This window comes from Pseudomonas sp. NFACC32-1 (assembly GCF_900101215.1).
GTDB lineage: Bacteria > Pseudomonadota > Gammaproteobacteria > Pseudomonadales > Pseudomonadaceae > Aquipseudomonas.
Genome location: NZ_FMUL01000016.1, coordinates 55,722 through 111,017 on the forward strand (window position 1 = coordinate 55,722; position 55,296 = coordinate 111,017).

55 protein-coding genes, 2 tRNA genes, 1 pseudogene and 1 riboswitch (2 of these 59 running past the window's edge) are annotated in these 55,296 nt (G+C 62.1%); of the genes and pseudogenes, 28 read left to right on the forward strand and 30 right to left on the reverse strand.

Features of this window, described 5'->3' with window-relative positions; genetic code table 11:
• The 7 genes from BLP99_RS21550 to dapA form a co-directional block, all read right to left on the reverse strand.
• Positions 1–244 carry the start of a phytanoyl-CoA dioxygenase family protein gene (locus BLP99_RS21550; RefSeq protein ID WP_092181695.1) on the reverse strand. 527 nt of this gene lie to the left of the window's left edge, so 244 of the gene's 771 nt are visible here — the first part of the coding sequence; it begins with the start codon at positions 242–244; its stop codon lies beyond the left edge, outside the window.
• Between the two features lie 13 nt (positions 245–257).
• Positions 258–1,892 carry a methyl-accepting chemotaxis protein gene (locus BLP99_RS21555; RefSeq protein ID WP_072398700.1) on the reverse strand — a complete coding sequence of 545 codons (1,635 nt, stop codon included), beginning with the start codon at positions 1,890–1,892 and terminating at the stop codon, positions 258–260.
• A 230-nt stretch (positions 1,893–2,122) separates the two neighbouring features.
• Positions 2,123–2,212: transfer RNA gene (locus tag BLP99_RS21560), tRNA-Ser, on the reverse strand.
• 83 nt (positions 2,213–2,295) lie between these two features.
• A complete protein-coding gene (gene purC, locus BLP99_RS21565; protein WP_016963914.1) occupies positions 2,296–3,009 on the reverse strand; it encodes a phosphoribosylaminoimidazolesuccinocarboxamide synthase in 714 nt (237 codons plus the stop codon).
• A gap of 26 nt (positions 3,010–3,035) precedes the next feature.
• A complete protein-coding gene (locus tag BLP99_RS21570; protein WP_072398699.1) occupies positions 3,036–3,794 on the reverse strand; it encodes an MBL fold metallo-hydrolase in 759 nt (252 codons plus the stop codon).
• A gap of 4 nt (positions 3,795–3,798) precedes the next feature.
• On the reverse strand, positions 3,799–4,914 hold the full coding sequence (bamC, locus tag BLP99_RS21575; RefSeq protein ID WP_072398698.1) for an outer membrane protein assembly factor BamC: 1,116 nt from the start codon (positions 4,912–4,914) through the stop codon (positions 3,799–3,801).
• 17 nt (positions 4,915–4,931) lie between these two features.
• Positions 4,932–5,810 carry a 4-hydroxy-tetrahydrodipicolinate synthase gene (dapA, locus tag BLP99_RS21580; protein WP_072398697.1) on the reverse strand — a complete coding sequence of 293 codons (879 nt, stop codon included), beginning with the start codon at positions 5,808–5,810 and terminating at the stop codon, positions 4,932–4,934.
• A 317-nt stretch (positions 5,811–6,127) separates the two neighbouring features.
• Between dapA and BLP99_RS21585 the strand changes: the two genes are divergently transcribed.
• Together BLP99_RS21585 and BLP99_RS21590 are read left to right on the forward strand one after the other, a co-directional pair.
• The gene (locus BLP99_RS21585) at positions 6,128–6,688 is read left to right on the forward strand and encodes a glycine cleavage system transcriptional repressor (RefSeq protein WP_003184325.1); all 561 of its coding nucleotides are present in this window, start codon (positions 6,128–6,130) and stop codon (positions 6,686–6,688) included.
• 10 nt (positions 6,689–6,698) lie between these two features.
• Positions 6,699–7,172 (forward strand): peroxiredoxin, encoded by a 474-nt coding sequence (locus BLP99_RS21590; RefSeq protein ID WP_072398696.1) that lies wholly within the window; start codon positions 6,699–6,701, stop codon positions 7,170–7,172.
• Between the two features lie 123 nt (positions 7,173–7,295).
• On the opposite strand, the gene BLP99_RS21595 is transcribed toward BLP99_RS21590, so the two are convergent.
• Entirely contained in the window at positions 7,296–8,366 is a 1,071-nt protein-coding gene (locus tag BLP99_RS21595; protein WP_072398695.1) for an AI-2E family transporter, read from the reverse strand.
• A 32-nt stretch (positions 8,367–8,398) separates the two neighbouring features.
• Entirely contained in the window at positions 8,399–8,638 is a 240-nt protein-coding gene (locus BLP99_RS21600) for a sulfurtransferase TusA family protein (protein WP_072398694.1), read from the reverse strand.
• A gap of 237 nt (positions 8,639–8,875) precedes the next feature.
• Between BLP99_RS21600 and BLP99_RS21605 the strand changes: the two genes are divergently transcribed.
• Positions 8,876–10,309 (forward strand): M48 family metalloprotease, encoded by a 1,434-nt coding sequence (locus BLP99_RS21605; RefSeq protein WP_072398693.1) that lies wholly within the window; start codon positions 8,876–8,878, stop codon positions 10,307–10,309.
• 62 nt (positions 10,310–10,371) lie between these two features.
• Here BLP99_RS21605 and BLP99_RS21610 read toward each other — a convergent pair whose 3' ends face one another.
• The 4 genes from BLP99_RS21610 to rpoE all read right to left on the reverse strand — a co-directional run bounded on the left by BLP99_RS21610 (position 10,372) and on the right by rpoE (position 14,189).
• A complete protein-coding gene (locus BLP99_RS21610; protein WP_072398692.1) occupies positions 10,372–11,799 on the reverse strand; it encodes a DegQ family serine endoprotease in 1,428 nt (475 codons plus the stop codon).
• A gap of 235 nt (positions 11,800–12,034) precedes the next feature.
• On the reverse strand, positions 12,035–12,979 hold the full coding sequence (locus tag BLP99_RS21615; RefSeq protein WP_072398691.1) for a MucB/RseB C-terminal domain-containing protein: 945 nt from the start codon (positions 12,977–12,979) through the stop codon (positions 12,035–12,037).
• 10 nt (positions 12,980–12,989) lie between these two features.
• Positions 12,990–13,577, reverse strand: coding sequence for a sigma-E factor negative regulatory protein (locus BLP99_RS21620; protein WP_072398690.1), 588 nt, complete (start codon positions 13,575–13,577; stop codon positions 12,990–12,992).
• 30 nt (positions 13,578–13,607) lie between these two features.
• Positions 13,608–14,189, reverse strand: a complete 582-nt coding sequence (gene rpoE, locus BLP99_RS21625; RefSeq protein ID WP_003172477.1) for an RNA polymerase sigma factor RpoE/AlgU — start codon at positions 14,187–14,189, stop codon at positions 13,608–13,610.
• 562 nt (positions 14,190–14,751) lie between these two features.
• Here rpoE and nadB point away from each other — a divergent pair.
• Complete coding sequence (gene nadB / locus BLP99_RS21630; RefSeq protein ID WP_072398689.1) at positions 14,752–16,368, forward strand: L-aspartate oxidase; 1,617 nt, start codon at positions 14,752–14,754, stop codon at positions 16,366–16,368.
• On the opposite strand, the gene BLP99_RS21635 is transcribed toward nadB, so the two are convergent.
• Positions 16,337–16,789 (reverse strand): protein YgfX, encoded by a 453-nt coding sequence (locus tag BLP99_RS21635; protein ID WP_072431920.1) that lies wholly within the window; start codon positions 16,787–16,789, stop codon positions 16,337–16,339. The two genes, nadB and BLP99_RS21635, sit on opposite strands and share 32 nt — an antisense overlap.
• Positions 16,773–17,027: an FAD assembly factor SdhE gene (locus BLP99_RS21640; protein WP_072398687.1), complete on the reverse strand. Its 255-nt coding sequence runs from the start codon at positions 17,025–17,027 to the stop codon at positions 16,773–16,775. The genes BLP99_RS21635 and BLP99_RS21640 overlap by 17 nt, the downstream gene beginning before the upstream one ends.
• A 150-nt stretch (positions 17,028–17,177) precedes the next feature.
• On the opposite strand from BLP99_RS21640, the gene ygfZ reads away from it, so the two are divergent.
• A complete protein-coding gene (gene ygfZ, locus BLP99_RS21645; RefSeq protein ID WP_076407303.1) occupies positions 17,178–18,119 on the forward strand; it encodes a CAF17-like 4Fe-4S cluster assembly/insertion protein YgfZ in 942 nt (313 codons plus the stop codon).
• A 35-nt stretch (positions 18,120–18,154) separates the two neighbouring features.
• A complete protein-coding gene (locus BLP99_RS21650; protein ID WP_072398685.1) occupies positions 18,155–18,976 on the forward strand; it encodes an HDOD domain-containing protein in 822 nt (273 codons plus the stop codon).
• Positions 18,977–19,061: 85 nt separating this feature from the next.
• Here BLP99_RS21650 and BLP99_RS21655 read toward each other — a convergent pair whose 3' ends face one another.
• On the reverse strand, positions 19,062–20,453 hold the full coding sequence (locus tag BLP99_RS21655) for a sensor histidine kinase (protein WP_072398684.1): 1,392 nt from the start codon (positions 20,451–20,453) through the stop codon (positions 19,062–19,064).
• Positions 20,446–21,117 carry a response regulator gene (locus BLP99_RS21660; protein WP_072398683.1) on the reverse strand — a complete coding sequence of 224 codons (672 nt, stop codon included), beginning with the start codon at positions 21,115–21,117 and terminating at the stop codon, positions 20,446–20,448. Before BLP99_RS21660 ends, BLP99_RS21655 begins: the two co-directional genes overlap by 8 nt.
• Before the next feature lie 232 nt (positions 21,118–21,349).
• Here BLP99_RS21660 and BLP99_RS21665 point away from each other — a divergent pair, with 232 nt between their 5' ends.
• The 5 genes from BLP99_RS21665 to BLP99_RS21685 all read left to right on the forward strand — a co-directional run bounded on the left by BLP99_RS21665 (position 21,350) and on the right by BLP99_RS21685 (position 25,655).
• On the forward strand, positions 21,350–21,535 hold the full coding sequence (locus BLP99_RS21665) for a hypothetical protein (RefSeq protein ID WP_072431919.1): 186 nt from the start codon (positions 21,350–21,352) through the stop codon (positions 21,533–21,535).
• 79 nt (positions 21,536–21,614) lie between these two features.
• Positions 21,615–22,592, forward strand: coding sequence for a Bug family tripartite tricarboxylate transporter substrate binding protein (locus tag BLP99_RS21670; protein ID WP_092181698.1), 978 nt, complete (start codon positions 21,615–21,617; stop codon positions 22,590–22,592).
• A 55-nt stretch (positions 22,593–22,647) separates the two neighbouring features.
• Entirely contained in the window at positions 22,648–23,109 is a 462-nt protein-coding gene (locus tag BLP99_RS21675) for a tripartite tricarboxylate transporter TctB family protein (RefSeq protein WP_072398680.1), read from the forward strand.
• A gap of 1 nt (position 23,110) precedes the next feature.
• A complete protein-coding gene (locus BLP99_RS21680) occupies positions 23,111–24,625 on the forward strand; it encodes a tripartite tricarboxylate transporter permease (RefSeq protein WP_072398679.1) in 1,515 nt (504 codons plus the stop codon).
• Positions 24,618–25,655 (forward strand): AbrB family transcriptional regulator, encoded by a 1,038-nt coding sequence (locus tag BLP99_RS21685; RefSeq protein ID WP_072431918.1) that lies wholly within the window; start codon positions 24,618–24,620, stop codon positions 25,653–25,655. Before BLP99_RS21680 ends, BLP99_RS21685 begins: the two co-directional genes overlap by 8 nt.
• 83 nt (positions 25,656–25,738) lie before the next feature.
• Here the strand turns inward: BLP99_RS21685 and ung are convergent, their stop codons facing one another.
• A complete protein-coding gene (gene ung, locus BLP99_RS21690; RefSeq protein WP_165887909.1) occupies positions 25,739–26,434 on the reverse strand; it encodes a uracil-DNA glycosylase in 696 nt (231 codons plus the stop codon).
• 140 nt (positions 26,435–26,574) lie between these two features.
• Here ung and BLP99_RS21695 point away from each other — a divergent pair, with 140 nt between their 5' ends.
• Entirely contained in the window at positions 26,575–27,687 is a 1,113-nt protein-coding gene (locus tag BLP99_RS21695) for an enoyl-CoA hydratase/isomerase family protein (protein WP_072398676.1), read from the forward strand.
• A gap of 62 nt (positions 27,688–27,749) precedes the next feature.
• On the opposite strand, the gene BLP99_RS21700 is transcribed toward BLP99_RS21695, so the two are convergent.
• A complete protein-coding gene (locus BLP99_RS21700; RefSeq protein WP_072398675.1) occupies positions 27,750–28,142 on the reverse strand; it encodes a hypothetical protein in 393 nt (130 codons plus the stop codon).
• 305 nt (positions 28,143–28,447) lie between these two features.
• A riboswitch (guanidine-I (ykkC/yxkD leader) is annotated at positions 28,448–28,549 on the forward strand.
• A gap of 60 nt (positions 28,550–28,609) precedes the next feature.
• Between BLP99_RS21700 and BLP99_RS21710 the strand changes: the two genes are divergently transcribed.
• From BLP99_RS21710 to BLP99_RS21765, 12 genes and pseudogenes are all read left to right on the forward strand, one after another.
• Complete coding sequence (locus BLP99_RS21710; RefSeq protein ID WP_072431915.1) at positions 28,610–29,677, forward strand: putative urea ABC transporter substrate-binding protein; 1,068 nt, start codon at positions 28,610–28,612, stop codon at positions 29,675–29,677.
• Between the two features lie 14 nt (positions 29,678–29,691).
• Positions 29,692–30,507, forward strand: coding sequence for an ABC transporter permease (locus BLP99_RS21715; RefSeq protein WP_072398673.1), 816 nt, complete (start codon positions 29,692–29,694; stop codon positions 30,505–30,507).
• Positions 30,504–31,292 carry an ABC transporter ATP-binding protein gene (locus tag BLP99_RS21720; protein WP_072398672.1) on the forward strand — a complete coding sequence of 263 codons (789 nt, stop codon included), beginning with the start codon at positions 30,504–30,506 and terminating at the stop codon, positions 31,290–31,292. The genes BLP99_RS21715 and BLP99_RS21720 overlap by 4 nt, the downstream gene beginning before the upstream one ends.
• Positions 31,293–31,306: 14 nt before the next feature.
• Entirely contained in the window at positions 31,307–32,032 is a 726-nt protein-coding gene (locus BLP99_RS21725; protein WP_072398671.1) for an urea amidolyase associated protein UAAP1, read from the forward strand.
• Between the two features lie 11 nt (positions 32,033–32,043).
• Positions 32,044–32,685, forward strand: a complete 642-nt coding sequence (locus tag BLP99_RS21730; RefSeq protein WP_072431914.1) for an urea amidolyase associated protein UAAP2 — start codon at positions 32,044–32,046, stop codon at positions 32,683–32,685.
• Between the two features lie 213 nt (positions 32,686–32,898).
• Positions 32,899–36,540, forward strand: coding sequence for an urea carboxylase (gene uca, locus BLP99_RS21735; RefSeq protein WP_092181701.1), 3,642 nt, complete (start codon positions 32,899–32,901; stop codon positions 36,538–36,540).
• Positions 36,541–36,562: 22 nt separating this feature from the next.
• The gene (gene atzF, locus BLP99_RS21740) at positions 36,563–38,341 is read left to right on the forward strand and encodes an allophanate hydrolase (RefSeq protein ID WP_076405232.1); all 1,779 of its coding nucleotides are present in this window, start codon (positions 36,563–36,565) and stop codon (positions 38,339–38,341) included.
• A 237-nt stretch (positions 38,342–38,578) separates the two neighbouring features.
• A pseudogene (locus BLP99_RS21745) lies at positions 38,579–39,196 on the forward strand (GGDEF domain-containing protein); the annotation flags it as partial.
• Positions 39,189–39,407, forward strand: coding sequence for a cysteine-rich CWC family protein (locus tag BLP99_RS21750; protein ID WP_076405234.1), 219 nt, complete (start codon positions 39,189–39,191; stop codon positions 39,405–39,407). The pseudogene BLP99_RS21745 and the gene BLP99_RS21750, both read left to right, overlap by 8 nt.
• Positions 39,408–39,442: 35 nt before the next feature.
• Positions 39,443–40,135 carry a pseudouridine synthase gene (locus BLP99_RS21755; protein ID WP_072431911.1) on the forward strand — a complete coding sequence of 231 codons (693 nt, stop codon included), beginning with the start codon at positions 39,443–39,445 and terminating at the stop codon, positions 40,133–40,135.
• A 312-nt stretch (positions 40,136–40,447) separates the two neighbouring features.
• A complete protein-coding gene (locus BLP99_RS21760) occupies positions 40,448–41,332 on the forward strand; it encodes an alpha/beta fold hydrolase (RefSeq protein WP_092181704.1) in 885 nt (294 codons plus the stop codon).
• A 151-nt stretch (positions 41,333–41,483) separates the two neighbouring features.
• A tRNA-Gly gene (locus BLP99_RS21765) sits at positions 41,484–41,557 on the forward strand.
• Positions 41,558–41,672: 115 nt separating this feature from the next.
• Here the strand turns inward: BLP99_RS21765 and BLP99_RS26445 are convergent.
• Positions 41,673–41,819, reverse strand: a complete 147-nt coding sequence (locus tag BLP99_RS26445) for a hypothetical protein (protein WP_165887740.1) — start codon at positions 41,817–41,819, stop codon at positions 41,673–41,675.
• A gap of 174 nt (positions 41,820–41,993) precedes the next feature.
• Between BLP99_RS26445 and BLP99_RS21770 the strand changes: the two genes are divergently transcribed.
• Positions 41,994–42,398, forward strand: a complete 405-nt coding sequence (locus BLP99_RS21770; RefSeq protein ID WP_072399197.1) for a low affinity iron permease family protein — start codon at positions 41,994–41,996, stop codon at positions 42,396–42,398.
• A 52-nt stretch (positions 42,399–42,450) separates the two neighbouring features.
• Here the strand turns inward: BLP99_RS21770 and BLP99_RS21775 are convergent, their stop codons facing one another.
• From BLP99_RS21775 to fos, 4 genes are all read right to left on the reverse strand, one after another.
• Positions 42,451–43,359 (reverse strand): SDR family oxidoreductase, encoded by a 909-nt coding sequence (locus BLP99_RS21775; protein ID WP_072459291.1) that lies wholly within the window; start codon positions 43,357–43,359, stop codon positions 42,451–42,453.
• 75 nt (positions 43,360–43,434) lie between these two features.
• Positions 43,435–43,938 (reverse strand): DUF4142 domain-containing protein, encoded by a 504-nt coding sequence (locus tag BLP99_RS21780; protein WP_072459292.1) that lies wholly within the window; start codon positions 43,936–43,938, stop codon positions 43,435–43,437.
• A 346-nt stretch (positions 43,939–44,284) separates the two neighbouring features.
• A complete protein-coding gene (locus tag BLP99_RS21790) occupies positions 44,285–45,634 on the reverse strand; it encodes a sensor domain-containing protein (protein ID WP_072431932.1) in 1,350 nt (449 codons plus the stop codon).
• A 141-nt stretch (positions 45,635–45,775) separates the two neighbouring features.
• The gene (gene fos / locus BLP99_RS21795) at positions 45,776–46,192 is read right to left on the reverse strand and encodes a fosfomycin resistance glutathione transferase (protein WP_072459293.1); all 417 of its coding nucleotides are present in this window, start codon (positions 46,190–46,192) and stop codon (positions 45,776–45,778) included.
• A gap of 285 nt (positions 46,193–46,477) precedes the next feature.
• Between fos and BLP99_RS21800 the strand changes: the two genes are divergently transcribed.
• The gene (locus BLP99_RS21800; protein ID WP_072399207.1) at positions 46,478–47,713 is read left to right on the forward strand and encodes an aminotransferase class I/II-fold pyridoxal phosphate-dependent enzyme; all 1,236 of its coding nucleotides are present in this window, start codon (positions 46,478–46,480) and stop codon (positions 47,711–47,713) included.
• 60 nt (positions 47,714–47,773) lie between these two features.
• Positions 47,774–48,958: an MFS transporter gene (locus BLP99_RS21805; RefSeq protein ID WP_072459295.1), complete on the forward strand. Its 1,185-nt coding sequence runs from the start codon at positions 47,774–47,776 to the stop codon at positions 48,956–48,958.
• A 66-nt stretch (positions 48,959–49,024) separates the two neighbouring features.
• On the opposite strand, the gene yiaY is transcribed toward BLP99_RS21805, so the two are convergent.
• Positions 49,025–50,173, reverse strand: a complete 1,149-nt coding sequence (gene yiaY / locus BLP99_RS21810; RefSeq protein WP_072459296.1) for an L-threonine dehydrogenase — start codon at positions 50,171–50,173, stop codon at positions 49,025–49,027.
• Between the two features lie 138 nt (positions 50,174–50,311).
• On the opposite strand from yiaY, the gene BLP99_RS21815 reads away from it, so the two are divergent.
• Positions 50,312–51,331, forward strand: a complete 1,020-nt coding sequence (locus BLP99_RS21815; protein WP_072459297.1) for a DUF4917 family protein — start codon at positions 50,312–50,314, stop codon at positions 51,329–51,331.
• Positions 51,332–51,535: 204 nt separating this feature from the next.
• Here BLP99_RS21815 and BLP99_RS21820 read toward each other — a convergent pair whose 3' ends face one another.
• The 5 genes from BLP99_RS21820 to BLP99_RS21840 form a co-directional block, all read right to left on the reverse strand.
• A complete protein-coding gene (locus tag BLP99_RS21820; protein WP_072399214.1) occupies positions 51,536–51,880 on the reverse strand; it encodes a YegP family protein in 345 nt (114 codons plus the stop codon).
• 82 nt (positions 51,881–51,962) lie between these two features.
• The gene (locus BLP99_RS21825; RefSeq protein ID WP_176776519.1) at positions 51,963–52,547 is read right to left on the reverse strand and encodes a DJ-1/PfpI family protein; all 585 of its coding nucleotides are present in this window, start codon (positions 52,545–52,547) and stop codon (positions 51,963–51,965) included.
• Between the two features lie 149 nt (positions 52,548–52,696).
• Positions 52,697–53,914, reverse strand: coding sequence for a class I SAM-dependent methyltransferase (locus BLP99_RS21830; RefSeq protein WP_072399217.1), 1,218 nt, complete (start codon positions 53,912–53,914; stop codon positions 52,697–52,699).
• Between the two features lie 190 nt (positions 53,915–54,104).
• Positions 54,105–54,722 (reverse strand): TPM domain-containing protein, encoded by a 618-nt coding sequence (locus BLP99_RS21835; protein WP_072399219.1) that lies wholly within the window; start codon positions 54,720–54,722, stop codon positions 54,105–54,107.
• A gap of 28 nt (positions 54,723–54,750) precedes the next feature.
• Positions 54,751–55,296, reverse strand: partial view of a TPM domain-containing protein gene (locus BLP99_RS21840; RefSeq protein WP_083532854.1) — the 3' portion only. It continues 273 nt past the right edge of the window; the window shows 546 of its 819 coding nt (coding positions 274–819); its start codon lies off the right edge, out of view; its stop codon occupies positions 54,751–54,753.

Below are 55,296 nucleotides of genomic sequence, written 5' to 3' on the forward strand. Positions count from 1 at the left end.
CCAGTTCGATGACGCCGTCCACATCGAGATAGGGCAACCAGAACGGGTCGCGATTGAAGACGCATTTGTAGTGATCGATGACGCCGCTGTAGTCCCAATGCATGGGCTTCAGTGCGTCGATGGCCCGGCGCAGGTCGACAATCTGCGAACGGCCCAACACGGCGGGCAGCAGGACGAAACCGTCCTGGTGCAGGGCGCGCAGGCGCTCATGAGTGAGCGCCGCGTCAGACTTGGAAACAGGCACTGTCGCGTTTGCCTCAGGTGCGGAAACGGCCGGTCAGTTCCGCCAGGCTCCTCGACAGGCTGGAGAGCTGCTGGCTGGCGTGCATGCTCTGGGCGGAATTCTCTGCCGCTTCGTTGGACAGGTCACGGATATCGGAAATGTTCCGGGCGATCTCCTCGGTCACGCTGCTCTGCTCTTCACAGGCATTGGCGATCTGTGCGGCCATGTCGTTGATGCGCTCGATGGAGCCACTGGTGCCACTGAGCACCTGATCCACACCCGCAGCGCGCTCGACACTGTCGCGGGCCTTGCTGCTGCCGACCTGCATGGCTTGTACAGCCTTGGCGACCCCGCTCTGCAGGCGCTCGATACGCACCTGGATGTCCTTGGTCGAATCCTGGGTACGCGCCGCCAGGGCCCGGACCTCATCGGCCACCACGGCGAAACCACGGCCCTGCTCGCCAGCCCGTGCGGCCTCGATGGCAGCGTTGAGTGCAAGCAGGTTGGTTTGTTCGGCAATGCCGCGAATCACTTCAAGGACGGCACCGATGCTGGAGGTTTCCTGGGCAAGGGCCTCGATGGTGCCCGAGGCACTCTCCACTTCCTGGGCCAACTGGCGGATCGATTCGATCGTGCTGGTGACGACTTCGGCACCATCCCGGGAGCGGCTGCTGGCTTGCTGCGCGGCGTCCGAGGCACTCACCGCGTTATGGGCCACTTCGTGTACAGCCGCGCTCATCTGGGTCGCAGCGGTGCTGACCTGATCGAGGGCCGCATGTTCGCTGCTGATCAATTGATCGTTGGTGGCGGCCATGCTGGCCATGGCACGAGCCGCAGCCTCCACCTCTCCGGTCACCCGGCCCACCTCGGCGATCAGTGGCTGAAGCTTGTCGAGGAAACGGTTGAAGGCGGTGCCAAGCTGTCCCAGCTCGTCAGCCGAACGCACTTCAAGACGCCCTTTCAGATCGCCACCACCCTCGGCAATCTGCTCGACGCGGTGAAGCAGACGACGCATGGGCGTCAGCACCACAAGCGGCAGGACAAGAATCACCAGGATGCCCCCGAGCAGACCGACCAGCAGGATGCCGCCTTGAAAAATCCCTACGGCCTCACCGCGCTCGATCGCTGCGTCCCCTTCCCGGTGCGAGGCCTCTTCCTCCAGTTCGCCCAGCTTGTCGATATCATCGCGCATCGCCTCGAACAGACGCTCACTGTCAGAAAAACTCAAGGCGCTGGCCGCTTGCGGGTCCCCCACGGACAACTCGATCACGCGCCGGGAAACCTGGGTCCATTGGGCAAAGCGCTCGTTGAACTGACTCACCAGCGCCAACGCATCGGCCCCAGGCTGCATCGCTGCGTATTTCTGGACACGGTCATAGGCTTGCTTCGTATTTTCCCCATGGCTGGCGCTCAAGGCTTTCAAGTGCTCGTCCGCATGGCCGTCCAGCAGACTGCGCTCGGCCACGAAAGCCTGGTAGAGATCACGGTCAGCGTTGAGCAGCAGGCTGATGGCAGGCAGATAACGCTTGGTCAACTGCGTGCTGGATTCGGTGACCTCACCGATGCCCCGCATGCCAGACCAGCCCATGAGCACCAGCAACACCACGAGAAAAGCGATGGGCAGGGTAATTTTCCAGCGGAAGCCAAGGTCGGCAAAGAACCGCAACATGGTGTCGCTCCTTTCATGAGGATTGACTTGCCTATCGGCAGACATGTCTTGAGCTATAGACCATTTATCCAATTGTCACAAAACAAGTGACACTGCCGATCGCTCAACAACAAGGCTCGGAGGCCTGCCTCGGTGCGGATTTGCCTAGCGCTTGCTGCCCTTCGAAGCAGCATTTGCATCCCGGAAACGAAAAAACCCCACAGACACAAATCTGTGGGGTTTTCGAATAATGGCGGAGAGATAGGGATTTGAACCCTAGGTACTGTTGCCAGTACAACGGATTTCGAATCCGTCCCGTTCGGCCACTCCGGCATCTCTCCAGTGGCGCGCATCATACCAGCACATTCGCCGGAAGCGAACCCCCGTGCGAATTTTTTTCCGTGCTATCAGATGCTTGCGTCGATTACAGCGGCACACCCAGACGCTGGGCGACTTCTTCGTAGGCTTCGATCACGTCGCCGAGGCCCTGGCGGAAGCGGTCCTTGTCCATTTTTTTCTTGGTGGCCTTGTCCCAGAGGCGGCAGCCATCCGGGCTGAATTCGTCGCCCAGGACGATGGAGCCGTCGCTGAACACGCCGAACTCGAGCTTGAAGTCCACCAGCAGCAGGCCGGCGTCGTCGAACAATTTGCTCAGAACTTCGTTGACCTTGAGGGACAGCTCCTTCATCCGGGCCAGTTGCTCGGCGGTGCCCCAGCCGAACGCCACGACGTGGGATTCGTTGATGAACGGGTCGCCCTTGGCGTCGTCCTTCAGGAACAGTTCGAAGGTGTAGGGGTTAAGCTTCATGCCCTCTTCCACACCCAGGCGCTTGACCAGGCTGCCGGCGGCGTAGTTACGCACGACGCATTCCACCGGGATCATGTCCAGCTTCTTGACCAGGCATTCGTTGTCGCCCAGCAGCTTGTCGAACTGGGTCGGCACGCCGGCTGCTTCGAGCTTCTGCATGATGAAGGCGTTGAACTTGTTGTTCACCATGCCCTTGCGGTCGAGCTGCTCGATGCGCTTGCCGTCGAACGCCGAGGTGTCGTTGCGAAACAGCAGGATCAAGCGGTCGGCGTCATCGGTCTTGTAAACCGACTTGGCTTTGCCGCGGTAGAGTTCTTCACGTTTTTCCATGATGGGCTCCGCTTGCTAAGTATGGGCTAGGCGATATGTCGCCAGTCGAGCCCTGAATCTTGATCGGCCAGTTGCAGCCAGTCCGGGTCGCACCCGAGGGTGTCGACAAAACATTGCCGGGCCAGCTGCGGCAGGTTGTTCTTGCTGCTCAGATGGGCCAGGACCAGGTGTTGCAAGCCCTGCCAGCCCAACTCGGCCACCAGGTACGCCGCCTGGTGGTTGTTCAAATGTCCTCGCTCCCCGCCTACCCGCTGCTTGAGAAAGTAAGGGTAATAACCACGGGCCAGCATGTCGCGACAGTGATTGGACTCGATCATCAACGCATCGAGATCCCGGTAGCTGTCCATGACCCTGTCGCAATACGAGCCCAGGTCGGTCAGCAAACCGAAGCGCCGTTCACCGTCGCTGAATACATACTGCGTCGGCTCCAGGGCATCGTGGGCCACACTGACCACGCTGATATCCAGAGCACCTATGCGCAGCTGCTCGCCACCGGTCACGAAACCGGCCGGCTCGATGGGCTTGCGCAGACCACCCAGCGTACCGCGGCTGAGGTAGACCGGAAGATTGTAGCGCCGAGACAGCAAACCCACGCCATGCACGTGGTCGGCATGTTCGTGGGTCACGAGTATCGCGCTCAGTTGCGCCGGATGCACCCCAAGGCGCAACAGGCGCTTCTCGGTTTCCCGCAAGGAGAAACCACAATCGACCAGCACATAGGTCCCAGCGCTGGCTACCAGCGTGCCGTTCCCTTGGCTACCGCTGCCGAGAACGGCGAAACGCATCGGATCAGCCCAGGTTGTCCTGAATCACGCTCAACACCTTGCGGGCCACATCGGCCGGCGCCACGGTGTTGATGTTCTTCTCGACCGTCACCTGGACGTTGTCGCCCACCTTGCTCAGGCGAACCTGATAGCGCTCAGCACGGGCTTCGATTTCTTCCTTGTCCGGCTTGCTACCGAACAGGCCACTGAAGAAGCCGGGCTTCTCGTCTGGCTTGTCGGCTTTTTCGGCGAGGTTGATGTAGTACAGGCCCAGGCTGCGGTTGATGTCTTCGACCCGCCATTCGCCCTGCTCCAGCGCACGCCCCACACTGGACCAGGCACGGTCCAGGTCGGAACCGACGTTGAGCACCGGGTTGCCGCTGCCGTCTTCACTCAGGCTGACTCGGCTCGGCGTGTCGAAATCACGGGAGGCCAGCATCGAGACCGAACCGCCCTGTTCGGCGGAGCGGCTCATGCTGGCGAGCATGTCGTCCACCAGCGCAGCGTCGAGGCCGGTATTGACCGAACGGTTGGTGAATGCCACGTCGGCGGTGCTGCCGGCGGGACGCTCGGCGCTGACCACGTAGACTTCACTGGTGTTGCGCTGGACGCCAGGCTCGATACGCACGCGAACGCGGGTTTCGCTGTCGGAGCCGACGCCGGCGGCGCCCAGGCGCTTGCCCATGGCGGCGGACAGCTCATCGGCACGTTGCCAGGATGTGGTGAATTCGCCGGTCTGCGGACGCTGTTCGTCCAGGCGGAAACCGTTGTCCTGGAAGAACTGGATCGCCACGGGCCAGACTTCGGCCGGCGGGTGCTGGGCCATGACCCAGCGAGTATCGCCGCTCTTCTGCAAGGTGTAGTCGCTGGCATCGGCCACGGCCGACAGGGGTTGTGGACGCGGGACGACGTACTCGCCCTTGACGCTGTCGTCAGCCACGTTGCGCGGGATCGGCAACAGCGGATCCAGGCGCTTGGCGACGTGGACATCCGGCGGCAGTTGCATCGGTGCAGTCTGTTGTGCGCTGAGGTAATCGCTACCACGGTCGCGGAAATAACCTTCCGGCCCCCAGATCCACCCGCAGCCACTGGTGCTGGAGATAATCAAGGCAAGTGCGGAAAGTCCGGCCATTCGCTTCATGCGTTGTACTTCCTCAATTAAACCAGGACGCCGGACTGGCGCATGGCCTGCCGCAGCGGTTCTTGACAGGTATTGCTGAGCCAGGTGAGCGGCAGGCGAATGCCCTCCTGCATCAGGCCCATTTCCACCAGCGCCCATTTCACCGGGATCGGGTTGGCTTCGATGAACAGGTCCCTGTGCAACGGCATCAGTTTTTCGTTGATTGCCCGAGCGGTGGTGGCGTCGCCCTTGAGTGCCGCCTCGCACATGTCGGCCATTTCCCGGGGAGCGACGTTGGCGGTAACGGAGATGTTGCCCTTGCCACCCATCAGGATCAGTTCGACCGCCGTCGGATCATCGCCGGACAGCAGGATGAAATCCTTGTCCACGCCATCGAGGATGGCCTTGGCGCGCTTGAGGTCGCCGGTGGCTTCCTTGATGCCGATGATGTTCGGGATGGTGGAGAGACGAATCACGGTCTCGGCCTGCATGTCGCAGGAGGTGCGGCCGGGAACGTTATAGAGGATCTGCGGGATATCGACCGCTTCGGCAATGTGCTTGAAGTGCTGGTACAGGCCTTCCTGGGTCGGCTTGTTGTAGTACGGGACCACCAGCAGGCAGGCATCAGCGCCGGCTTCCTTGGCGTTGCGGGTCAGCTCGACGGCTTCGCGGGTCGAGTTGGCGCCGGTGCCGGCGATCACCGGAATGCGCCCGTCGACCTGCTTGACCACGGCCCGGATGACTTCGATATGTTCATTGACGTCGAGGGTCGCCGACTCGCCGGTGGTGCCGACGGCGACGATGGCATGGGTACCGTTTTCAAGGTGGAAGTCCACGAGTTTGCTGAGGCTGACCCAGTCAAGACGCCCTTGTGCATCCATGGGTGTGACCAGTGCCACCATACTGCCCGCAATCATGAAACCGCTCCTGCCGGAAAAAGAGAGCCATAATGGTACTGGCGCCAAGATGCTTGTACAAGCGAACTCCCATTCCCCTTGGCGATGGTTTTCGCTACCCTTCAGACTTTGATCGGTACCGATAAGCTCATATGCCGGTTCCCAGCCTCCGTTTTCGTCGCCACAAGCCCCGATCCTGCGTTTGCCCTGGTGCATTTCCCGTTGTTGCGGAACGCACGGCAATCCCAGGCACAGGGCTTGAGCCGTTCGGTTTTCGTGGGCAGGGCATCGTGTCGAGTGACAAAGGTCCCGACCGCTCATCGCTTTAGGAATGCTGCATGTCCACCCCCACAGTCCGCGAACAATTCCTTGTTATCAGTGCCCTTGGCGCCAACCCCATGGAGCTGACTAACGTCCTGTGCCGCGCCAGCCATGAAAACCGCTGCGCCGTCGTGACCTCACGCCTGACCCGTCACGGCGAATGCAGTGCGCTCGTGCTTGAGATCTCCGGCAGCTGGGACGCCCTGGCCCGCCTGGAAGGCAGCCTGCCAGTGCTGGCCAAGAAGCATGCCTTCACCGTCAACGTGGTGCGCAGCGCAGCCCTGGAAAATCGTCCCCAGGCCCTGCCCTACGTGGCTTATGTGAGTTCGGCCTATCGCCCGGACATCATCAATGAGCTGTGCCAGTTCTTCATGGACCATCACGTCGAGCTGGAAAACCTGACCTGTGACACCTACCAGGCTCCGCAGACCGGCGGCACCATGCTCAACGCCACGTTCACCGTGACGCTGCCGGCCGGCACCCAGATCAGTTGGCTGCGCGATCAGTTCCTGGACTTCGCCGATGCGATGAACCTGGATGCGCTGATCGAACCGTGGCGCCCACAAAACCCAATGTAAGGAAGCGTTCATGGCCGTTGCCGTCGACCAGCCGGTTACCGATTTCCAGGCGCCCGCCACCAGCGGGCAGACCGTCAGCCTCGCCGCCCTGAAAGGCAAGCAGGTGGTGATCTATTTCTATCCGAAGGACAGCACGCCGGGCTGCACCACCGAAGGCCAGGGCTTTCGCGATCAATACGCACAGTTCCAGGCGGCCAACACCGAAGTATTCGGCGTGTCCCGGGACAGCCTCAAGTCCCACGAGAACTTCAAGTGCAAACAGGAGTTTCCGTTCGAGCTCATCAGCGACAAGGACGAAGCCGTCTGCCAGTTGTTCGATGTAATCAAGCTGAAAAAGCTGTACGGCAAGGAGTACCTGGGCGTCGATCGCAGCACGTTCCTGATCGACAAGGATGGCGTGCTGCGCCAGGAGTGGCGCGGCGTTAAGGTGCCAGGGCATGTGGATGCGGTACTGGCGGCGGCTCAGGCACTGAACAAGGCCTGAAGTTTTTTGGCGCCAGCGCCGACGCCTTGGTGAGCAGGCTCCCCCACAGAGGATTGTTCAACAACATGAATCCGTGTGGGAGCGAGCCTGCTCGCGATGAAGCCATCCGCCTCACATCAGTAGCTACAACAACGGCGCGACAACCGGCTCCTTGCTCGGCCAGGCATCCAGCACTGCTTTGATCAGGGTCGCCAGGGGAATCGCGAAGAACACTCCCCAGAACCCCCACAGCCCACCAAACAGCAGCACCGCGCAGATGATCGCCACCGGATGCAGGTTGACCGCTTCGGAGAACAGCAGCGGCACCAGCACATTGCCGTCCAGTGTCTGGATGATCCCGTAGACCGCCATCAGGTAGATGAACTGATCGCTCCACCCCCATTGGAACAGAGCGATCAATGCCACCGGCACAGTCACCACCACGGTGCCGACATAGGGCACCACCACCGAAATGCCCACCAGCAACGCCAGCAATGCGGCGTAATTGAGCCCCAGCGCCACGAAGCCGATATAGGTCACCCCACCGCAGATGAAGATCTCGATGACCTTCCCACGGATGTAATTGGCAATCTGGCGATTCATTTCCTGGGCGACCCGAGTAATCAGCGTCCGCTCACGGGGCAGGTAGCCGAGCACCCAGCGCCCGATCGTTTCCCGGTCCTTGAGGAAGAAAAACACCAGGATCGGCACCAGCACCAGGTAAATCATGACGTTCACCAACAGCGGCAGGCTGGACAACGAAAATGTCAGCGCCCACTGACCGAACTTGCCGATCTCGCCGCGCAGCACTTCGATGGCCTGCAGGACCTGCTCATCGGACACCAGGTGCGGATAGCGCTCAGGAAGCAGCAACAGCAGGGACTGCCATTTGGCGAGCATGCCGGGCAGCTCGTTGAACAGCGTCACCAACTGATGCCAGAGCAGCGGCACGACCACCACGACGAATACCACCAGCAACCCCATGAACAGGGCGAATACCAGACCCACTGCCACGCTGCCAGGCAACCGCAAGCGTTCGAGTGTCGTGACCAGCCCCTGCATCAGGTAGGCCAGCACCATCCCCGCCAGCACCGGCGCCAGCATGCCGCCCAGGGTGAGCACCGCCGTAAAGGCCAGGAATAGCAGCACGGCCAGCACCACGGCCTCTTCGTCAGAGAAATAGCGCTGAATCCAGTCACGTAACACTTTGAACATCAACAATCCTTATGAGCCGCCGGCTGTTTTTTTCAGGCCTTCTTGAGCCAGTAACGGAAGACGCCGTTATCGTCTTCCTCGTGCAGCAGCGTATGACCGGCCAGTCGGGCGAAGGTGCGGAAATCACGCTGGGAGCCCGCGTCCGTGGCAGTAACCTTGAGCACGGCACCGCTGGCCAGGCGATTGAGTTCCAGCTTGGCCTTGAGCAACGGCAACGGGCAATTCAGGCCACTGGCGTCCAGCTCGGCATCGTGGGCTACAGCATCGGTCATCGGTTCACTCCGCAACAGGTCGTTTGGCCGCCCATTTTTCTTGAAAAGCCGCCGGGTGACGATCAACGAGGCGACAACAGGCGAGGAAGCGCAGTCTACTGGTTGTAAATGAGCATTCCGAGCCCGTTTTCAACGCAACATGATCGTGGCGCAGACACTTTTCGACAAAATCAGAATATCTGGTCCAGCGCCCGGTGTCCGGCTACAGTAGGGTCTTTGTCAACTAAGGCTTCGTGCATGACATTTCTGCGCCCCACCCTGCTGACGCTCGCTTGCCTGCTTGCCTCACCAGGCTTCGCCGACGACCTGCCGTCACTTGGCGACGCCAGTTCTGCCATCGTCTCGCCGGAACAGGAACACCAGCTGGGTCGCGCCTGGCTGGCTTTGCTGCGCAGCCAGGTCGCGCAACTCAACGATCCGCAACTCAAGGACTATGTCGAGACCAGCGTCTACAAGCTGGTGGAAACCAGCCAGGTCAACGACCGGCGCCTGGAGTTCATCCTGATCAACAGCCCCCAGCTCAACGCTTTCGCCGCACCAGGGGGAATCGTCGGGGTCAACGGCGGCCTGTTCCTCAATGCCCAGACCGAAGGCGAATATGCCTCGGTCATGGCCCACGAACTGGCGCACTTGTCGCAACGCCACTTTGCCCGCGGCGTCGAAGCCCAGCAGCGCATGCAGGTGCCCATGATGGCAGCGCTGCTGACCGGCATCGTGATTGCCGCTGCCGGCGGTGGAGATGCGGGAATCGCAGCCATCGCCGGGACCCAGGCGGCGGCCATCCAGGAACAACGGCGCTTTTCCCGCCAGAACGAACAGGAAGCCGACCGCATCGGCATCCTGAACCTGGAAAAGGCTGGCTATGACCCACGCGCCATGCCGACCATGTTCGAACGTCTGATGCGTCAATACCGCTTCGATGCCAGGCCACCGGAATTCCTGCTGACCCACCCGGTGACCGAGTCCCGGATCGCCGACACGCGCAACCGCGCCGAGCAGGCCAGGCCAGGCGGCATCGAAGACAGCATGCGCTACCAATTGATTCGCGCGCGGGTCCAATTGATCTACGAGGAAACCCCGGGCCTGGGCGCCAAGCGCTTCCGGGCGCAACTGGATGAAAACCCGAAGAACGACGTGGCCCGCTATGGCCTGGCGATCGCCCAGATCAAGGGTGGCCAGTTGAATGAAGCCCGGGAGAATCTCAAGCCGCTGCTGGCCAAGTCCCCCGACGAGATCATCTACAACCTGGCCCAGACGGACCTGGACATTACCAGCAACCGACTGGCGGATGCCCAGTCACGCGTCGACCGGTTGCTGCGGCAATACCCCGCCAACTATCCGCTCAACCAGGTGCGCGTCGACCTGCTGCTCAAGCAGAACCGTCCCGCCGATGCCGAGAAGGCCTTGGAAACACTGCTCAAGACCCGCCCGGACGATCCCGACGTCTGGTACATGGTGGCCGAGACCCGCGGCCTGTCCGGCAACATCATCGGCTTGCACCAGGCCCGCGCCGAGTACTTCGCCCTGGTGGGCGACTATCGCCAGGCCATCCAGCAACTGGATTTCGCCAAGCGGCGTGCCGGCACCAACTTCCCGTTGTCGTCACGTATCGACGCCCGGCAACGCGAGCTCATGGAGCAGGAGCGCATGGTCAAGGACATGATGGGCTGAGTTTTCCCGCAGACAAAAAAACCGCCTCTTTCGAGGCGGTTTTTCGTTGCGCCGCTAACCGGTCATTCGGCCAGCTTGAAGGTGATGAAGCTCGCACGTCCCTGACGCAGGACACGCATCGAGACCGAGCGATTCTTCGGCAGCGCATTGGCGATATCGGTGAATTGCTTGGCGGAACTGATGGCCTGGTTGTTCAGGTGAGTGATGATGTCGCCTGGCTGCAGGCCGATCAGGGCGGCAGGACCGTCCTGTACTTCCTTGATCACCACACCACCCTGGAGCTCCAGGGTTCGCTTCTGCTCGGCCGTAAGCTCGACCACTGCCACCCCCAGGCGATTGCTGCTGCGCTCGATGCCGGATTTTGGCTGCGACTCCAGCTCCGCGCCTTCTTCCGGGATGGCGCCGACGGTCAGTTCGACGTTCTTGCGCTTACCTTCGCGGATCACTTCCAGGTTGGCCTTGGCACCGGCCTTCAACGCACCGACCAGGTGTGGCAGGTCAGCGGACATGATGATCGGCTGGTCATTGAGCTTCAGGATGACGTCGCCCACCTGCAGACCGCCCTTGGCGGCCGGACCGCCCTCCTGGATCTGCGCTACCAGCGCACCGGCAGGCTTCTCCAGCCCGAAGGACTCCGCCAGGTCCTTGTTCACTTCCTGAATGACTACGCCCAACCAGCCACGGCTGACCTTGCCCTCGCTTTTGAGCTGGTTCGATACGTCCATGGCAACGTCGATCGGAATCGCGAAGGACACCCCCATGAATCCGCCTGAACGAGTGTAGATCTGGGAGTTGATGCCCACCACTTCACCGTCGAGGTTGAACAGCGGGCCACCGGAGTTGCCCGGGTTGATCGGCACGTCGGTCTGGATGAACGGAACGTAGTTTTCGTTCGGCAGGCTGCGACCGATGGCACTGACGATGCCCTGGGTCACGGTGTGGTCGAAGCCGAACGGTGAACCGATGGCCACCACCCACTGGCCAGCCTTCAGGTTCTGGGACTTGCCGAGCTTGAGCACCGGCAGGTCCTTGCCTTCGATTTTCAGCAGCGCCACGTCGGAACGTGGATCGGTGCCGACCAGCTTGGCCTTCAATTCGCTGCGATCGGCCAGGCGCACCAGGATTTCGTCGGCGTCGGCGATCACATGGTTATTGGTCAGGATGTAACCGTCCGGAGAAATGATGAAGCCCGAGCCCAGGGACTGTGCCTCACGCTGACGACCACCGCCGGGGGAGCGTGGCTGGGGCATCCCGCGCTCGAAGAATTCGCGCAACATGGGCGGCAAACCTTCCAGATCCGGCATCTGCGGATCCGATACACGGCGATCCGGCAGTTTCTGGGTCGTACTGATGTTCACCACCGCAGGAGAAGCCTCCTCGACCAGGTGGGTGAAGTCAGGCAAATCGGCCGCCATGGCGGGAACGCCCTGACCGAGCACCAGCACAGTGGCGAAAATGGATAGATAGGTTTTCAAGCGTGGTATCGACATACGGCTCCCGTTACGACGAGCAGGGTTAAGCGATATGGAGCAAGGAATACCAGTTGGAAAAAGGCGCCGGTATTTTTGTTCCGGAAAAACAGGCAAGGCCAGAGCCGAGCGGCTCTGACCTAATAGAAAAAAAACAGAAGTTTTGCAAATTAAAATGCTGACATGAAGTTTCGGCATTTCGATCAGCCCCCGGCCTGGCTGGCCTCTGGCATGATCGAGCCACCGAAGCGGCCCATTATTGAGTCGCCGTGGCGTCTGAACGCATGGACAGCGCGATCCGTTCGGCCGTACCGATAGGGATCTCGCCGACCACCGTCACCATCATTTCGCCCTGGGGCGTGGTGAGGCGACGAGAAACGGCCGCCGTTGGCCCGAGCTGGGTACGGGTATCGGTGACGGTAGCGCCGTTCAGGGGCTCGAGGAATACCGAGAAACGTGCCAGGCCGTCGTCATACATCAGGCTGTTGACCTGCACATTGGTATCCGGATCCTTGCGCACGTTACTGCTGGTCAATTCGAAGCCCGGTGGTAGCCAGTCCGAATGCCAGGCAGCCTTCACCGCAGTGGACTTGTCGGCACTTTGCACCACCGCCTTGCAGTCGGCGCTGGCCTGCAGGTCGTTTTCCGATGGCACGCCGGTATTCAAGCGCGTGAACTGGAAACGCTCCAGCAACTGCCCCTTGTCATTGAGCAACAGGGACTTGAGCGGCAAGCCGGTTTCTTTATCCAGATGCAGTTCGAAAGCGTACCGATGCTGGTCTTTGGGTGTCAGGGAGATGATCACAGCCGGTCGCCCGGCCACGCGCGACCTTCCGACTACGGCAAGGTCGTACCAATTCTTGAGTTTTTGCGGATCGAGCGCACGTGCAGTGCCTTCAGCATTTCCCAACCCCGGCGCCAGAGCACCGCTGACGCATTGTGTGCGTCCGTCAACACGCAGGACCTCCTGTGCGGAACCATCCTGCTGGAGCAACCGTTCGCGGACTTTACCGTCCTGGACACGGTGCCAGATGTTATGAGTGGAAAAGCTGCCGTTGCGCTCGTAAACGAAAGTCCCCTGGAAACTTTGCTGTTGCTCGGCCTGGCCCAAACGATTCAACCAGTCCTGGGCTTCATCGGCATGGGCTGGAACAGCGCACCAGCCACCCAGCAGAAGCGTGAATAGAGGTATGGCGCGCAAGAGTCCTTCCTTAACGATTTTCCAGGCTAGCGGCACGAGCGTAAGGCAGCGCGCTTTCGGTACCTTTCAGCGCAGCCTGCTGGGCATGCTGACGCAGGTAGCTGGGCAGACGCTGGTCATGCCAGCCTGGCTGGCCTTGCAGAACACCGTTGACCATCGGGCCGGCGGTTTCCGAACCTTCGCTGTAGCCGGCCAGTACCGCAGGTCCCTTGACCTGTGGAGCGGCCAAGCCTGGCTGGCTGGACTGTTGCGCCATCTGGACACCGGCGATTTCATCCTGGTTGTACAGGCGAACACCGGCCAGGACGGCGACGGTAACCGACGCGGCAACGGCCAGGCGACCCAGGCTGCGCCATGGACCGCGGGAAGCTTTAGCCGGTACGGCTTCGTCAGCCAATGCAGCAGAAACGGCCGCAGCGATATCCAGACGCGGAAGCAGCAGGTCCTTGTGCATCACAGCCCGGGCGATCTGGTAACGAGCCCAGGTCTCACGGGTTTCAACATCGTCGAAGGCATTCAATACCCGACGCAATTCCAGTTCGTCCGCTTCGTTATCCATCACTGCGGACAGCGATTCCTGCAGGGCTTCACGACTCATGGCGTTCCTCTCTTGGCTGTCGCCGCTGTCTCAGTTTTCCTGCAACAAAGGCTGCAGGGCTTTATCGATGGCCTCCCGAGCGCGGAAAATCCGGGAGCGCACGGTACCCACCGGACACTGCATGACGCTGGCAATGTCCTCGTAACTCAGACCGTCGAATTCACGTAAAGTTAACGCCGTACGCAAATCTTCAGGCAATTGCTGGATGGTGCGATGGACGGTGCCCTCGATCTCATCCCGCAGCAACGCTCGTTCCGGTGATTCGAGGTCCTTGAGGCCGTGATCGCCATCGTAGAACTCCGCGTCTTCAGAACTCACATCGCTATCCGGCGGCCGGCGGCCGCGTGAAACCAGATAGTTTTTCGCCGTGTTGATGGCGATGCGGTAAAGCCACGTGTAAAACGCGCTATCGCCGCGAAAATTACCAAGTGCGCGGTAGGCCTTGATGAAGGCTTCCTGAGCGACATCCTGGGCTTCATGGGTGTCGTGCACGAACCGCACGATCAACCCGAGAATTTTGTGCTGGTATTTCAGCACTAGCAGATCGAAAGCTCGCTTGTCGCCACGCTGAACGCGCTCGACCAGCTGCTGATCCTCTTCCTGGGTTAGCATGAACACTCCTCGATAAGCTCGAAGGAGGCTTGCATGGCTAATTGTCCGGGCTTGCAAACATAGACTCGGGCTTTTCGCAAAAGTTCTCCCCCTTCAAAGCAAGTTTCCGACGCGCTCTGATCCCGGCACGCACGAAAAACGCAGCGCGAGATTTCCCCCGGCCGCGCGAATAATCTGTCGCCGGGTCTGCCGGCAAAGACTCGAATCGAAATCTTGCACCAACCCGACGCTGCTCCCTTCTGCAGACAACCGTCTATTGAACCTGGCCGGCTGACAAAAGTTCCCGCTATTTATAGCCATTCAAAACGGACATCGAGCAACCATGTGTAGATAAACCGCCTTATATCCTCGAAAAGGCCGGCTTGTCGCCCTTCGGCGAAAACCGTGACCCGACGAAGCGTGTCGCTTTTTCTGTCACGCTGGTTTCACATTGCCATGAATGCCCGGCTATTGTGCCGATCCCCCCCTCTATATACTAGTGGGCTGCGTGGCTGCCTGACCCGTTGAAGCGGATGTCTTGCGCCAACCCCGACCCGGGTCGCTTTGAGCGGAAACCTTTCGAATGAGCCAACAGTATCAACACGATGTTCTGGTAATCGGCAGCGGTGCCGCCGGATTGAGCCTTGCCCTGACATTGCCCCAGCATTTGCGCATCGCAGTGCTGAGCAAAGGCGACCTGGCCAACGGCTCGACATTCTGGGCCCAGGGCGGCGTCGCAGCCGTACTGGACGACACCGATACCATTGAATCCCACGTCGAGGACACCCTCAACGCTGGCGGCGGCCTGTGCAACCCGGAAGCGGTACGTTTCACCGTCGAGCACAGCCGGGAAGCCATCCAGTGGCTGATCGACCAGGGCGTGCCGTTTACCCGGGACGAGCACTCCGGTACCGAAGACGGCGGTTTTGAGTTCCACCTGACCCGTGAAGGCGGCCACAGTCATCGGCGCATCATCCATGCAGCCGATGCCACCGGCGCGGCGATTTTCAAGACCCTGCTGGCCCAGGCACGGCAACGGCCCAATATCGAACTGCTGGAACAGCGGGTCGCGATCGACCTGATCACCGAGAAACGCCTGGGCCTGGACGGCGACCGTTGCCTGGGTGCCTATGTGCTCAACCGTGGCACCGGCGAAGTCGATACCTACGGAGCCCGCTTCGTGATCCTGGCGTCCGGTGGCGCGGCGAAAGTCTACCTTTATACCAGCAACCCCGACGGTGCCTGCGGCGACGGCATCGCCATGGCCTGGCGCTCGGGCTGCCGGGTGGCGAACCTGGAGTTCAATCAGTTCCACCCCACCTGCCTGTACCATCCGCTGGCCAAGAGCTTCCTGATCACCGAAGCCCTGCGTGGCGAAGGCGCGCACCTGAAGCTGCCCAATGGCGAACGTTTCATGCCACGCTTCGACCCGCGCGCCGAACTGGCGCCAAGGGATATCGTCGCCCGGGCCATCGACCATGAAATGAAGCGCCTGGGTATCGACTGCGTCTACCTGGACATCAGCCACAAACCCGAAGCCTTCATCAAGAGCCATTTCCCGACGGTGTACGAGCGCTGCCTGGAATTCTCCATCGACATCACCAGGCAACCGATCCCGGTGGTGCCTGCCGCGCACTACACCTGCGGCGGTGTGATGGTCGACCAGCACGGCCGCACCGACGTGCCGGGCCTGTACGCCATCGGCGAAACCAGCTTCACCGGCCTGCACGGCGCCAACCGCATGGCCAGCAACTCATTGCTGGAATGCTTCGTCTACGCCCGCTCGGCCGCGGCGGACATTCTGGAACAGTTGCCCCGGATCGCCGCTCCCACCGCACTGCCCTCCTGGGACGCCAGCCAGGTCACCGACTCGGACGAAGACGTGATCATCGCCCACAACTGGGACGAACTGAGGCGCTTCATGTGGGACTACGTCGGCATCGTGCGTACCAACAAGCGCCTGCAGCGGGCCCAGCACCGGGTGCGCCTGCTGCTGGATGAAATCGATGAGTTCTACAGCAACTACAAAGTCAGCCGCGACCTGATCGAGCTGCGCAACCTGGCCCAGGTGGCGGAGCTGATGATCCGCTCGGCCATGGAGCGCAAGGAAAGCCGGGGCCTGCATTACACCCTCGACTACCCGAACCTGTTGCCTGAAGCGCTGGACACTATCCTGGTGCCGCCCACCTACGCCGACTGAACCTGAGCCGTACGCGCAGGCGCCGGTGCAGATCCGGTGCCAGCGCATCTCGGGGCACGCAAATCGAGCGGACTCGCCGCTCCCCCTTCAAGCGAAAGCGCAACACGACGATCAGTGGCAACGCCAGGCTGTCGGGACGCAACTGCACCGCCTGCCAGCCATCGGCGCGGTTCCAGAGTTGCCAGCCATCGAGGTCACGGCGCAACCCGCCAAAGGCCTGGCGATGGCTCAACAGCAGATGACGCGGCACCGTCCAGGCACCATGGGCCAGGCACACCGCAACGCCAAGCGCTGCGAATCCGCTCGGTACAGACATCAGCAGTAACGAGCCCAGGGCGAACGCCTGGGCCAGGAGATAGGCCGCCAGCAACTGCCCGGAGGCCCGCCAGCGGCATTCGAAGTGGTTATTTGGGCTGGACACGGTCCAGAATCATCCGAACCATGCGTTGCAATTCCGGGTCGTCGGATTCACTGCGCTCCATGAACCAGCCGAACATGTCCTGATCCTCGCACTCGAGCAGGCGGACATAGCAGGCACGATCCACTTCGTTAAGGTGGGGATAGACCTCTTTGACGAATGGCACCAGCAATACATCAAGTTCGAGCATGCCGCGACGGCTATGCCAGTAGAGGCGATTCAGTTCTACATCTTCGACCATGGAGGGCTCCTCAAATAGAGCGCAAGTATACAGGCACGGCCACGGCGGAACAGACAGCTTTGGTCGGGCACGACCGATCCTTTGTGAACTACCCATTTCAAGGGCGCCCCCTTATGATGTCCATCAGACTTTTTTATCCTGCGATGACCCATGGCTGATTCCGCTTTTTTCTGCACCCTGTCCCACGAAGGCGTCCTCGCGGTTCGCGGCGTGGATGCCAGTAAATTCCTGCAGGGCCAATTGACCTGCAACCTCAACTACCTGAGCGACGAGCGGGCCAGCCTCGGCGCCCGCTGCACCCAGAAAGGCCGCATGCAGTCCAGCTTTCGCATCGTGCTCCAGGGCGACGGGGTGCTGATGGCAATGGCCACCGAACTGCTCGAGCCGCAGTTGGCGGACCTGAAGAAATACGCGGTATTTTCCAAGGCCAGGCTCACCGACGAAAGCGCGGCCTGGGTCCGCTTCGGCCTGGAAAATGCCGACACGGCGCTCGCCGGCCTGGGCCTCGAGCTACCGGCTGACGTTGACTGCGTAGCGCGTCATGAATCCCTGATTGCCATCCGCGTCTCCCCCGGCCGCGTCGAACTGTGGGCGCCCGCCGAACAGGCCGACGCGCTCAAGATCCGCCTGCGCGAAGTAGTGGCCGAAGCCGACCTGAACCCGTGGCTGCTGGGCCAGATACGCGCAGGCATCGGCCAGGTCATGCCGGCTACCCGTGAACTGTTCATACCCCAGATGCTCAACCTGCAGGCCATCGGTGGCGTGAGTTTCAAGAAAGGCTGCTACACCGGCCAGGAAATCGTTGCCCGCATGCAGTACCTGGGCAAGCTCAAGCGGCGCCTCTATCGCCTGCAACTGGACGCCAACGAATTGCCGGAACCGGGTACGGCGTTGTTTTCTCCATCCCATGGCAGTTCCATCGGTGAAGTGGTGATCGCAGCCCGCGCCGAGCAAAATATTGAACTGCTGGCGGTGTTGCAGGCCGAAGCAGCAGAAGAGGGCAACGTGCACCTCGGGACGCTGGAAGGCCCGTCGCTGCAGTTGCTGGACCTGCCTTACGAACTGGACCGCGACCGCGAGATCCAGCGCTGATCGCAGCATTTGTCGCAACACCCTAGAGAACCGAAATGAGCGATTTGGCGGATAAGGTCCTGCGGGATTTGGTGGAGGCCATCGATAACGATGACCTGGTTCTGCCGACATTACCGGAAGTGGCCCTGCAGATTCGCCGGGCCGCGGAAGACCCGGAGATCAGCGTCAGCAACCTGAGCAAGGTCATCGGCCGCGATACGGCGCTTTCGGCGCGCCTGATAAAAGTGGTCAACAGCCCGCTGCTGCGCGCCACCCAGGAAGTCACCGACCTGCACACTGCCATCACCCGCCTGGGCGTCAACTACAGCAGCAACCTGGCCATCGGCCTGGTCATGGAGCAGATCTTCCACGCCCGCTCCGAGGTGGTGGAACAGAAGATGCGCGAGGTCTGGCGAAAAAGCCTGGAGATCGCTGGCATCAGCTATGCGCTGTGCCGTGGCTACACGCAACTCAAGCCCGACCAGGCCGCGCTGGGTGGCCTGGTGCACCAGATCGGCGTGCTGCCGATCCTGACCTATGCCGAAGACCATAACGAATTGCTGTCGGACCCCATCAGCCTCAGTCATGTGATCGACACGATCCACCCGGTGCTGGGTGACAAGCTGCTCAGCGTCTGGGAGTTCCCGGAGCGATTGGTGAAGCTGCCAGGCCTGTACCTGGATTTCAGCCGAGAGTCGAAGCAGCTCGATTATGTCGACCTGGTACAGGTCGCGGCGCTGTACTGCTACAAGGACACCGATCATCCCCTCGGCAGGATCGATGTGTTCAGGGTCCCGGCCTTCAAGAAGCTGGGCATCGACCCGGACAACAAGGACCGTTGCGCGGACATCGAAGAAGCGCGATCGATGTTCTACTGATCGAGCCCATGCCTCCCTCCAACTGACTTCAAGCCGCCTGTGGCGAGGGCATATATTCCTTCGCCGCCACAGTATCTGCCTTTCGTCAATCCGAGCCCGGGATAAAGCTCACCCGCACCTTCAACCCGCCTTCCTGTCCGTCGTGCAGGCTGATCTGGGCCAGGTGGGCACGGCAGATTTCCCCGACGATCGCCAACCCCAGGCCGGAACCGGCGACTTGCTGGTTGCGTCGATAGAAGCGCTCGAAGACACGATCGCGCTCGTGCAGCGGAATACCGGGACCGTCATCCTCGACCTCCAGCACCGCTGGCGCAGTGACCCGCAGGATCACATTGCCGCCCGACGGTGTATGGGCCAGGGCGTTATCCACAAGATTGCTCAACAGCTCGTTCAACAACGTCGGTTCACCCCGCAGCCACACCGGCTCGTCCGCCTCCAGGGCCAAGGCCACGCCACGGGCATGAGCCAACGGCGCCATGGCCATGCCCAGTTCCCGGGCCAACTGACTGAGATCCAACAGCTGCGCGCCACCTTCGGCAATGGCCCGGGCACCGTTCTCCACGCGGGCCAGGGACAGCAACTGGTTGGCCAGGTGAGTCAGGCGGTCGGTGCCCTGGGCCGCGGTTTCCAGGGTTTCCCTCCAGGTCGCCGGCTCATTGGCACGCAAGCCCAGCTCAAGCCGTGCCTTGAGCGCAGCCAGGGGCGTTCGCAGCTCATGAGCGGCATCGGCGATGAACTGCGCCTGCCGCTCGAATTGCCCGCGCAGGCGCTCGGTGAAATGGTTCAGAGCCCTCACCAATGGCCATAATTCGTGCTGCACCTCCACCAGGGGCAACGGGCGCAGGTCGTCCGACTGACGCTCCTCCACCGCCGTGCGCAAGCGCTCCAGCGGGCGCAACGCGGCGCTGACCGCAAACCACACCAGCAACAACGCGCCCACGGCCAGCATGCCCAGGCGCAACAGCGTATCGGCCATCAGGCTGCGAGCCATCCTGACCCGAGCTTCTTCGGTCTCCGCCACGCGGATCTCCGCCATGCCGTTCATGTTCGGCTCACTCACGGCCTTGAGCAGGCTCACCACTCGCACGGTCTGACCCTGGTAGTTGGCGTTGTAAAAGCGTGCCAGGGCCGGGTAATCGTCCGTGCGGGGCGTACCGGGTGGCGGGCCTGGAAGATTTTCGTAGCCGGAAATCAGCTTCTGGTTGATGTCGTTGACCTGATAGTAGATGCGTCCCGCGCTGTCGTAGGCGAAGGTGTCCAGGGCCACATAAGGCACATCGGCGCTGAGACTGCCGTCACGCTGGGACAGGCCGGCAGCGATGGTCCGGGCCGAGGCCAAGAGGGTCCGGTCATAGGCGGTATCCGCCGCTTCGCGGCCGTTCCAGTAGGCGCTCAGGCCGCTGGCCAGCATCAGCACCACCAACAGCAACGCCAGGTTACGCAGCAGCCGCCAGCGCAGGCTGTCAGGCTTATGCATCGCGGGTTTCCAGCAGGTAGCCCAGGCCTCTGAAGGTCACGATTGCCACGGCATGCCCATCGAGCTTCTTGCGCAGGCGATGGATGTAGATTTCGATGGCATCGGGGCTGGCTTCTTCATCCAGGCCGAACACCTGGGCCGCCAGTTGCTCCTTGCTCATCACCCGCCCCGGCCGAGCGATCAAGGCCTCCAGCACCGCTTGCTCGCGGGAGGTGAGGGTCAGCAGTTCCTCGTCGAGGGTGAAGCGGCGGGTATCCAGGTCATAGACCAATGCCCCGCAACGCTGCTGGCGTTCGCCACCCAATACGCTACGGCGCAACAGGGCCTTGACCCGTGCTTCGAGTTCGGTGAGTTCGAACGGCTTAGCCAGGTAATCGTCGGCGCCCAGGTTCAGGCCATGGACCCGGTCCTTCACATCGCTGCGAGCGGTCAGCATCAATACCGGCAGGGTCTTGCCCCTGGCCCGCAGGCGCGCCAGCACTTCAAAGCCGTCCATGCGCGGCAGCCCTACGTCCAGGATGGCCACGGCGTATTCCTCGCTGCTCAACGCCAGGTCGGCGGCTACCCCGTCGTGCAGCACATCCACGGTCAGACCGGTGCTCTTGAGCGCCTGGGCCACGCTTTCGGCGAGCTGCAGATGGTCTTCGACGAGCAGAACACGCATGGGTATTTCCTCGATTCAGGGACAGTCGGCGCCATTCACTGGCGCGGAGTTTACAGCCGCATCCGGTGCTGTGAAGCCAAAAAACATCTTGAAAGCTTTTGAAAGGTTAGCGAAAGGTTGGGCCGATAGAGTCTTGCAAGGATAGTTTCGGCTGTCCGCAGCCAACACGATGAACGAAAAACGCCTCGAAGCGTTTTCGCCCGAATAAGAACAATAAAGCGGAGTATTCACCATGCTCTCCATGCAGCTCCAGGCCCCAGTGCCTGCCCGCCCTTCCCGTTCCAATCCGATTGCCCTGGCCGGCGTCGAGTCCATGACTCTGCCGAAGCCGGCGTACATCTATGGCCAACTCACCATGTCCCATGACTTCGATGGATCGGGGATGGCAAGGCCGAGCGTCATGAACGACTGCATGTAACGAACCCGCTGACCGGCTCCGCTCCGGACCCGGCAACGCCAGATTTGCACACACAACAACAACTCCTGTGGAGACCGTAATGAGCCCATCACTGCGTAAAATCGCTCTCGCCGCCGGTTGCCTGTTATTCGCCGGGCAACTGCTCGCCGAACCCAAGCGCCCCGAATGCATCGCCCCGGCCTCCCCTGGCGGTGGCTTCGACCTGACCTGCAAGCTGGCGCAGAGTGCGCTGGTCAATGAGAAATTGCTGACCAAGCCGATGCGCGTCACCTACATGCCGGGCGGTGTTGGCGCGGTGGCCTACAACGCAGTAGTCGCCCAGCGCCCCGCCGATGCCGGCACGCTGGTGGCCTGGTCCAGCGGTTCGCTGCTGAACCTGGCCCAGGGCAAATTCGGTCGCTTCGATGAAAGCGCCGTGCGCTGGCTGGCCGCTGTCGGCACCAGCTATGGCGCCATCGCGGTGAAAAGCGATTCGCCCTACAAGACCCTGGACGATCTGGTCCAGGCCCTGAAGAAAGATCCGGGCTCGGTGGTCATCGGTTCCGGCGGCACCGTGGGCAGCCAGGACTGGATGCAGACGGCCCTGATCGCCAAGGCCGCCGGCATCAACCCTCGCGACCTGCGCTACGTGGCACTCGAAGGCGGCGGCGAGATCGCCACGGCCCTGCTGGGCGGACACATCCAGGTCGGCAGTACCGACATTTCCGACTCCATGCCGCACATCCAGAGCGGTGACATGCGTCTGCTGGCGGTGTTCGCCGAGAAGCGCATCGATGAGCCAGAAATGAAGGAAATCCCCACCGCTCGCGAACAGGGCTACGACATCGTCTGGCCAGTGGTTCGCGGCTTCTACCTCGGGCCAAAGGTCAGCGACGAAGACTACGCCTGGTGGAAAGAGGCGTTCGACAAGCTGCTGGCTTCGCAGGAGTTCGCCAAGCTGCGTGACCAGCGCGAGCTGTTCCCGTTTGCCATGACCGGTCCGGAGCTGGACACCTACGTGAAGAAACAAGTGGCTGATTACAAGGTGCTGGCCAAAGAGTTCGGCCTGATCCAGTAACCGTCTCTGTTCACGTGGCGGCGCCGGCATCACCGGCGCCGCCCAGGAGTTAGTCATGCTCACCATCCAACGAATTTTTGCTGCGGTGCTACTGCTGGTCTGCATCGGCCTCGCGCTGATGGCCTGGCCGTATCAGGCAGCGTTTTCCTACGAGCCTGTCGGCCCGCGCGCCTTTCCCCTGCTGATGCTGGGGCTGATGGGCGCGGCATTGCTGTACATGGTGTTCCGTCCGGCCCCCATCGTGCACAGCGATGAAGACCGGCAGCTGGACCGTGAAACCCTGAAGAAGATCGGCATCTGCGTGGCGCTGCTGCTGATATTCGCCGGCACCTTCGAGCCCCTGGGCTTCATCCTCGCCAGTGTCCTGACCGGCGTACCAATGGCCCGCCTGTATGGCGGTCGCTGGATCCCGAGCGTGGTGATCATCAGCCTGATGGCCATTGGTCTTTATCTATTGTTCGACAAGTTGATGGACGTTCCCCTGCCCCTGGGCCTGCTCGACGTCCTGGAGAACTGATATGGATACCCTGAATTATCTTGGCCAGGGTTTCGGCGTTGCCATGACGCCCTATAACCTCGTCACCGCACTGACCGGTACCCTGATCGGCACCGTGGTTGGCCTGTTGCCGGGCCTGGGCCCGATCAATGGCGTGGCGCTGCTGATCCCCATCGCCTTCGCCCTGGGCCTGCCGCCTGAATCGGCACTGATCCTGCTGGCCGCGGTGTACCTGGGTTGCGAATACGGCGGGCGCATCAGCTCGATCCTGCTCAATATTCCCGGTGAAGCGTCCACCGTGATGACTACCCTCGACGGCTATCCGATGGCACGCCAGGGCCTGGCCGGGGTGGCATTGTCCCTGTCGGCATGGAGCTCGTTCATCGGCGCCTTCATCGCCACCTGCGGCATGGTGCTCTTTGCGCCCTTGCTGGCCAAATGGGCGATTGCCTTCGGACCGGCGGAATATTTTGTCCTGATGGTCTTCGCCATTGTCTGCCTCGGAGGCATGGCGGGCGACCGGCCGCTCAAGACGTTCATTGCAGCGTTGATCGGCCTGTTCCTGTCGGCAGTCGGGATCGATGCCAACAGTGGTGTGTACCGTTTCACCGGTGACAACGTTCATCTGGCCGACGGCATTCAGTTCGTCGTACTGGTCCTGGGCCTGTTCTCCATCAGTGAAATCCTGTTGATGCTGGAAAAGACTCATCACGGCCAGGAAGCGGTGAAAGCCACCGGGCGGATGATGTTCAACTTCAAGGAAGCGGCATCGGTCTTCATCGTGAACCTGCGTTGCGGCGTGCTCGGCTTCATCATGGGCGTGCTGCCAGGAGCCGGTGCCACCCTGGCCAGCGCCGTGGCCTACATGACTGAAAAACGCATCGCTGGCGCCAGTGGTACGTTCGGCCAAGGAGACAAGCGCGGTCTCGCCGCCCCGGAAACGGCCATCGGCGGTGCCGCCTGCGGTGCACTGGTGCCGATGCTGACCCTTGGCGTGCCTGGTTCGGGTACCACGGCAGTGATGATCGGCGCGTTGTCGCTGTACAACATCACCCCAGGTCCACTGTTGTTCCAGCAGCAGCCGGACATTGTCTGGGGCCTGATCGCGTCGCTGTTCATCGCCAACATCATGCTGGTGATCCTCAACATCCCGATGATCCGTGTCTTCACTCGCATCCTGGCCGTGCCGAACTGGGCCCTGGTACCGGTGATCGCAATCATCACCGGCATCGGCGTCTACGCGGTGCACGCCACCACGTTCGACCTGTTCCTGATGATTGGCATCGGCATCTTCGGCTACATCCTGCGCAAGCTGGACTTCCCACTGTCGCCAGTGCTGCTGGGCTTCATCCTCGGCGGCCTGATGGAACAGAACCTGCGTCGTGCGTTGTCGATCTCCAACGGCGGGCTGGAAATCCTCTGGTCGAGCCCGATCGCCTTCGGCTGCTGGGTACTGACGGCTATCATGCTGTTCATGCCACTGCTACGGATCTGGCGCCGTCGCGCCGCACAACGTCGCGCCCTGGCCAATGTCTGAAGCGACTTTCAGACAATGGTGGGGAACACCGCTGGTCGGCCTGGCCGGCGGTTACCTGGCCAGCCTGATCGGCTGGCCCCTGCCGTGGATGGTCGGTTCGTTGCTGGCGATCATCCTGGTGCGTTGCCTGACCCCATGGCAATTGGCGGAAATTCCCGGCGGCCGCAAATGCGGCCAATGGGTGGTGGGCATCGGCATCGGCCTGCACTTCACGCCGGTGGTGATGGAACAGGTCCTGAGTCATTTCGGCCTGATTTTTTTCGGCGCGCTGATCACCAGCGTGTCCAGCGTGGTGAGTGTCTGGCTGATGCGCCGCACCGGCGAAGACCGCGCCACCGCCTTTTTTTCCAGCATGCCGGGCGGCTCCGGCGAGATGGTCAACCTCGGCGCGCGCAATGGCGCGGACCTGAGTCGTGTCGCTGCGGGCCAGAGCCTGCGGGTTCTGGTGGTGGTGCTGTGCGTACCGGCCGCGTTCAAGTATCTGCTGGGCCAAGGCGCCCCGGTGCAGCACGCCACCACCGTGGACTGGCTGTGGCTGGCCATCCTGTTCCCCGCCGGCGCCCTGCTCGCCTGGATCTGGGAGCGCCTGCGTCAACCCAACCCATGGTTGTTCGGCCCTCTGCTGGTGAGCGCGGTGGTGAGTGTCGCCTGGGACCTGCACATCAGCCTGCCCCATGGCGGCAGCCAGATCGGCCAATGGCTGATCGGCAGTGGCCTGGGCTGCCACTTCAACCGGCAGTTTTTCCGCCGGGCGCCATCCTTCATGGGACGCACGCTGGTGGGCACCGTGTTGACGATGCTGATCGCCACCCTGGCGGCCCTGGGCCTGAGCACGTTGACGCATCTGGACCTGCGCTCGCTGACACTGGGCATGATGCCCGGCGGTATCGCGGAGATGAGCCTGACGGCAGAGACCCTGCAGCTGTCGGTGCCGCTGGTGACGGCATTGCAGGTGATGCGTTTGTTGTTCGTGCTGTTCCTGGCGGAACCGTTGTTCAGGTACTGGATGCGCAAGCCGGCCTCAAGTTGATGACCGTTTGCCCCCATCGCGAGCAGGCTCGCTCTCACAAGCCGCACAGGTGAGAGCGGGCCTGCTCGCGATGGGGTTGCGCATCAAAGCGGCGGCAATCGCCAATCGATCGGCGTATCACCATGCTGTTCGAGGAACTTGTTGGCCCGGCTGAAATGCCCGCACCCCAGGAAACCCCGGTAAGCCGACAACGGCGATGGATGGACCGAAGTCAGCACCAGGTGCTTGGTGGCGTCGATCAGCTTCTGCTTGCTCTGCGCATGAGCGCCCCATAGCAGGAAGACCAGATGCGGCTGATGCTCGCTGACCACCTCGATGACCCGATCGGTAAAATGTTGCCAGCCCTTGCCCGCGTGGGAGTTGGCGTTGGCACGTTCCACGGTCATGGTGGTGTTGAGCAGCAACACCCCCTGATCGGCCCAGCTTTGCAGGTAGCCATGGTTGGGGATATCGATGTTCAGGTCGCGTTTCAATTCCTTGAAGATGTTCACCAGCGATGGCGGCGCCGGCACGCCCGGCTGTACCGAAAAACACAGGCCATGGGCCTGGCCCGGGCCGTGATACGGGTCCTGGCCGAGGATCACCACCTTGACCTTGTCCAGGGGCGTGGAATTGAGGGCATTGAAAATCAGCGAAGCCGGTGGATAGATCTGCTTGCCGGCTGCGTACTCCTGGCGCAGGAATTCGCGCAACTGCGCCATGTAGGGTTGGTCGAACTCGGCACGCAGTGCCTGCTTCCAGCTCGGCTCGAGTTTGATACGGTCGTCGGCAGTCATGATTGCACCCGATAAAAACAATGGGCGCACCCTAGGAAAGCCCACAAGGCTTGTCAATTGATCCGACATGGCTTCGGCGTTTGATCCGGCATTTTCCCACGCAGCAGTCATACTGATCATTCAAATTTCTGATCGAGGTCACGATGAACCTGCACTTCGAAGAGCTCATTGGCATCGACGGCGCCCGTATCGGCATCGCCACCCTGGATGCCGAAAAATCCCTGAACGCCTTGTCCCTGCCCATGATCAACGCCCTGCGTGATCGTCTCGATGCCTGGGCCCGGGAACCGCAAGTGGTTTGTGTATTGCTGCGTGGCAACGGCGCCAAGGCATTCTGTGCCGGCGGTGAAGTACGCAGCCTGGTGGAAGCCTGCCGTGCCCACCCTGGTGAAGTACCGCCATTGGCAGCACAGTTTTTCGCGGCTGAATACCGACTGGACTTCAACCTGCATACCTATCCCAAACCCTTGATCTGCTGGGGCCACGGCTATGTACTCGGTGGCGGGATGGGCCTGCTGCAAGGTGCAAGCACGCGGATCGTCACGCCCAGCAGTCGCCTGGCCATGCCGGAAATCAGCATCGGCCTGTACCCGGACGTCGGCGCCAGTTGGTTCCTGGCCCGTCTGCCGGGCAAGCTTGGCCTGTTCCTCGGCCTGACCGGCGCCCACATGAATGCCAGGGACGCCATCGACCTGGGCCTGGCCGACCGTTTCCTGCTCGACGAACAACAGGACGACCTGATCGAAGGCCTGTTGCAGCTCAACTGGCAGGAACAGACCGACATGCAGCTCAACAGCCTGCTCAAGGCCCTGCAGCAAGAGGCCTTCGATCGACTGCCCGAAGCCCAATGGCTGCCGCGTCGGCAGAAAATCGACGAATGGCTGGATGTCAGCGACGTGCGTTGCGCCTGGAAAGCCTTGAACCTGCTGGTGGAAGACCAGGACCCGTTGATTGCCCGGGCCGCCCGGACCATGACCGAAGGCTCACCCCTGACCGCCTGCCTGGTATGGGAGCAGATCGCCCGGGCCCGGCATCTGTCCCTGGCCGGCGTGTTCCGCATGGAATACACCATGAGCCTCAATTGCTGCCGGCATCCGGAATTCAGCGAGGGCGTGCGCGCGCGGCTGATCGACAAGGACCACAAGCCCCGCTGGCACTGGCCGGACATCAACCACGTACCCGAGGCCGCGGTGGAGGCACATTTCCACAAGGCCTGGGAAGGCCGACACCCGTTGGCGGACTTGCCCAACGAATAGAATGGTTTCTGCCAGGCACAAAAAAAGCGGCGCTCGATGCGCCGCTTTTCATGGTCTGCCGATCAGCGGTGGTAGCCTCGTCCATCATGATCGCGCCGTCCTCGATGATCACGTCCGTCTCGGTGACGACGGTTGTCATCCCAACCGCCCCGATCGCGGCCATCCCAGCCGCCCCGATGCGGATAAGGCCGATAGGCCGCCCGCGGTGGCGAATAATAGCGAGGGCCGTGTTGATAGTAGCGCGGTGCCGAATAGTAGCGTGGCGCCGGTTGGTAATACCGCGGGGCGTAGTAGCCACGCGGAGCCGAATAGTAATAGCTTCCGCCGCTGTAATAAGCCGGCGCCGGTGAGGTGTAGACCTCGGAGCGGTAATAGCTGGAGTCTGCGTCGTAGTAAGGCGCGCAGGCCGAGAGAGTCAATCCGAGAAACGCAGTGAGCAGCAGTCGTCGATACATGGCGGCCTCCTGGACCGCGAATGGGCCGCATCAGCGACGCTGATGGGCGGCAGTCAACTATTGGGTGACTGACGATAAATCAGACAGTGAAATCGGAATCTGGTGCGACGCCGCAACAACTCGAAACATGTAGCTTTTTGCCTCATTGCGGTGCGCCCCGGCACCACAACCAAGCACTCATCGACCGCTTCACAGCATCTTTCCAAGTCCGATCTCTCTGGCTCGGGCCTTTTGCCGACTTGGCACGGCTCTCGCTTAAACAATCACCGTGCAGGAGTCATCACAGGTTCGCGGCACCACAATTTGCAATGGCTGACTAGGGTTCCGGCTCGCCTCTGGCGAGTGGCTGGTCCGAGAGTTGGCGACCTCCAGTTGAGGTTACACGGCGGGAAAAAAGCCCGGGAGACAAGCCACCGTTCACGGTGCCGCGTTGCTCCTGTCCGCCCTTGATCAACTGGAGAACCCCCATGTTCAAGCTTCGTCTGTCCTCTCTGCTTCTCGCCGCCTTCGCGGCCCTCGCCAGCCTTTCGTCCACCGCCGCGCAGAAAGACCACTTCAGCGTTTGCTGGACCATCTATGCCGGCTGGATGCCTTGGGAATATGCCGGTAGCCAGGGCATCGTCGACAAATGGGCGAAGAAGTACGGCATCAAGATCGATGTCGTGCAGCTCAACGACTACGTCGAATCCATCAACCAGTACACCGCCGGTCAGTTCGATGGCTGCACCATGACGAACATGGATGCCCTGACCATTCCCGCGGCCGGTGGCGTGGACAGCACCGCCCTGATCGTCAGTGACTTCTCCAACGGCAACGACGGCGTCGTCATCAAGGGCGAAGGCAAGAAAGTGACGGACCTCAAGGGCATGGACGTGAACCTGGTGGAGCTGTCGGTCTCGCACTACCTGTTGGCCCGGGCCCTGGACTCGGTTGGCCTGACCGAAAAAGACCTGAAGGTCGTCAACACCTCCGACGCCGACATCTCCGCCGCGTTCAACACCGAGCAGGTCAAGGCCATCACTACCTGGAACCCGATGCTCTCGGACATCAAGGCCCAGCCTGGGGTGAGCGAAGTGTTCAACTCCAGCCAGATCCCCGGCGAGATCATGGACATGATGGTGGTCAACACCCAGACCCTCCAGGACAACCCGGCCCTGGGCAAGGCATTGACCGGCGCCTGGTTCGAGGTGGTGGCGCTGATGAATGCGAAAAACGCAGCCAGCAAGGCGGCGCTGGAGCACATGGCGAAAGCCTCGGGCACCGACCTGGCGGGTTTCCAGGCGCAGCTGGACACCACCAGGCTGTTCGCCACGCCCCAGGAAGCGCTCGGCTTCGCCACCAGCGGGCAACTGCCCGACACGCAGCGCAAGGTGGCGGACTTCTCGTTCCGCCACGGTCTGCTGGGCGAAGGCGCCAAGAACGCCGACGCGGTCGGCATGGCATTCGCCAACGGCGTGATCCTTGGCGACAAGGCCAACCTCAAGCTGCGCTTCGATCCCACCTACGTACAGCTGGCCGCCGACGCCAAGCTGTAACCGGAGGACCTGGCATGCGCCTGATCAACCGCTACCCGGACCGCCCCAGCCGCTTGTTGCTGGTGATCCTGCCCTTCGCGCTGGTGTTGTTCGCCTATTTCACTGGCTCGGCCGAACGGTTGACGGACAACCCCAACGACAAGCTGCTCCCCAGCGCGACACAGATGAGCGACGCGGTGAAACGCCTGGCTTTCACCGCCGATGCTCGCAGCGGCGATTACCTGCTCTGGCAGGACACCGCGTCGAGCCTGCGCCGGCTGGCCATCGGCCTGGGCATCAGTGCCCTGGCCGGGCTCTGCCTGGGGATCGCCGCCGGCACGCTGCCACTGCTGGGCGCGCCGCTGTCGCCCTTGCTCACCGTGGTCTCGATGGTGCCGCCGTTGGCCATCCTGCCGATCCTGTTCATTGTCTTCGGCCTTGGGGAGTTGTCGAAGGTGATGCTCATTGTCATCGGCGTCACACCATGCCTGGCCCGGGACCTGGAACAGCGCGCCCGGGAAATTCCCCGTGAACTGCTGATCAAGGCCCAGACCCTCGGTGCGTCCACCTGGACCCTGATCCTGCGCGTGGTCCTGCCACAGCTATTGCCGCGGCTGTTGATTTCCCTGCGGCTGATGCTGGGTTCGGCCTGGCTGTTCCTGATCGCCGCCGAAGCCATCGCCTCCACCGATGGCCTGGGCTATCGGATTTTCCTCGTGCGTCGTTACCTGGCGATGGACGTGATCCTGCCATACGTGGTGTGGATCACCTTGCTCGCCTGGCTGATGGACTGGGGTCTCAAGCGCCTGACTCGCCAAGCGTTCCCCTGGTATGAAGGGGCGAAGGCATGAGCTTCATCACGGTGAACAATGTCTGGCAACAGTATGCCGATCAGGTGGTGCTCGAACGCTTGAACCTGAGTGTCGCCGAGGGCGAGTTCTGCACCCTGGTGGGCGCGTCGGGTTGCGGCAAATCGACCTTCCTCAGGTTATTGCTGGGCCAGGAACAGGCCAGTCGCGGACAGATCCTGCTGGATGGCGAGCCCTTGGCGGGCGAGCCGGATGCCAGCCGGGGCGTGGTGTTCCAGCGCTATTCGGTATTCCCGCACCTGACGGCGCTGGACAATGTGGCCCTGGGCCTGGAGCTGCCACGCTCGCCGGTGCTGGGGCGTCTGTTCGGTAGCGCCAAGCGCCAGGCCCGGGAAGAAGCCGCGCGATTGCTGGACAAAGTCGGCCTCGGCCAGGCCCTGGATAAATACCCGGCGCAGCTCTCCGGCGGCATGCAGCAACGGCTGGCGATTGCCCAGGCGTTGATCATGCGACCGCGCGTCCTGCTCCTGGATGAACCCTTCGGCGCCCTCGACCCCGGCATTCGCAAAGACATGCATGCCCTGCTGCTGGCGCTTTGGCGCGAGACCCGCCTGACCGTGTTCATGGTCACCCACGACCTGTCCGAAGGTTTCAGCCTCGGTACGCGCCTGCTGGTATTCGACAAGGTGCGAGTCGACCCCCACGCCCCGGGCGCCTACGGCGCGCGCATCACCTACGACATCCCATTGAACAGCGATCGACGCACCGCCCATGCCGCCGTCGAGGCAGCGTCCGCCGGCCTGGCCGGTGCGTTGCGTATCGCTTGAAAAGGAGCTTTTACATGACCGATTCGATCCAACTGTTTCCACCCTTCGCCGAAGAACTGCTGCCCGGCGGCGGCCATCGCTCGTTCGTGCTCAAGCGTGGCCAGTTGCTGCGCCTGACCGATTTGCGCGGCGGGGCCAACGTGAGCATGACGCTGCTCAATGCCAACGAGAAAACCGAACGCCTGAACCTGCCGGACAGCCTCAAGTGCCAGCACACCGCCAAGCTCACCGCCGGTCATTGCCTGTACTCGGACATGGGTCGGGTGCTGGCGGCGATCACCGCTGACACCTGCGGCTGGAGCGACAGCCTGGGAGGCGTGCTCTGCGCCGAGGAAGTCGCCGAGAAATACGGCCAGGGTCGGTACCAGGAACTGCGCAACGGCTTCTTTCGCAACGGCACCGACAACCTGCTGGTGGAACTGGGCAAATGGGGGCTGGGCCTGTCCGACCTGCTGATGACCCTCAACCTGTTCAGCCGTGTCGATGTCGACGAGGCCGGGCAGTTTCATTTCGTCGAGGGCAACTCCAGGGCTGGCGATTTCATCGAGCTGTACGCCCCGATGGACACCCTGGTGGTGCTGACCGCGTTGCAACACCCGATGGACCCGAATCCGCAATACGCCCCGCAACCGGTCAAGCTCAGCTGGATGAATGCCAATGCCAGCGTCGCCGAGCACTGCCGTCATTCGCGCCCGGAAAACCAGCGCGGCTTCATCAACACCGACCGCCTGTTCGCCTGAGGATCGCAGCCATGTCATTCGCCATCAGCACCGCACACAAGCAACCCGACACCGCCCTCTATCGCGCCACGATTCCCGCCGGCGAACCCTGGCTGACAGAGGTCAAGGCGGGCCAGACCCTGCGCATTCTCGACCTGGAAGGCAACCAGGCAGTCGACACGCTGTTCTACAGCCTGGCCAACCCCAAGGAACGCTATGACGTGCAACGCACCCTGCGCCGGCAGAACAATGTCTACCTGAGTACCGGCAGCGTGCTGTATTCCAACCTCGGCCGTCCGATGCTGACCATCATCGAAGACACCTGCGGGCGCCACGACACCCTCGGCGGCGCTTGTGCCCAGGAAAGCAACACCGTGCGCTACGCCCTGGAGAAGCGCTACATGCACAGCTGCCGGGACAACTATCTGCGGGCCTGTGCCCACGACGGTCGCCTGGGCAAGGGCGACATCGGCCCTAACATCAACTTTTTCATGAACGTGCCGGTCACCGCCGACGGCGGCCTGAGCTTCGAAGATGGCATTTCGGCACCGGGCAAATACGTCGACCTGCGGGCGGAAATGGACGTGATCGTACTGATTTCCAACTGCCCGCAACTGAACAACCCGTGCAACGCCTACAACCCCACGCCTGCGGAGCTTTTGATATGGAACTGAAATTCGCGCGCCTGCGCCGTTGGCTGTTCATGCTGTGCCAGAGCCGTGCGGGGCAGTGCATCAAATAAACAGGATATTTATGAAACACCACCCATCCCCTGGGGGAATCTGGGCTTTGGTTTCGCTCACGGGGACGACCCCGTAGGCCATCGACAACTGCGGGACGGCCCGCATCCCGGTTCAGGCAGCACCCATGCCTGAGGGGGCAATGCCATGTTCGAAAAAATCCTCATCGCCAACCGTGGCGCCATCGCCTGCCGCATCCTGCGTACCTTGCACCAGATGCAGGTCAAGGGCGTCGCGGTGTACTCCCAAGCCGACGCCGCCAGCCTGCACATCCTCCAGGCCGATGAAGCCCATTGCCTGGGCGACGGCGCCGCGGCCGGCACCTACCTGGCGCTGGACAAACTCCTGGAAGTCGCCCGAAGCAGCGGTGCGACGGCGATTCATCCCGGCTACGGTTTTCTCTCGGAGAACGCCGCTTTCGCCGAAGCCTGCGAGGCCGCCGGCATTGCCTTCATCGGCCCGACGCCGGAGCAACTGCGGGTATTCGGCCTCAAGCACACCGCTCGCGCCCTGGCCCGACAGCACGACGTGCCGTTGCTCGAAGGCACCGAGCTGCTCGACAGTGTCGAGGCGGCACTGCTGGCCGGCGCCCAAGTCGGCTATCCGGTGATGCTGAAAAGCACGGCGGGCGGCGGCGGCATCGGCATGCGGGTGTGCCGCAGCGCCACCGAGTTGAGCGAATCCTTCGAAGCGGTCAAGCGCCTCGGGCAGAACAATTTCAGCGACGCCGGTGTGTTCATCGAGAAGTACATCGAACGGGCCCGGCACCTTGAGGTTCAAGTGTTCGGCGACGGCCAGGGCCAGGTGCTCGCCCTGGGGGTGCGCGACTGCTCGGTACAACGGCGCAACCAGAAGGTCATCGAAGAAACCCCGGCGCCCAACCTGCCCGAGGGAATGGCCGAAGAACTCTGCGCGGCGGCGACCAAGCTGGCCCGGGCGGTGAACTACCGCAGCGCCGGCACTGTGGAGTTCGTGTTCGACAGTGACGCGGGGCGCTTTTATTTCCTGGAGGTCAATACCCGTCTGCAAGTGGAGCACGGCGTCACCGAGCAAGTATGGGGCGTGGACCTGGTGCGCTGGATGGTGGAACTGGCCGCCGGCGAGCTGCCGCCCTTGAGCGAACTGAGCCTGGGCTTGAAAGCCGAGGGGCATGCGATCCAGGCGCGCCTGTATGCCGAAGATCCAGGCCGGGATTTCCAGCCAAGCCCCGGTTTGCTGACGTCCGTGCAATTCCCGCCAACCGATGGCAAACGCCTGCGCATCGACACCTGGGTCGAGGCCGGTTGCCAGGTCCCGCCCTACTTCGACCCGATGATCGCCAAGGTCATTCATTGGGCGCCCACACGTGAACAGGCGCGCCTGGGCCTGCACCAGGCGCTGGGAGACAGCCTGCTGTACGGCGTCGAAACCAACCGCGAATACCTGCAACAGATTCTTCTCGACGCGCCCTTCGCCAACGGCCAGCCCTGGACCCGCTGCCTGGAAACCCTGGTCTATCGCGCCAACACGTTCGAAGTGCTCAGCCCAGGCACCCTGACCAGCGTCCAGGATTATCCAGGTCGCCTCGGCTATTGGGCGGTGGGGGTGCCGCCATCGGGACCGATGGACAGCCGCTCGCTGCGCCTGGGCAATCGCCTGCTGGGGAATGAAGAAGGCGCGGCTGCACTGGAAATCACCATGAGTGGCCCGCTGCTGCGCTTCAACTGCGATGCCCGGGTTGCCGTGACGGGCGCGACGATCGCGTTGACCCTCAACGATGAACCTGTGCCGATGAACACCCCATTGGCCATCGCCGCCGGCTCCACCCTCGCCATCGGAACCCTTTGCGGCGCCGGGGCGCGCAGCTATCTGTGCCTGCAGGGCGGCCTGCAGGTACCGGACTACCTGGGCAGCAAAAGTACGTTCACCCTCGGCCAGTTCGGCGGCCACGCCGGGCGCGCATTGTGCACCGGCGATGTACTGCACCTGGCTGCGCTGGACGGGCGCCTCGAGTTGCCGTCGATCAGCGAAACGCCCATCGAGTTGCCGCCCGTGCGGCAGATCCGTGTGATCTACGGTCCGCACGGCGCGCCCGAATATTTCACCGAGCGCTACATCCAGACCTTCTTCGATACCTCATGGGAAGTGCATTTCAACTCCAGCCGAACCGGCATCCGACTGATCGGGCCGAAACCCGAATGGGTACGCGCCGATGGCGGCGAGGCCGGACTTCACCCCTCCAATATCCACGACAACCCCTACGCCATCGGCGCCGTGGATTTTACCGGCGACATGCCGGTTATCCTCGGCCCCGACGGACCGAGCCTGGGCGGCTTCGTTTGCCCGGTGACCGTGATCGAGGCGGACCTCTGGCAACTGGGGCAGCTCAAGGCAGGGGACCAGGTGCGCTTCGTGCCGGTGGACCTGAAGACCGCCCGCTCACTGGCCCTGAAATGGGCTTGCTGTGGAAGCGAGCTTGCTCGCGATAGCGATCTGTCAGTCCCCTCGATGTTGGATGTCCCGCCGCTGTCGCGAGCAAGCTCGCTCCCACAGGGGATCGCGTCGCCTGTGGTGTTGGATATCGGCCAGGACGATACCCACCTGGTGGCAAGATTGTCCGGCGATACCCACCTGCTGCTGGAAATCGGCGCGCCCGAACTGGACCTGGTGCTGCGCTTTCGCGCCCATGCCCTGATGCAGGCCCTGGAACAGAAACGACTGGATGGCGTGGTCGACCTGACGCCCGGCATCCGCTCGCTCCAGGTGCACTACCAGCCCGAGCGATTGCCCCTGGCCGATCTGCTGGCCATCGTCGCCGGAGAATGGGATGCGGTATGCGCCGCGCAAGACCTGCAGGTGCCGTCGCGCATCGTCCATCTGCCGCTGTCCTGGGACGACCCGGCCTGCCAGCTGGCGATTGAAAAATACATGACCACAGTGCGCAAGGACGCACCCTGGTGCCCGAGCAACCTGGAGTTCATCCGCCGGATCAACGACCTGCCCAACCTGGACGAAGTGCAACGCACGGTGTTCGAGGCCAGCTACCTGGTGATGGGGCTGGGCGATGTCTACCTCGGCGCGCCGGTCGCTACCCCGCTGGACCCGCGCCATCGGCTGGTGACCACGAAATACAACCCGGCCCGCACCTGGACCGCGGAAAACTCGGTGGGCATCGGCGGTGCCTATCTGTGCGTGTACGGCATGGAAGGGCCTGGCGGCTATCAGTTCGTCGGCCGCACGTTGCAGATGTGGAATCGCTATCGGGATGTCGCCGCGTTCGAAGGAAAGCCCTGGCTGCTGCGCTTTTTCGACCAGATCCGTTTCTACCCGGTCAGTGCCGATGAGCTGTTGCGCATCCGTCGGGATTTCCCCCTGGACCGCTTCGACCTGGCCATCGAACACAGCCAGCTCAACCTGGCCGACTACCAGCGTTTCCTGGCGCGGGAAGCCGACAGCATCGCCGCGTTTCGCCAGCAGCAACAACACGCGTTCAATGCCGAACGCGAGCGCTGGATCGCCAGCGGCCAGGCCCACTTCGACAGCGAGGAACCGACGCCCGCGCCCACTGAAGACGCAAGGCTGGACGCGGATCAAGTAAGCGTCGACAGCCATATCGCCGGCAACCTCTGGCAGGTCCAGGTGGCCGCCGGCGCACGGGTCGCCGCCGGAGACGTGCTGGTGATCCTGGAGTCGATGAAAATGGAGATCCCGGTACTGGCTCCGGTGGCCGGCGTGGTGCGCCAGGTGCATGTCCAGCCAGGTTCGGCGGTGCGTGCCGGACAGCGCGTCGTGGTGCTGCAACGTGACTGAACTCAATCGAAGGATCAATGCCATGAGCCCATCCCTACAGCTGGACGACCTGCGTAACGCCTACCGCAGCGGCGAACTGACGCCTCGCCAACTGATACTGGCCCTGCGGGAAAAAGCCGCCGCGCTCAACCCGGACTACCACCTGTTCATCCACCTGTTGTCGCCCGAAGAACTGGAACCCTACCTGGCGGCCCTGGAAAGCCAAGACCTGGAAAACCTGCCCTTGTATGGCGTACCGTTCGCCATCAAGGACAACATCGACCTGGCCGGCATTCCCACCACCGCCGCCTGCCCGGCGTTCGCCTACGTGCCGCACCGTTCAGCGAGCATCGTCGAACAGTTGCTGGCGCTGGGCGCGATTCCCCTTGGCAAGACCAACCTCGACCAGTTCGCCACCGGGCTCAACGGCACCCGCACGCCCTATGGTGCTTGCCGCAACAGTGTCCTGCCCGATTATCCGGCGGGTGGCTCCAGCGCCGGATCGCCGCTGGCGGTGGCACTGGGAGTCGCCAGCTTCGCCTTGGGCACCGACACTGCGGGCTCCGGCCGAGTACCCGCAGCGTTGAACAACCTGGTGGGGTTGAAAGCCACCAAGGGTTTGATTTCCACGGCAGGCGTGATCCCTGCCTGCCGTACGCTGGACTGCGTGACGACATTCACCGCAACGGCCCGGGAAGCCAGCCAGCTGCTGGCGCTGACGGCCCGTCTCGACCCGGGGGACGAATACAGCCGTTGCAATCGGCAATGGAACGACAGCTCGGCTTTCGGCGTGCCGCAACGCTTTCGCTTCGGCGTTGCGCGCCAGCAGGACCTGGAGTTTTTCGGCTGCGATGAAGGACCCAGCTTGTTTCAGGAGGCCATCGAGCGCCTCGAACGCCTGGGCGGCGAGGCGGTGGAGCTGGACCTGTCGCCCTTCCTCGAAGCTGCGCGCCTGCTTTATGAAGGCCCCTGGGTGGCCGAGCGCTACAGCGTGGTCGGTGAGTTGATGGAGCGTCAGCCCGATGCGGTCCTGCCGGTCATCCGCGCAGTACTGGCGAAAGCGCCCGGCGTGGATGGCGTGCAGACCTTCCGCGCCCAGTATCGCCTGCAAGCACTCAAGGCCCGATGCGACCGTGCCCTGCAAAGCCTCGACTGCGTACTCACCCCCACCATCGGTCGCCCGGTGACCCTCGCCGAGCTCGCCGCCGAACCGGTACTGCGCAATTCGGAGCTGGGTTACTACACCAACTTCATGAACCTGCTGGACTACGCCGCCGTGGCCGTCCCCAGCGCATTCATGGCCAATGGTCTGCCCTGGGGCGTGACGTTGTTCGGTCGGGCCTTCACCGATCAATACCTGCTGAGCGTCGCCGACGCCTTGCAGCGCCAGCAGATGCCGGCACTGCCAGTTCCTGTCAACCCGGCGCGTCATGATCGGGCACGGCTGGTGGTCTGTGGCGCGCATCTCGATGGGCTGGCCTTGAACTGGCAGCTCCAGCGACGCGGCGCCCGCCTGGTCGAAGCCACCCACAGCTCGCCGGATTACCGCCTCTACGCCCTGGCCGGCGGCCCGCCGCTGCGCCCTGGCATGCTGCGCGTCAATGAGGGCGGCGTGGCGATCGAAGTGGAGGTCTGGGAGTTGCCCAGCAGCGAACTGGGCTCGTTCCTGACCGGTATTCCCGCGCCGCTGGGGCTGGGCAAGGTGCAGCTCGCCGACGGCCGTTGGGAAAGCGGGTTCATTTGCGAGCCCTATGGCCTGGAAGGCGCGCGGGACATCAGCGAACTGGGTGGATGGCGGGCTTACCTTCGAAGCCTGCGATAGCGGTCAGTCGTGGCGAGGCTGCAACCTCGCCACGGTTCTGCAAATCCGGACACCTTTTCCTGCAAGGCCACTAAACTGATTCCATCGGGTCACGCCAAGGGAATCGCCATGTCGCTTCGTCCGTCGTTGTATTCCCAGCGCTCGCCGGTGCTGATGTTGGCCATCCTGGTCGGTGCCGGCTTCCTGGTGACCTCGCTGCTGGGGTATTACGCGGCCGGTACATCGCTGCGAGACAACGTCCTCAAGGCGCTGTACATCAACCTGCTGATCGGTCTGCTGGTCACAGTGGCCGTGGTCGTGGTGCTCTATCGGTTGATCGCCAGTTATCAACAAAGGATCGACGCTCAGTCCATCCTTGACGGCCTGACCGAGCTGCCCAATCGCCGGGGCTTCGACCTGTTGGCGGTGCAGGCCCTGCATGAAGCCCAGCGCGAGCCCAAGCCCTTGAGCGCGTTGTTGCTGGAAGTGGACAACTTCAGGCAACTCGACAGCACCCATGGCCACATCGCCAGCGATCAGTTGCTGACCGCCCTGGCCCGCGACCTGACCGACTCACTGCGGCACTCGGACATCGTATGCCGCTGGAGCGCCGACGCTTTCGTCCTGTTGCTCAAGGACACCGATGGGCAGAACGCTTTGAGGATCGCGGAGAAAACCCGCCAGCACATCCAGCAGCAGCGCTATTTCTGCAGCGGAAAGCAATTGCAGGCCACCATCAGCATCGGCCTGACCACCGTGCAGGACGAAGACACCTTGCATAGCCTGCTGTCCCGGGCCGATCATGCGCTGCAACGCGCCCGACAGACCGGAAGCAACCGAACCTGCGTGGAAATGCCCCATTCGAGCTATGAATAAACCTGACCTCTGCCCCGCCTGCGGCGCCACCAATGACTGCACCCTCGCCGACCCGAAGACCGCCGACCGGGCCTGCTGGTGCTACGGCGTGAGTATCGATCAGTCCGTGCTCGAAGCCTTGCCCGCCGAGCTGCGCGACAAGTCCTGCCTGTGCCCGCGATGCGCCCGGGTGGACGACCAGTTGCGCGCCAATGCCCGACCGATCGCGTAAGATGCCCGCCCTCCGCCTCCTTGCCTGAACTGCCCATGCGCGTCGACCGTTTCCTCAGCAACCTGCCACGTTTCAATCGCCAACAGGCCCGACTGTTGCTGGTCGAACGCCGGGTGCGGATCGATGGCCAGGTGGTCAATGACCCTCATGCCCAGGTTCGTGAGTTCAGCCGCGTCGAGGTGGACGACGAACTGTTGCAGGCCGGTCGACCGGCGCGCTATTTCATGCTGCACAAGCCCACCGGTTGCGTCAGCGCCACCCGTGATCCGCAACACCCCACCGTGCTGGACTGGCTGGACGAACCGGACAAGGACGACCTGCACATCGCCGGACGCCTGGACTTCAATACCACCGGGCTGATGCTGATCACCAATGACGGCAACTGGTCGCGGCGCCTGACCCAACCGCAGACCCGGTTGCCCAAGGTCTATTACGTCGAGACCGAGCGAACCATCACGGACGAGTACGCCACCACCTTCGCCCGTGGCCTGTACTTCGCCTTCGAAGGCCTCACCACCCAACCGGCGGAGCTGACGTTGCTGGGGCCTAATTCCGCGCGGCTGAGCATCGTGGAAGGCCGCTACCATCAGGTCAAACGCATGTTCGGCCACTTCGACAACAAAGTGTTGCGCCTGCACCGGGAACGCATGGGTCCATTGGTGCTGGACGCCGACCTGGAGCCGGGCCGATACCGCGCACTGCGCCCTGACGAGATCCGCCTGATCTAAACCGATGACCGTCGGGCAGAAAGTGTCGAACAATTTTTCGAAGGGTACTTGCGCAACGGTCGCCCCCCTGCTTGAATCAAACCGTCGGCCGAAATGTGACCGACGAGTCATATCATACTTCCAAGAAACTTTTTGCCGGCCGGGGTCCCCCAGCCCTCGCGTTATCCACCGGCAATCTGCCCGCCTATAACAACACCCGTCGACCAGTCCTGCCGGATCGACATGGGCCTTATCTTCCAGGCGTATGCCTACCTGTCACATTGCCCGTGCAATCTCATTGCGCGCATACCCGCTTGCCAGGAGTCTGATGACATGAGGCCAGAAATCGCTGTGCTGGATATACAAGGTCAGTATCGGGTTTACACGGAGTTCTATCGCGCAGACGCCGCGCAAAAGACCATCATCCTGGTCAACGGCTCGCTGGCCACCACCGCGTCGTTTGCCCAGACCGTCAAGAACCTGCATCCGCAATTCAACGTCGTCCTGTACGACCAGCCCTACGCAGGCAAGTCCAAACCCCACAACCGGCACGAAAAAATGCTGACGAAGGAGGATGAAGGGCAGATTCTCCTGGAACTGATCGACCACTTCGCCGCCGAGCATGTGCTGTCGTTTTCCTGGGGAGGAACCGCCGCGCTGAACGCCTTGGCCCAGCGCCCACGGCGCATCGAAAAGGCCGTGATCAGCTCGTTCTCTCCCGTGCTCAACGCACCGATGCGCGATTACCTGGAACGTGGCGTCGACTACCTCAGCCACCTGGACGGCGACCGTGTGGGCCATCTGGTGAACAACACCATCGGCAAGCATCTACCGCCATTGTTCAAGCGCTTCAACTATCGCCATGTCAGCAGCCTGGCCGAGCATGAATACACCCAGATGCATTTTCATATCAACGAAGTGCTCCACAGCGATCTGGCGTGCTACGTCGATGCGGCGAAGAAAATCAACGTGCCGGTGCTGTTTCTCAATGGCGAATGGGACGAATACACCACCGCCAACGACGCGAGGCTGTTCGCTCGACATGTGCAGGACAGCAGCTTCAGCACGGTACAAGCCACGGGGCACTTCCTGGACATGGAACACAAGGCCGCCTGCCGCGACAGCCGCGACGCCCTGCTGAACTTCCTCCAGCCCAGCCGCTATGAAATCCGGTCGCGCTACAACTACGTGCAGGACCACCATGCGCTGGCCATCTGAAACCGAGTCTTGGCGGGCAAGCCCCTCGATAGCGGGGCCTGCTCGCCAACGACCGCACTGGCCGAAGGCCTGCGCAGGCAAGCGACGTCACCGCCGGTAAAGAAAAACTTCAAATCCACGCCCACTTCTGGTACAAAGTCAGCCGCTCTGAGCGGGTGTCGTATAATGGCATTACTCCAGCTTCCCAAGCTGATAACGAGGGTTCGATTCCCTTCACCCGCTCCAATCAGATTCCGATCTCACGTCATTCAATGACTGGAGATACAAAAAAACCGGCCTCCCAGGGCCGGTTTTTTTTTGTTCGATATTTGTACATCGATCATGTCTGCGAGCACATTCGTTATTTCTTCTCGGAACCGGACTCCTGCATCTGCACCGAAGACTTGGAGCCGTCGGTGTTGTCCTTGGTCTCGTTGTCCGAATTGTCGAAGCAGCCTTGCAAGGCAAGCAGGCAGCAGGCGAGGCAGAAAGTGCGTGCGAGGTTCATGGCTTACTCCAGGGGATGGGTTTAAACAATGACCCTTGAACATCGCGATGGTTGCGCCATTTTTCGCCCTGAGCGATGAACGTCCGCAGGCCGTCACGGGGAAGAATGTAAGTAGAATTTTCACCGTTTCGTTGCTGTCACACCAGACAGGTGAATCCTACAAGGAACACAGCAATGACCTTCGCAAAAATCGCTCAGAAACTGTCCCTGTGGGCGGGGAGCCCAAAGACATTCCTGGGAGCCCTCGTATTGTTGGCGCTCTGGGCTATCAGCGGGCCTTTCTTCAAGTTCAACGATACGTGGCAACTGATCATCAATACATCGACGACGATCATTACCTTCCTGATGGTATTCCTCATCCAGAACACGCAAAACCGCGATACCGACATCCTGCACCTGAAGGTCGACGAGTTACTGCGGGCGACCAAAGAGGCGCAGAACGCGATGCTTGGCCTCGAATCCCTGGACCTCAAGCAACTGGAGGCACTGCGCAAGCACTACCAGGCCATGGGACAGGGCGAGGCGAAAAACCTGGAGGGTCTTGAGGAGCAGAACAAGGTGGACCTGAATCAATGCTGAAGGCGTGACTGCGCGAGCGAGACAACCTCTCACCCGCGCAGCCTATCGTGCCTCAGGGCAGCGGATTACCGCCTGTCACACCGAACACTTCGCCGGTGATATAGCTCGACTCCTGGGAAGCCAGCAACACGTAGAGCGGCGCGCATTCGGCCGGCTGGCCGGGACGCTTCATCGGGACCTGGGAACCGAAGGTCGGTATTTTCTCCCGGGGCTGCCCGCCACTGGGCTGCAACACGGTCCAGATCGGCCCCGGTGCCACGGCGTTGACCCGGATGCCCTTGCCGATGACCTGGCCAGCCAGCGCCTTGGTGAACGCCACGATGGCCGCCTTGGTGGTGGCGTAATCCAGTAATGTCGCCGACGGATCGTAGGATTGGATCGACGCGGTATTAATGATGGTCGCTCCGGCCGGCATCAGCGGCACCGCGGTCTTGCAAAGCCAGAACATCGCATAGATGTTGGTTTTCATGGTGTCGTCGAACTGAGCGGTGGTGATGTCGGCGATGTCTTTCTGCGCTTCCTGTTTGCCGGCCACATTGACCAGGATGTCCAGTCCTCCCAGTTGCTCATGGGCGCTTTTCACCAGTTGGACGCAGAATGCCTCGTCCTTGAGATCGCCAGGAATCGCAATGGCCTTGCGGCCCTCGGCTTCGATCAGTTCGATGACTTGCCGGGCATCACGCTCTTCACTGGGCAGGTAATTGATCGCGACGTCGGCACCTTCCCGTGCATAGGCGATGGCCGCCGCACGACCGATACCTGAATCGGCGCCGGTAACCAGGGCTTTGCGGCCCTCCAGGCGGCCGAATCCTTGATAGCTTTTCTCGCCATGATCCGGCTTGGGCACCATGTCCTGGTCGATACCCGGCGGTGATTGGGGCTGGTCAGGGAAAGGCGGGCGAGGATACTGGGTCAACGGGTTCTGCATCGCATATTGATTGGGTTCTCGGCGTGTGGACATCGAGGTTCTCCTTTCTGCGGGCAAGGTGAACCGGGACGTAATCGCCCCGGCCTTGAATATGAGTCAAGCCTTGGATCAGCGGCTGGCCTGGAGCGCCCTGGCCATTTCCAGATGGGTCTGCAACTTGGGCAAGGTCTCGTCGGCGAACGCCTTGATCTCCGGCACGTTGGTGGTCTGGGCCTCCTGTTGGATCTGCGCGATGGCTTCCTCGGTGGCCTTGACCTGGCTGGCGGCGTAGGCCGCCTCGAACGACTCGCCTTCCTGGACTTGCGGTATCAGGGTCTTGGCCTTCTCGGCCACCGCTTCCCTGGGCTCGACGGGCAGGTCGAGTTTTTTCGCAATCTTGGCCAGGTGCTGGTTGGCCGTGGTGCGGTCGTTGATCACCATGATGGTGTAATCCTTGACCTCCCTGGATTCGGCTTTTCCGTGGGCCATGCGGCTGGCCTCGATGTCGGCCATGCCTTTGGCTGAGGCATCGTTGATGAATTCGGTCGGCGATTGGGCCCAGGCACTGTTGGCACCCAGGCCCATCAGCACGACAAGACTGCTGGTGCGTAAAAAGGTGGCAATCCGGCTCATGGTCGCGCCCTCCTCGAAGTAGAAGTCCCGGCAGGTTTTCCTGCCTCTGAATCAGAACCACCGGTGACATTCAGCGAGACGTCTGACCCGGCTTGCGGCCGATTTCGACTTTTGACGGGTGCTTATCGACGCTCATGATGGTGGTTCTCCCACTTTTGCGACCCGCTTCAGACACCTTCGTTCGATCGTGAACGATGTTTCCCGGATAATTGCTTCGTGAACCTGGCATGGTCCGGCCCTCCAGATACATGGATGTCACGAGCACTGCTCGCCTGACATTCGAAAGGAAAACGGACTGGAAGGTTTTGCCGAAGCCGACGGCGTCACGACGAACGGTGACACCGGGTCAGAGGCCGAGGGCCTTGTGATTGTGGCGCTTGGCAGCGTACATCGCCTCGTCGGCGTGGCGGAACAGGGCCACGTCTTCACTGCCATGGTCTGGAAAACAGGCCACGCCGATACTGGGCTCGATGCTCAGGCTGTGTCCGTCCAGGCGCAGCGGCTGGCTCAGTGCATGACGGATCTTTTCCTGGACACGGCGCGCATCGTCCAGGGCCTGGATGCTATGGAGCAGCACCACGAACTCGTCGCCGCCAATGCGCGCCACGGTATCGCTCTCACGGATGCAGCCCTGCAGTCGGCTGGCCACCGCTTGCAGCAGCAGATCGCCCACACCGTGGCCGAAAGTGTCATTGACCTGCTTGAACCGATCCAGGTCGATATACAGCAAGGCCATGCGTCCCGACACCGCACGGGCGCTGGCCAGCGCAGCCTTGAACCGTTCACGCAGCAATTCGCGGTTGGGTATCTGGGTCAACTGATCGTATTGCGCCATGCGCTGCAAGCGGGCATGCAGGCGCTGGCGTTCGATGGCGATGGTGAGCTGCGCACAGACATATTGCAGCAGCTCCTTGTCCTGCTCGGTATAGCGCTCGTCGTCCTGGGCGCTCTTGACGATCAGCGCCCCGATCGTGCCGTTCTGGGCATTGAGCGGCACACCCAGCCAACAGGGTGCGCCCGGCTGTGTCGCCAGGTCACGCAAACCCGATGGCAGCGAGTCGCGATCAGAGGTCAGCAGGATCGGCTGGCCGCTGCGAATCACTTCTGCGCACAACCGCCCGGTCACCGTATCCGGCAACTCGGGCTGCCCTTCCCGGCCGTCGACGTGATAAGCGAAATCCAGCTGGGCACATTGCTCGTCGTACAGCGCTACCGAGAAATTCAGCGCCGGCAGCCACTCACCGATGATCAGGTGAATGCGCTTGAACAACCCCAGCAGATCCGCCGCGGCATGGGCCGCTTCGGAGATCGCATACAGCGCCGCCTGCCGGGACTCGGCCTGCTTGCGCTCGGTGATGTCCCGCGCCACGGCGATCCGCAGTTGGTCCTGTGACGACCAGCGTGCCGACCAGAGAATGTGCGCCACCCGACCGTCCTTGCGCAGGTAACGGTTCTCGAAGTTGAACTTGGGGTCTCCCCCCATGATTTCCCGCGCGGCGTCGAGGGTTCGCTGGCGGTCGTCGGGGTGTACCAGCTCGATCATGGACCGACCGATCAGTTCCCGGGGTGTATAGCCGAAAATGCGCTCACAGGCGGCACTGACGAACACGAACCGACCATGGGCGTCTACGGCGCACACAGCGTCCAGCAGGAGGTCGAGGTAACTGGCCAGCGGCGTGGCATTAGGGGTATCCATGGAGCTGAACGCCATCCGGAGAATGCAGTCATGTGCGAATCCGATGATCCGGCGCGCAATATATGATGAGGATAGCGCAGTCATTCAGGCCCTCCGGAAAAATGATTGCGTTAAGCCATCTTTCCCCGACAGAAGGCCTTGTCACGGCACCGTGAAGAACTCCATGCCGGCGTAAGGCGCCTGCCGACAGGCCTTCAGACGCGACGCCAGGTCGCCCACATGAAGTTCGAGCTTGTGCCCGTCCGGGTCCAGGAAATAGAACGAATCGCCTTCGCTGCGATTGTCCCGCCACGATGCGACCCCGGCCGCCTTGAGCCGCGCCACCAGACGCGGGAAACCCTCGGCCGCCAGGCTGAACGCGTAATGGGTGTAATCCGCCGCCGGCCCGGTCGTGCGTAATGGGTCGAGAGACAGGCACAACCACAAGCCCGGCACAGACAGATAGGCCCCGCTGTCCCAGCGCGCCTCGAGACGAAACTGCAACAGGTCGCGATAAAAGCCCACGCTTCGGTCCAGCTCGGTGACCGCGAGGGTCAGATGGTTGAGGCCTGAAAGCATCGACAGGAACCTTGCGAAAGAAATGGACAAGAGAGGACGCTGTACACACCCCCCAACGCAGCGGCTCCGGGGCATCGACAAACATTGTAACGAGCTCCCACTTAACCAGGGAATTCCTCGTCCACGTTCATAGGCAACGTCCTACACAGAACTCTCCAGCCCCCCTCAAAGACGCCGGAAACGGCCGATTCAAAGCCTTGGGCAGTGGTCTGTAAAGTCCGGAAACACACAGATATCGAAACACCCCACGGACAGAACCCCTCAACCAAGGAATGTAATCGCGCCATGAACCAGACCACGCAGCCGACCCATCGTTTCACCAACTACCGCAAGGTCATTGCCCTGGCGGACCAGGATTGGCAGAACGCCGAAATCGGGAAGATCTCGGGACTCAACGTCGAGGTCAAGACACCCAACGTCCTGGTCGACCAGTACGGTCGCACCTTTCATCATTTCTGCACGACCTCCTACCTGGGCCTGGATTACCACCCCGCATTGCTTGACGGCGCCATGACCGCGTTGTGGGAAACCGGCACCCTGCGGGTCGCCAACTCGAAGAACCGCTGCAAGCTGGCGATCCTGGCCCGATACGAGGCCCAGTTGTCGGAGCTGTTCGGTGCCAGTTGCCTGAGTGCCCTGTCCTGCAGCGCGGCCAGTGCGGGAATCCTGCCATTGCTGGCCAGTGGCGTGCTCACCGACAACAGGCCGCCGGTCATGATATTCGACAAGCATGCCCACTATTCGATGAACCACTTCAAGACTGCTTGCGCCGATGAAACCCAGGTCCTCACCTGCCCCCATAACGACATGGATTTCATCGAGGACCTGTGCAAGCGTCAACGCAACGTGGCCTATGTGACCGATGGTGCCTACAGCATGGGCGGGATGGCGGACCTCGATAGCCTGTTATATCTCAAGCAGCGCTACGGCCTGTTCCTGTACCTGGACGACTCCCACGCGCTGTCCACCGTGGGCCAATGCGGCGCCGGCCTGGTCCGCTCGCGCCTTCCCACCGTGGACGAACGCACCCTGATCGTCGCTTCCCTGGCCAAATCCTTCGGGGCCAGCGGGGGCCTGGCGATGTTCGGCAGTGAAAGGCACAAGGCGCTGGTGCAGCGCTACGGTGGCCCCAGCAACTGGTCGCAGAGCCTGAACGCAGCGGCCATCGGCGCCGGCATGGCCTCGATCCGCCTGCATCGCAGCCGAGAGCTGGGCTCCTTGCAGGAGCGCTTGCAGGCTAATATCCGACTGTTCGACAGCCTTATCCGCACCGAACAGTACGGCAATCCCATGGCGATCCGCCTGATACCGTGCGGCGAAGCAGCCCTGGCCAATCGGCTGGCGGTGGAACTGGCCGAGCTTGGGTATTTCACCTCGGCGGTGTTCTTCCCTGTCGTGCCGCAGAACAAGGCCGCGATACGTATCACCCTGCGGGCCGACATGGAGCCAGGGGTGATCCGGTCGTTCTGCGAACAGATGACCGACCTGCTGAAAGCTCACGGGCGTGAAATCCGCCCCTGAACGAAAACGGGTAGCCTGTGCGGCTCATTCGTGCACTCAAATCAACCGTACAGGCCACTGATGAAGAACCGTACAACCCTGATCGTCACCTGCACCACGGTGTTCCTGGCCCAACTGGGCATGAGCATCTACTTGCCGGCCTTGCCTGACATGGCCCGGGACCTGGGCGACGATGCTTCACGGGTGTCCTGGGGACTGCCGGTGTACCTGATCGGCATGGCACTGCCCATGCTGGCCTGGGGCAGCCTGAGCCAGGGGTTGGGGCGCAAGCCGGTGTTGCTGGCGGCGTTGGCGCTATACGGGCTGGCCAACCTGGCCCTGCCCCTGGGAACCGGCGTGGAAGCGTTCCTGGCCTTCAGGCTGATCCAGGGCATCGGGGCCAGCGGCATTTCGGTGATGGCGAGGGTGTTGATCCGGGACAGCTTCAGCGGCGACCTGCTGGCCAAGTCCCTGGCGTGGTTGTCCATCGCCTTTGTGATCGCCCTCGGTATCGGCCAATACCTCGGCTCCCTGATCCAGGCCGCTTTCGGCTGGGCGGCGATCTTCCAGGGGCTCGGCGCTGCCAGCCTGGTAATGGCCGCAGCCGTGTCCCGGGCCAGGTTCCCGAGGCTGGCGGAGGAGAAAAACGGTCAACCGGCGTGGCGCGTGTATGGGCAGATCCTGAAGCACCCTGGCTTTCTCCTGCCCGCCCTGGCGGGTGGGTTGGGTTACGGTGTGATCATTGCCTTCAACACTGCCGCGCCGCTGATCCTGCGTGACAGCTTTCACTGGTCGGCGATCGAGTACGGCCTGCTGGGCTGGCCCATCAGCGCGGCGTACTTGCTCGGCGCATTGGTGGTCAATGCCTGCGTATTGCGCATCGGCCAGCGACGGCTGATGGGCTGGGGTATCGCCCTGGTACTGGGCGGCAGCGCGACCATGCTGGCGGCCAGCCTCAGCCTGGGCAGCGTGGCGGTGCTCTTCTGGCTGCCGTACTGCTTCGCCGTGTTCGGCCAGTCGCTGAACTACCCCATCAGCCTGTCCCTGGCCAATGAGGGTTCACCGATACCGGGCGCCTATGCCATGGCGTTGAGCGGCTTTCTGCATCAATGGATGGCATCGTTGATTGGCGCCATGGCCAGCCTGCTGTTGAGCGAGCAGGCCTGGCCGTTGGCAGCGTTGTGTACGTTGCTGGCGATGGCGGCAATGCTGTGTGCCAGATCCTTGCCGCCCCAACCCCGTCAGGCCCTGCAAGAAAAGCCTTGATACTCGTTCATGCTGCGTTGAAAACGGCCTCGCCTGACCTTCGTCTCAAGACTTTTCAGACACAGCCTAGAACGCGGTGCGGAAAATTTCCTCGATTTGCCGCTGGTCCGCTGCTCGCGGATTGGTCAAGCCGCAGGCGTCCTTCAGGGCGTTGGCGGCCAGCACCGGCACATCATTGAGGCGTACACCCAACTCCCGCAGGCCTGCGGGAATGTCCACGTCGCTGGCCAAGGCACGAATCGCCGCAATGGCGGCCTGCGCGCCCTCCTCCGGGCTGGATCCAGGCAGATCGACGCCCATGGCGCGGCCCACATCGGCCAGCCTGTCGGCGCACACCGAGGCGTTGAATGCCTGCACGTGTGGCAACAGCACGGCGTTGCATACCCCGTGCGGCAAGTCATAGAAGCCGCCCAGCTGATGCGCCATCGCATGCACGAACCCCAGCGATGCATTGTTGAAGGCCATCCCGGCGAGGAACTGTGCGTAAGCCATGTTCTCCCGTGCCGCCAGGTCATTGCCGTCGCGCACCGCCAGGCGCAGGTTGTTGCTGATCAGGGTGACGGCTTTCAGGGCGCAGGCATCGGTAATCGGGGTCGCGGCGGTGGACACGTAGGCCTCCACGGCATGGGTCAACGCATCCATGCCCGTGGCGGCAGTCAGGCCCTTGGGCATCGCCACCATCAACGCCGGGTCGTTGACCGACATGAGCGGTGTCACATTGCGATCGACAATCGCCATTTTCACATGGCGCGATTCGTCCGTAATGATGCAGAAGCGCGTCATCTCACTGGCGGTGCCGGCAGTGGTATTGATGGCGATCAGCGGCAATTGCGGCTTGCTCGAACGGTCGACGCCTTCGTAGTCACCGATCTGCCCGCCATTGGTGGCACACAGGGCGATGCCCTTGGCGCAGTCGTGAGGCGAACCACCACCCAGCGAAACCACGAAATCGCACCGGGTTTCTTTCAGCAGGCCCAACCCCTGCACGACGTTGGCGATGCTCGGGTTGGGTTTTGCGCCATCGAAAACGACCGAATCGATGTCCTGTGCGGCCAGTAGTCCCGCCACCTTGTCGGCAACGCCGGCCTTGGCAAGCCCGGCATCGGTGACAATCAACGCCTTGCGAAAACCATAGTTGCGGATGGCGGTCATGGCCTCGTCGAGGCAGCCCAGCCCCATGACATTCACGGCTGGGATGAAGAAAGTGCTGCTCATGGGAACATGCTCCTGGGGAAGCCGGATCGGCGTGCCTACAGGATTGACCGAGCGGTCACGGCATTCCTTGATCTGGCTCAAGAGTCTGTCGTGATAAAGTCGCGCCCTGCCTTTGCCACGTTTTGGATGAGCTTCGCAATGACCGATTTCCAGGAATATGACGCCCGGCTCGAAGATTGGGAGGCCTTGCGCGCCAACACCGCTTTCAGCGGCCTGTTGGTGGGTAACGGTGCCAGCCGCGCCATATGGGACGACTTTGGCTATGACTCGCTGTTCGAGAACGCCCGCACGGTCGAGGAAAAGCCCCTGAGCCCGTCGGAACTGAGCGTGTTCGACGCAATGCAGACGCGCAGCTTCGAGCAGGTGCTCGGTGCGCTGAAAACCACCAGCCGGATCAACAAGGCCCTGGCCGTCAGCTCCGCCGCCCCGCGCAATCGCTACTACGCGATCAAGGAAGCGCTGATCAACACCGTGCACGCCGTGCACATCCCCTGGCGGCTGGTGCAGCCGGCAACCCTGGCAACGTTGAACCGAGAGCTGAGTCGCTACCGCACGGTATTCACCACCAACTATGACCTGCTCAACCACTGGGCGCTGCAGCATGAACCAGGCACCCTCACCGATCTGTTCAGCGGCGACGATCAACGTTTCGACCTGAACCACGCCTGCTCGGACAAGACGCGCCTGCTCTACCTGCACGGCGGCCTGCACCTGGTGCGCAACCAGGACGGCACCGCGCGCAGGCTCACCTCCACCGAGGGCACGCTGCTGGGCAACTTCGCCATCAACAACACCCTCAAGACCCTCGACGACGTACCGCTGTTCGTCAATGAAGGGCCCAGCGAGGACAAACTCAGGACGATCCGCAGTTCCGACTACCTGTCGTTCGGCTATGACCAGTTGCTGCACCACAGCGACAACCTGTGCCTGTTCGGCCATGCCCTGGGCGAGCAGGACCGGCACATCGTCCAGGCCTTGCGCCAGGCCAGCCCCAGGACCATGGCCATTGCGATCTATCCCCGCAGCCAGGCGTTCATCCAGCACCAGAAGCGTCACTACGCCAAGTTGTTCCAGGGACTGGAGGTGGCGTTGCGGTTCTTCGACGCCAAGAGCCATCCGCTGGGCGATCCGAAACTGTCGGTGCCGGTGGAGATTTAGGCAGTCGGCATTGGACAGGACTCTTTTGGGATCGGAGACACGATGGACTGTGGCGAGGGGATTTGTCCCCGTTGAGTGCGCAGCGCCCCCAAAAGCCAAACATTCGGTTCACCTGACAGACCAGGTTGTCATGTTTGAGGGCTGCTGCGCGCCCCAACGGGGACAGATCCCCTCGCCACGGGACCGGCATCCATGGGTTTGCTGTCAAAGCGCCGCCAGCGTCTTGTCCTTGATGACGGTGGTGGGGCCGTTGGCCTTGACGCTGGCGATGCCTTTGTCCCGGGCGGCGTCCGATGAATAAGCCTCGCTGCTGCCGATCACTTCATGGTTGGCAGCCTTGAGATTGAAGTACGGATGACCGTCCTTCGTGTTCTTGAGCTCATAGCGTTCGGCCAGCGGGCTGTTTTTCTGCACCGCGGCGATACCGCCATCGGCACCGCTGCGAGAAGCATACAGCTCGCTGGTCAGGATGGTCTCGGCATTGGCTGCCTTGAGCACAAAGCGAAACTGGCCACTGCTGGTCTTGCTGATTTCGTACCATCCGGACATGTTCGTTCCCCTTGGGCTGGGTTGATTGCCCAGACAGTAAAGACCCGCTGCGCTTGTTCCGCCAGGCCGGGTACGTAACGCCCTACAGCGTAATGGCCGTGCCCAGCAGCGTCAGGAATCCCGCCAGCCAGTTCGGATGAGCCGGCCAGGCCGGCGCGGTGGCGAGATTGCCCTGTACGTGACCTTCCGTCACCGCAATATCGATATAGGTCCCTCCCGCCAGGCGTACTTCTGGAGCACAGGCCGGGTAGGCGCTGCATTCCCGCCCTTCGAGGATCCCCGCCGCCGCCAGCAGTTGCGCCCCGTGGCAGACCGCCGCGATCGGCTTGCCCGCCAGGTCGAAATCTCGCACCAGCTGCAAGACTTTCTCGTTCAGACGCAGGTATTCGGGCGCGCGACCGCCAGGGATCAGCAGGGCATCGTAGTCAGCCGCCTCGACACCAGCGAAATCATGGTTCAAGGCGAACCGGTGGCCGGGCTTTTCGCTATAGGTCTGGTCGCCTTCGAAGTCATGGATAGCCGTGCGCACGGTCTGGCCCGCGGTTTTGTCCGGACACACCGCGTGCACGGTGTGGCCGACCATCTGCAAGGCCTGGAACGGCACCATCACTTCATAATCTTCGACGTAGTCGCCGACCAGTATCAGGATTTTCTTCGCGGCCATGATTGGGCTCCTTGGGAATGCGTGGATGGGCACGCATTAAAGGTAGTCCGCCGTACCGGAATGGGAGGAAAACTCGGGTCATTGACTGACGGGTTGCACGCCAGGCGGACCCACTGTGGGAGCTCGCCCCCGCAGCAACAGCCGATGGCCGGTCAGGCGAGGTAGCCGTCGGCCCGCAGCAGGGTTTCGAGGCAATGCTCGGTGATGCGATAGAACGCCTTGAGTTCTTCGATCTTGGCCAACAGCTCCTTGGGCTCCACCGGCCCGGGGCGCTTGACCGCCAGGATCATCTTGTTCTTGTTGGTATGTTCCAGGGAGATGAACTCGAACACCTTGGTCTCGTAGCCACAGGCTTCCAGCAGCAGCGCCCGCAAGCTGTCGGTGACCATCTCCGCCTGCTGGCCGAGGTGCAAGCCATATTGCAGCATCGGTTTGAGCAACGCCGGGCTCTGGATCTGCAAGCGAATCTGCTTGTGGCAGCACGGCGAGCACATGATGATCGAAGCGCCCGAGCGAATGCCCATGTGGATCGCGTAATCGGTGGCGATGTCGCAGGCGTGCAAGGCGATCATCACGTCCACTGCACTGGGGGCCACGCTGCGCACGTCGCCGTGCTGGAAGGTCAGGCCCGGATGCTCCAAGCGCGCGGCGGCTTCGTTGCACAGCCGAACCATGTCCTCGCGCAGCTCGACTCCGGTCACCAGGCCTTCGGCCTGCAGAGTGTTGCGCAGGTAGTCATGAATGGCGAAGGTCAGGTAGCCCTTGCCCGAACCGAAGTCCGAAACCCGTACCGGCTTGTCCAGGGCCAGCGGCGAGGACGTCAGCGCGTGGCTGAAGACTTCGATGAACTTGTTGATCTGCTTCCACTTGCGCGACATCGCCGGAATCAGCTCGTGCTTGTGGTTGGTCACACCCAGGTCAGCCAGGAATGGCCGGCTCAGATCGAGAAACCGGTTCTTCTCGCGGTTGTGCTCCACCGAGGGCACTTCCCGCAATTGCTGGGGCTTGCTCCTGAACAACGAAGGCTTGCCCTTTTTGCTGTACTCCAGCTGCGCCTCGTCGGTCACCGCCAGCAGATGGGCATTGCGGAACGACGCCGGCAACAGCCCGGCGATGGTCGCCACGCCTTCGGCCAGCGGGAAGTTCTTGGTGATGTCACGGGTCTTGTAGCGATAGACGAACGACAGGCAAGGCTGCTCCTTGACGGTCGTTTGCTTGATGATCAGCCGCTGAAGGTCTGCTTCGTCGCCGACATACCGGGCCAGCACCAGCTTGATGAAAGCGTTCTGTTCGAGGCTGGCCTGCAGCAACTCGATGAACTGGGCGTGGTGGTCCGCCGCGGGACGGGCGGGAGTTGCGGTGACAGACATGGAAAAGCGGCCTCGGGGCGGGGCGGATCGGGAATGGCGGGTATTTTAGGGGGGGATGGGGTGCGAGGGCACGAGGAATTTCCCCAGTGGTGCGAAATCCATCGGTGCCCTTGGCGTTGGCCGGCCAGCCGTCATGGCCGGGAAACTCCCCGCGACGAGGGTGCTCGCCGCAGCGGCGATGCCAAAAGCCTCAGCCCAGGACCACCAGGCGGTTGGGCAATTCATTGCGTTCGTGAGTCACCGGCACGTGCTCCTTGAGCAATTCGCCGCAGGCCTGGATGCAGGTTATGAAGCCCTGCAGGGTTTGTCCCTGACGAACCTGCTGGGTGAAGGCCGCGACAATCGACTCCCAGTGCTTGTTGTCGAGACGGCTGGAAATGCCCTCGTCCACCAGGATCTCCACGTACCGCTCGGCCTCGCAGACGAAGATCAGCATCCCCGTGCTTCCCACGGTGTGGTGCAGGTTCTGTTCGAGAAACTGCCGGCGAGCCAGGTTGGAGGCGCGCCAATGGCGCACCGAGCGGGGAATCAGGTGGGTGGTGATCCTGGGAATACGAAACAGCAGGCACAGCACGATGAAGCTGGCCCATTGCACCAGCAACAGGCTGTGCATGGTCAACCAGCCCGAAAGATAATGCACCACCCCAGGCACCACCAACGCCAGCAGACTGGCCCACAGCAGCGGGATATAGGCGTAGTCGTCGGCACGGGCGGCGAGCACCGTGACCAGTTCGGCATCGGTATCGCGCTCGACCCGGGCGATGGCCTCGGCCACCTTGCGTTGTTCGTGTTCAGTCAGTAATGCCATGGTCAGAAATGCCTGCTCATTTTTATTGTCACCAGCCGCCCGACGAACCGCCGCCACCGAAACTGCCACCGCCGCCGCTGAAGCCGCCACCGCCTCCACCGCCGAAACCACCGCCGCCGCGGCTGGAACCGCTGGAGCCGCCACCGCTGGCGGGCAGGATACCCAGTACCTGGCAGACCATGACCGTGATGATGAACAGCATCACCAGCAACACGAACAACCCGGGATGGCGCTGGACGAAATCACCCTCCTGCGCCCCTGCGTCATACGCCGCTGCCGGCTCATCCAAGGGGTTGCCGCCCAGTACCACCAGCATCGCCGCCACGCCGTCACTGATGCCTTTGTTGAAATTGCCGGTCTTGAAGGCCGGTGTGATCACCTGGTTGATGATCACCGAACTCTGGGCATCGGTCAGCCGATCTTCCAGGCCGTAGCCCACTTCGATCCGCAGTTTACGGTCATCCCGGGCGACGATCAGCAGTGCGCCGTTATTCTTGTCCTTTTGCCCGATGCCCCAGTGGCGACCCAATTGATAGCCGAAGTCTTCGATGCTGGCGCCTTGCAGGTTCGCCAG

What these genes read in the sequence shown, in the direction of transcription:
- BLP99_RS21555 (WP_072398700.1), bottom strand. Translation starts at nt 1,892, where the DNA reads ATGTTGCGGTTCTTTGCCGACCTTGGCTTCCGCTGGAAAATTACCCTG.
- purC (WP_016963914.1), bottom strand. Translation starts at nt 3,009, where the DNA reads ATGGAAAAACGTGAAGAACTCTACCGCGGCAAAGCCAAGTCGGTTTAC.
- BLP99_RS21570 (WP_072398699.1), bottom strand. Translation starts at nt 3,794, where the DNA reads ATGCGTTTCGCCGTTCTCGGCAGCGGTAGCCAAGGGAACGGCACGCTG.
- bamC (WP_072398698.1), bottom strand. Translation starts at nt 4,914, where the DNA reads ATGAAGCGAATGGCCGGACTTTCCGCACTTGCCTTGATTATCTCCAGC.
- dapA (WP_072398697.1), bottom strand. Translation starts at nt 5,810, where the DNA reads ATGATTGCGGGCAGTATGGTGGCACTGGTCACACCCATGGATGCACAA.
- BLP99_RS21585 (WP_003184325.1), top strand. Translation starts at nt 6,128, where the DNA reads ATGTCCACCCCCACAGTCCGCGAACAATTCCTTGTTATCAGTGCCCTT.
- BLP99_RS21590 (WP_072398696.1), top strand. Translation starts at nt 6,699, where the DNA reads ATGGCCGTTGCCGTCGACCAGCCGGTTACCGATTTCCAGGCGCCCGCC.
- BLP99_RS21595 (WP_072398695.1), bottom strand. Translation starts at nt 8,366, where the DNA reads ATGTTCAAAGTGTTACGTGACTGGATTCAGCGCTATTTCTCTGACGAA.
- BLP99_RS21600 (WP_072398694.1), bottom strand. Translation starts at nt 8,638, where the DNA reads ATGACCGATGCTGTAGCCCACGATGCCGAGCTGGACGCCAGTGGCCTG.
- BLP99_RS21605 (WP_072398693.1), top strand. Translation starts at nt 8,876, where the DNA reads ATGACATTTCTGCGCCCCACCCTGCTGACGCTCGCTTGCCTGCTTGCC.
- BLP99_RS21610 (WP_072398692.1), bottom strand. Translation starts at nt 11,799, where the DNA reads ATGTCGATACCACGCTTGAAAACCTATCTATCCATTTTCGCCACTGTG.
- BLP99_RS21620 (WP_072398690.1), bottom strand. Translation starts at nt 13,577, where the DNA reads ATGAGTCGTGAAGCCCTGCAGGAATCGCTGTCCGCAGTGATGGATAAC.
- rpoE (WP_003172477.1), bottom strand. Translation starts at nt 14,189, where the DNA reads ATGCTAACCCAGGAAGAGGATCAGCAGCTGGTCGAGCGCGTTCAGCGT.
- nadB (WP_072398689.1), top strand. Translation starts at nt 14,752, where the DNA reads ATGAGCCAACAGTATCAACACGATGTTCTGGTAATCGGCAGCGGTGCC.
- BLP99_RS21640 (WP_072398687.1), bottom strand. Translation starts at nt 17,027, where the DNA reads ATGGTCGAAGATGTAGAACTGAATCGCCTCTACTGGCATAGCCGTCGC.
- ygfZ (WP_076407303.1), top strand. Translation starts at nt 17,178, where the DNA reads ATGGCTGATTCCGCTTTTTTCTGCACCCTGTCCCACGAAGGCGTCCTC.
- BLP99_RS21650 (WP_072398685.1), top strand. Translation starts at nt 18,155, where the DNA reads ATGAGCGATTTGGCGGATAAGGTCCTGCGGGATTTGGTGGAGGCCATC.
- BLP99_RS21655 (WP_072398684.1), bottom strand. Translation starts at nt 20,453, where the DNA reads ATGCATAAGCCTGACAGCCTGCGCTGGCGGCTGCTGCGTAACCTGGCG.
- BLP99_RS21660 (WP_072398683.1), bottom strand. Translation starts at nt 21,117, where the DNA reads ATGCGTGTTCTGCTCGTCGAAGACCATCTGCAGCTCGCCGAAAGCGTG.
- BLP99_RS21665 (WP_072431919.1), top strand. Translation starts at nt 21,350, where the DNA reads ATGCTCTCCATGCAGCTCCAGGCCCCAGTGCCTGCCCGCCCTTCCCGT.
- BLP99_RS21670 (WP_092181698.1), top strand. Translation starts at nt 21,615, where the DNA reads ATGAGCCCATCACTGCGTAAAATCGCTCTCGCCGCCGGTTGCCTGTTA.
- BLP99_RS21675 (WP_072398680.1), top strand. Translation starts at nt 22,648, where the DNA reads ATGCTCACCATCCAACGAATTTTTGCTGCGGTGCTACTGCTGGTCTGC.
- BLP99_RS21680 (WP_072398679.1), top strand. Translation starts at nt 23,111, where the DNA reads ATGGATACCCTGAATTATCTTGGCCAGGGTTTCGGCGTTGCCATGACG.
- BLP99_RS21685 (WP_072431918.1), top strand. Translation starts at nt 24,618, where the DNA reads ATGTCTGAAGCGACTTTCAGACAATGGTGGGGAACACCGCTGGTCGGC.
- BLP99_RS21695 (WP_072398676.1), top strand. Translation starts at nt 26,575, where the DNA reads ATGAACCTGCACTTCGAAGAGCTCATTGGCATCGACGGCGCCCGTATC.
- BLP99_RS21700 (WP_072398675.1), bottom strand. Translation starts at nt 28,142, where the DNA reads ATGTATCGACGACTGCTGCTCACTGCGTTTCTCGGATTGACTCTCTCG.
- BLP99_RS21710 (WP_072431915.1), top strand. Translation starts at nt 28,610, where the DNA reads ATGTTCAAGCTTCGTCTGTCCTCTCTGCTTCTCGCCGCCTTCGCGGCC.
- BLP99_RS21715 (WP_072398673.1), top strand. Translation starts at nt 29,692, where the DNA reads ATGCGCCTGATCAACCGCTACCCGGACCGCCCCAGCCGCTTGTTGCTG.
- BLP99_RS21720 (WP_072398672.1), top strand. Translation starts at nt 30,504, where the DNA reads ATGAGCTTCATCACGGTGAACAATGTCTGGCAACAGTATGCCGATCAG.
- BLP99_RS21725 (WP_072398671.1), top strand. Translation starts at nt 31,307, where the DNA reads ATGACCGATTCGATCCAACTGTTTCCACCCTTCGCCGAAGAACTGCTG.
- BLP99_RS21730 (WP_072431914.1), top strand. Translation starts at nt 32,044, where the DNA reads ATGTCATTCGCCATCAGCACCGCACACAAGCAACCCGACACCGCCCTC.
- uca (WP_092181701.1), top strand. Translation starts at nt 32,899, where the DNA reads ATGTTCGAAAAAATCCTCATCGCCAACCGTGGCGCCATCGCCTGCCGC.
- atzF (WP_076405232.1), top strand. Translation starts at nt 36,563, where the DNA reads ATGAGCCCATCCCTACAGCTGGACGACCTGCGTAACGCCTACCGCAGC.
- BLP99_RS21750 (WP_076405234.1), top strand. Translation starts at nt 39,189, where the DNA reads ATGAATAAACCTGACCTCTGCCCCGCCTGCGGCGCCACCAATGACTGC.
- BLP99_RS21755 (WP_072431911.1), top strand. Translation starts at nt 39,443, where the DNA reads ATGCGCGTCGACCGTTTCCTCAGCAACCTGCCACGTTTCAATCGCCAA.
- BLP99_RS21760 (WP_092181704.1), top strand. Translation starts at nt 40,448, where the DNA reads ATGAGGCCAGAAATCGCTGTGCTGGATATACAAGGTCAGTATCGGGTT.
- BLP99_RS26445 (WP_165887740.1), bottom strand. Translation starts at nt 41,819, where the DNA reads ATGAACCTCGCACGCACTTTCTGCCTCGCCTGCTGCCTGCTTGCCTTG.
- BLP99_RS21770 (WP_072399197.1), top strand. Translation starts at nt 41,994, where the DNA reads ATGACCTTCGCAAAAATCGCTCAGAAACTGTCCCTGTGGGCGGGGAGC.
- BLP99_RS21775 (WP_072459291.1), bottom strand. Translation starts at nt 43,359, where the DNA reads ATGTCCACACGCCGAGAACCCAATCAATATGCGATGCAGAACCCGTTG.
- BLP99_RS21780 (WP_072459292.1), bottom strand. Translation starts at nt 43,938, where the DNA reads ATGAGCCGGATTGCCACCTTTTTACGCACCAGCAGTCTTGTCGTGCTG.
- BLP99_RS21790 (WP_072431932.1), bottom strand. Translation starts at nt 45,634, where the DNA reads ATGGATACCCCTAATGCCACGCCGCTGGCCAGTTACCTCGACCTCCTG.
- fos (WP_072459293.1), bottom strand. Translation starts at nt 46,192, where the DNA reads ATGCTTTCAGGCCTCAACCATCTGACCCTCGCGGTCACCGAGCTGGAC.
- BLP99_RS21800 (WP_072399207.1), top strand. Translation starts at nt 46,478, where the DNA reads ATGAACCAGACCACGCAGCCGACCCATCGTTTCACCAACTACCGCAAG.
- BLP99_RS21805 (WP_072459295.1), top strand. Translation starts at nt 47,774, where the DNA reads ATGAAGAACCGTACAACCCTGATCGTCACCTGCACCACGGTGTTCCTG.
- yiaY (WP_072459296.1), bottom strand. Translation starts at nt 50,173, where the DNA reads ATGAGCAGCACTTTCTTCATCCCAGCCGTGAATGTCATGGGGCTGGGC.
- BLP99_RS21815 (WP_072459297.1), top strand. Translation starts at nt 50,312, where the DNA reads ATGACCGATTTCCAGGAATATGACGCCCGGCTCGAAGATTGGGAGGCC.
- BLP99_RS21820 (WP_072399214.1), bottom strand. Translation starts at nt 51,880, where the DNA reads ATGTCCGGATGGTACGAAATCAGCAAGACCAGCAGTGGCCAGTTTCGC.
- BLP99_RS21830 (WP_072399217.1), bottom strand. Translation starts at nt 53,914, where the DNA reads ATGTCTGTCACCGCAACTCCCGCCCGTCCCGCGGCGGACCACCACGCC.
- BLP99_RS21835 (WP_072399219.1), bottom strand. Translation starts at nt 54,722, where the DNA reads ATGGCATTACTGACTGAACACGAACAACGCAAGGTGGCCGAGGCCATC.